48 protein-coding genes (2 of these 48 running past the window's edge) are annotated in these 57671 nt (G+C 66.7%); 17 read left to right on the forward strand and 31 right to left on the reverse strand.

Annotation, left to right across the window (positions count from 1 at the left end; genetic code table 11):
* Positions 1-365, reverse strand: partial view of a sensor histidine kinase gene (locus HBF26_RS12530; protein WP_167126874.1) — the start only. 751 nt of this gene lie to the left of the window's left edge; 365 of the gene's 1116 nt are visible here — the first part of the coding sequence; it begins with the start codon at positions 363-365; the stop codon falls past the left edge of the window.
* 174 nt (positions 366-539) lie between these two features.
* Here HBF26_RS12530 and HBF26_RS12535 point away from each other — a divergent pair, with 174 nt between their 5' ends.
* Positions 540-869, forward strand: a complete 330-nt coding sequence (locus tag HBF26_RS12535; protein ID WP_167126877.1) for a hypothetical protein — start codon at positions 540-542, stop codon at positions 867-869.
* A gap of 22 nt (positions 870-891) precedes the next feature.
* Here HBF26_RS12535 and HBF26_RS12540 read toward each other — a convergent pair whose 3' ends face one another.
* The 3 genes from HBF26_RS12540 to HBF26_RS12550 form a co-directional block, all read right to left on the reverse strand.
* Positions 892-1986 (reverse strand): ATP-grasp domain-containing protein, encoded by a 1095-nt coding sequence (locus HBF26_RS12540; RefSeq protein ID WP_167126880.1) that lies wholly within the window; start codon positions 1984-1986, stop codon positions 892-894.
* 58 nt (positions 1987-2044) lie between these two features.
* Positions 2045-2182, reverse strand: a complete 138-nt coding sequence (locus HBF26_RS12545; protein WP_167126883.1) for a hypothetical protein — start codon at positions 2180-2182, stop codon at positions 2045-2047.
* 189 nt (positions 2183-2371) lie between these two features.
* The gene (locus HBF26_RS12550) at positions 2372-3883 is read right to left on the reverse strand and encodes an MDR family MFS transporter (RefSeq protein ID WP_205287634.1); all 1512 of its coding nucleotides are present in this window, start codon (positions 3881-3883) and stop codon (positions 2372-2374) included.
* A gap of 149 nt (positions 3884-4032) precedes the next feature.
* Here HBF26_RS12550 and HBF26_RS12555 point away from each other — a divergent pair, with 149 nt between their 5' ends.
* A complete protein-coding gene (locus HBF26_RS12555) occupies positions 4033-4719 on the forward strand; it encodes an HAD-IA family hydrolase (RefSeq protein ID WP_167126885.1) in 687 nt (228 codons plus the stop codon).
* Here HBF26_RS12555 and HBF26_RS12560 read toward each other — a convergent pair.
* The 6 genes from HBF26_RS12560 to zwf all read right to left on the reverse strand — a co-directional run bounded on the left by HBF26_RS12560 (position 4703) and on the right by zwf (position 10680).
* Positions 4703-6082, reverse strand: coding sequence for a serine hydrolase domain-containing protein (locus HBF26_RS12560; protein ID WP_167126887.1), 1380 nt, complete (start codon positions 6080-6082; stop codon positions 4703-4705). The two genes, HBF26_RS12555 and HBF26_RS12560, sit on opposite strands and share 17 nt — an antisense overlap.
* A gap of 123 nt (positions 6083-6205) precedes the next feature.
* Positions 6206-6961, reverse strand: a complete 756-nt coding sequence (locus tag HBF26_RS12565) for a LytR/AlgR family response regulator transcription factor (protein WP_167126890.1) — start codon at positions 6959-6961, stop codon at positions 6206-6208.
* On the reverse strand, positions 6958-8034 hold the full coding sequence (locus HBF26_RS12570; RefSeq protein WP_167126893.1) for a sensor histidine kinase: 1077 nt from the start codon (positions 8032-8034) through the stop codon (positions 6958-6960). The genes HBF26_RS12565 and HBF26_RS12570 overlap by 4 nt, the downstream gene beginning before the upstream one ends.
* Before the next feature lie 63 nt (positions 8035-8097).
* Positions 8098-8601 carry a peptide-methionine (S)-S-oxide reductase MsrA gene (msrA, locus tag HBF26_RS12575; RefSeq protein ID WP_167126896.1) on the reverse strand — a complete coding sequence of 168 codons (504 nt, stop codon included), beginning with the start codon at positions 8599-8601 and terminating at the stop codon, positions 8098-8100.
* The gene (gene msrB / locus HBF26_RS12580; protein ID WP_167024603.1) at positions 8598-9059 is read right to left on the reverse strand and encodes a peptide-methionine (R)-S-oxide reductase MsrB; all 462 of its coding nucleotides are present in this window, start codon (positions 9057-9059) and stop codon (positions 8598-8600) included. The genes msrA and msrB overlap by 4 nt, the downstream gene beginning before the upstream one ends.
* 130 nt (positions 9060-9189) lie before the next feature.
* Complete coding sequence (gene zwf, locus HBF26_RS12585) at positions 9190-10680, reverse strand: glucose-6-phosphate dehydrogenase (protein WP_167126899.1); 1491 nt, start codon at positions 10678-10680, stop codon at positions 9190-9192.
* 170 nt (positions 10681-10850) lie between these two features.
* Here zwf and HBF26_RS12590 point away from each other — a divergent pair, with 170 nt between their 5' ends.
* The gene (locus HBF26_RS12590) at positions 10851-11597 is read left to right on the forward strand and encodes a glucose 1-dehydrogenase (protein WP_167126902.1); all 747 of its coding nucleotides are present in this window, start codon (positions 10851-10853) and stop codon (positions 11595-11597) included.
* Here HBF26_RS12590 and yjjX read toward each other — a convergent pair.
* From yjjX to HBF26_RS12605, 3 genes are all read right to left on the reverse strand, one after another.
* A complete protein-coding gene (yjjX, locus tag HBF26_RS12595) occupies positions 11594-12145 on the reverse strand; it encodes an inosine/xanthosine triphosphatase (RefSeq protein WP_167126905.1) in 552 nt (183 codons plus the stop codon). The two genes, HBF26_RS12590 and yjjX, sit on opposite strands and share 4 nt — an antisense overlap.
* Before the next feature lie 4 nt (positions 12146-12149).
* Positions 12150-13793 carry a phosphoglucomutase (alpha-D-glucose-1,6-bisphosphate-dependent) gene (gene pgm / locus HBF26_RS12600; protein WP_167126908.1) on the reverse strand — a complete coding sequence of 548 codons (1644 nt, stop codon included), beginning with the start codon at positions 13791-13793 and terminating at the stop codon, positions 12150-12152.
* A 120-nt stretch (positions 13794-13913) separates the two neighbouring features.
* Complete coding sequence (locus HBF26_RS12605) at positions 13914-14552, reverse strand: response regulator (protein ID WP_167024589.1); 639 nt, start codon at positions 14550-14552, stop codon at positions 13914-13916.
* 186 nt (positions 14553-14738) lie between these two features.
* On the opposite strand from HBF26_RS12605, the gene HBF26_RS12610 reads away from it, so the two are divergent.
* The gene (locus HBF26_RS12610; RefSeq protein WP_167126910.1) at positions 14739-15470 is read left to right on the forward strand and encodes an Hpt domain-containing protein; all 732 of its coding nucleotides are present in this window, start codon (positions 14739-14741) and stop codon (positions 15468-15470) included.
* 18 nt (positions 15471-15488) lie between these two features.
* Positions 15489-16316: an NAD-dependent protein deacetylase gene (locus tag HBF26_RS12615; protein ID WP_193569899.1), complete on the forward strand. Its 828-nt coding sequence runs from the start codon at positions 15489-15491 to the stop codon at positions 16314-16316.
* Here HBF26_RS12615 and tadA read toward each other — a convergent pair.
* Positions 16313-16792, reverse strand: coding sequence for a tRNA adenosine(34) deaminase TadA (tadA, locus tag HBF26_RS12620; protein ID WP_240151332.1), 480 nt, complete (start codon positions 16790-16792; stop codon positions 16313-16315). The genes HBF26_RS12615 and tadA overlap by 4 nt on opposite strands.
* Before the next feature lie 138 nt (positions 16793-16930).
* Between tadA and HBF26_RS12625 the strand changes: the two genes are divergently transcribed.
* On the forward strand, positions 16931-17866 hold the full coding sequence (locus tag HBF26_RS12625; protein WP_167126913.1) for a class I SAM-dependent methyltransferase: 936 nt from the start codon (positions 16931-16933) through the stop codon (positions 17864-17866).
* Here HBF26_RS12625 and HBF26_RS12630 read toward each other — a convergent pair.
* Both HBF26_RS12630 and HBF26_RS12635 read right to left on the reverse strand, forming a co-directional pair.
* Complete coding sequence (locus tag HBF26_RS12630; RefSeq protein WP_167126916.1) at positions 17799-18350, reverse strand: DNA-3-methyladenine glycosylase I; 552 nt, start codon at positions 18348-18350, stop codon at positions 17799-17801. The genes HBF26_RS12625 and HBF26_RS12630 overlap by 68 nt on opposite strands.
* Before the next feature lie 49 nt (positions 18351-18399).
* Positions 18400-19560: an NADH:flavin oxidoreductase/NADH oxidase gene (locus HBF26_RS12635; protein WP_167126919.1), complete on the reverse strand. Its 1161-nt coding sequence runs from the start codon at positions 19558-19560 to the stop codon at positions 18400-18402.
* A 155-nt stretch (positions 19561-19715) separates the two neighbouring features.
* On the opposite strand from HBF26_RS12635, the gene HBF26_RS12640 reads away from it, so the two are divergent.
* Positions 19716-20231, forward strand: a complete 516-nt coding sequence (locus HBF26_RS12640) for an isoprenylcysteine carboxylmethyltransferase family protein (RefSeq protein ID WP_205287635.1) — start codon at positions 19716-19718, stop codon at positions 20229-20231.
* Positions 20232-20245: 14 nt separating this feature from the next.
* Here HBF26_RS12640 and HBF26_RS12645 read toward each other — a convergent pair whose 3' ends face one another.
* From HBF26_RS12645 to HBF26_RS12680, 8 genes are all read right to left on the reverse strand, one after another.
* Positions 20246-20890 (reverse strand): dihydrofolate reductase family protein, encoded by a 645-nt coding sequence (locus HBF26_RS12645; RefSeq protein ID WP_167126925.1) that lies wholly within the window; start codon positions 20888-20890, stop codon positions 20246-20248.
* Between the two features lie 117 nt (positions 20891-21007).
* Positions 21008-23131, reverse strand: a complete 2124-nt coding sequence (locus tag HBF26_RS12650; protein WP_167126928.1) for a site-2 protease family protein — start codon at positions 23129-23131, stop codon at positions 21008-21010.
* 2 nt (positions 23132-23133) lie between these two features.
* Positions 23134-24513: an efflux RND transporter periplasmic adaptor subunit gene (locus HBF26_RS12655; RefSeq protein WP_167126931.1), complete on the reverse strand. Its 1380-nt coding sequence runs from the start codon at positions 24511-24513 to the stop codon at positions 23134-23136.
* Between the two features lie 4 nt (positions 24514-24517).
* Positions 24518-25264, reverse strand: a complete 747-nt coding sequence (locus HBF26_RS12660; RefSeq protein ID WP_240151333.1) for an efflux RND transporter periplasmic adaptor subunit — start codon at positions 25262-25264, stop codon at positions 24518-24520.
* 38 nt (positions 25265-25302) lie between these two features.
* Positions 25303-27222: a TolC family protein gene (locus tag HBF26_RS12665; protein WP_205287637.1), complete on the reverse strand. Its 1920-nt coding sequence runs from the start codon at positions 27220-27222 to the stop codon at positions 25303-25305.
* A 57-nt stretch (positions 27223-27279) separates the two neighbouring features.
* Positions 27280-38586, reverse strand: coding sequence for a VCBS domain-containing protein (locus HBF26_RS12670; RefSeq protein WP_167126934.1), 11307 nt, complete (start codon positions 38584-38586; stop codon positions 27280-27282).
* A 332-nt stretch (positions 38587-38918) separates the two neighbouring features.
* Complete coding sequence (locus HBF26_RS19880) at positions 38919-42428, reverse strand: two-component regulator propeller domain-containing protein (RefSeq protein WP_167126937.1); 3510 nt, start codon at positions 42426-42428, stop codon at positions 38919-38921.
* Positions 42418-43200 (reverse strand): response regulator transcription factor, encoded by a 783-nt coding sequence (locus tag HBF26_RS12680; protein ID WP_167126940.1) that lies wholly within the window; start codon positions 43198-43200, stop codon positions 42418-42420. Before HBF26_RS12680 ends, HBF26_RS19880 begins: the two co-directional genes overlap by 11 nt.
* A gap of 216 nt (positions 43201-43416) precedes the next feature.
* Here HBF26_RS12680 and HBF26_RS12685 point away from each other — a divergent pair, with 216 nt between their 5' ends.
* Positions 43417-44340 carry a LysR substrate-binding domain-containing protein gene (locus HBF26_RS12685; protein WP_167126943.1) on the forward strand — a complete coding sequence of 308 codons (924 nt, stop codon included), beginning with the start codon at positions 43417-43419 and terminating at the stop codon, positions 44338-44340.
* A gap of 33 nt (positions 44341-44373) precedes the next feature.
* Here the strand turns inward: HBF26_RS12685 and HBF26_RS12690 are convergent, their stop codons facing one another.
* The gene (locus HBF26_RS12690; protein ID WP_167126946.1) at positions 44374-45012 is read right to left on the reverse strand and encodes a glutathione S-transferase family protein; all 639 of its coding nucleotides are present in this window, start codon (positions 45010-45012) and stop codon (positions 44374-44376) included.
* A gap of 218 nt (positions 45013-45230) precedes the next feature.
* Here HBF26_RS12690 and HBF26_RS12695 point away from each other — a divergent pair, with 218 nt between their 5' ends.
* The 3 genes from HBF26_RS12695 to HBF26_RS12705 are packed head-to-tail and all read left to right on the forward strand — an operon-like array spanning position 45231 to position 46614.
* Positions 45231-45545, forward strand: coding sequence for an ArsR/SmtB family transcription factor (locus HBF26_RS12695; RefSeq protein WP_205287639.1), 315 nt, complete (start codon positions 45231-45233; stop codon positions 45543-45545).
* The gene (locus tag HBF26_RS12700) at positions 45542-45982 is read left to right on the forward strand and encodes an SRPBCC family protein (protein ID WP_167126951.1); all 441 of its coding nucleotides are present in this window, start codon (positions 45542-45544) and stop codon (positions 45980-45982) included. Before HBF26_RS12695 ends, HBF26_RS12700 begins: the two co-directional genes overlap by 4 nt.
* On the forward strand, positions 45979-46614 hold the full coding sequence (locus HBF26_RS12705) for a glutathione S-transferase family protein (protein ID WP_167126954.1): 636 nt from the start codon (positions 45979-45981) through the stop codon (positions 46612-46614). The genes HBF26_RS12700 and HBF26_RS12705 overlap by 4 nt, the downstream gene beginning before the upstream one ends.
* 36 nt (positions 46615-46650) lie before the next feature.
* On the opposite strand, the gene HBF26_RS12710 is transcribed toward HBF26_RS12705, so the two are convergent.
* A complete protein-coding gene (locus HBF26_RS12710) occupies positions 46651-47550 on the reverse strand; it encodes an SDR family oxidoreductase (protein ID WP_167126957.1) in 900 nt (299 codons plus the stop codon).
* A gap of 99 nt (positions 47551-47649) precedes the next feature.
* On the opposite strand from HBF26_RS12710, the gene HBF26_RS12715 reads away from it, so the two are divergent.
* Positions 47650-48471 (forward strand): helix-turn-helix transcriptional regulator, encoded by an 822-nt coding sequence (locus tag HBF26_RS12715; RefSeq protein WP_167126960.1) that lies wholly within the window; start codon positions 47650-47652, stop codon positions 48469-48471.
* A 26-nt stretch (positions 48472-48497) separates the two neighbouring features.
* Entirely contained in the window at positions 48498-49394 is an 897-nt protein-coding gene (locus HBF26_RS12720) for an NAD(P)-dependent oxidoreductase (protein WP_167126963.1), read from the forward strand.
* Positions 49395-49435: 41 nt separating this feature from the next.
* Here the strand turns inward: HBF26_RS12720 and HBF26_RS12725 are convergent, their stop codons facing one another.
* On the reverse strand, positions 49436-50338 hold the full coding sequence (locus HBF26_RS12725) for an AraC family transcriptional regulator (protein ID WP_167126965.1): 903 nt from the start codon (positions 50336-50338) through the stop codon (positions 49436-49438).
* Between the two features lie 103 nt (positions 50339-50441).
* On the opposite strand from HBF26_RS12725, the gene HBF26_RS12730 reads away from it, so the two are divergent.
* On the forward strand, positions 50442-51185 hold the full coding sequence (locus tag HBF26_RS12730) for an SDR family oxidoreductase (protein ID WP_167126968.1): 744 nt from the start codon (positions 50442-50444) through the stop codon (positions 51183-51185).
* A 51-nt stretch (positions 51186-51236) separates the two neighbouring features.
* On the opposite strand, the gene HBF26_RS12735 is transcribed toward HBF26_RS12730, so the two are convergent.
* Both HBF26_RS12735 and HBF26_RS12740 read right to left on the reverse strand, forming a co-directional pair.
* Positions 51237-52277, reverse strand: a complete 1041-nt coding sequence (locus tag HBF26_RS12735; protein WP_167126971.1) for a zinc-dependent alcohol dehydrogenase family protein — start codon at positions 52275-52277, stop codon at positions 51237-51239.
* Between the two features lie 37 nt (positions 52278-52314).
* Positions 52315-53553 carry an MFS transporter gene (locus tag HBF26_RS12740; RefSeq protein WP_167126974.1) on the reverse strand — a complete coding sequence of 413 codons (1239 nt, stop codon included), beginning with the start codon at positions 53551-53553 and terminating at the stop codon, positions 52315-52317.
* 139 nt (positions 53554-53692) lie between these two features.
* Between HBF26_RS12740 and HBF26_RS12745 the strand changes: the two genes are divergently transcribed.
* The 3 genes from HBF26_RS12745 to HBF26_RS12755 are packed head-to-tail and all read left to right on the forward strand — an operon-like array spanning position 53693 to position 55096.
* On the forward strand, positions 53693-53905 hold the full coding sequence (locus HBF26_RS12745; RefSeq protein WP_167127336.1) for a ParD-like family protein: 213 nt from the start codon (positions 53693-53695) through the stop codon (positions 53903-53905).
* Positions 53902-54678, forward strand: coding sequence for a type I methionyl aminopeptidase (map, locus tag HBF26_RS12750; RefSeq protein WP_167126977.1), 777 nt, complete (start codon positions 53902-53904; stop codon positions 54676-54678). Before HBF26_RS12745 ends, map begins: the two co-directional genes overlap by 4 nt.
* A 13-nt stretch (positions 54679-54691) precedes the next feature.
* Positions 54692-55096: an ester cyclase gene (locus HBF26_RS12755; protein WP_167126980.1), complete on the forward strand. Its 405-nt coding sequence runs from the start codon at positions 54692-54694 to the stop codon at positions 55094-55096.
* Between the two features lie 21 nt (positions 55097-55117).
* On the opposite strand, the gene HBF26_RS12760 is transcribed toward HBF26_RS12755, so the two are convergent.
* Together HBF26_RS12760 and HBF26_RS12765 are read right to left on the reverse strand one after the other, a co-directional pair.
* Positions 55118-55852, reverse strand: a complete 735-nt coding sequence (locus tag HBF26_RS12760) for a DUF72 domain-containing protein (RefSeq protein ID WP_167126983.1) — start codon at positions 55850-55852, stop codon at positions 55118-55120.
* Positions 55853-55890: 38 nt separating this feature from the next.
* Positions 55891-57671: the 3' portion of a M61 family metallopeptidase gene (locus HBF26_RS12765; protein WP_275690590.1), read on the reverse strand. It continues 112 nt past the right edge of the window; only the last 1781 of its 1893 coding nucleotides appear in the window; the start codon falls outside the window, past its right edge; it ends in the stop codon at positions 55891-55893.

The following is a 57671-nucleotide window of genomic DNA, read 5'->3' on the forward strand; positions in this document are numbered from 1 at the left end:
TGGCCAACGAATTGTCTGATCTGCTCCAGCAGCGAACTGGGTTCGAACACCGTGGACACCGCGGCGCCCACCATCAAGGCGAGCATGGTGACGGCCACGCTCGCCAGCAGTTGCACCCCCAACCCACGGATGCGGAACTCGCCCTGGCGCGGATACAGCGCCGCCAGCCGGAACACCAACGGAGCCAGGGCGGCCCACGTGTACCACTGGATCATCGACCAGCGCAGATAGTCCCACGCATCCCACTCCTGGCCGGTGAGTTGCGCGTTGAGGTGGCGCTGGACGGCGAACACCACGGCGATGCCCGTCCACAGCGCGAGATAGCGCCTGAAACCGATCTCCGTCGTACCCAGACGAACCTTCATGACGTGTGTCCCATTGACCCTTGCGGGCATGGTAGGCGTACGCGCGGCGAGCGCAAAGCGAATCGTCGCCGCGCTACGAACCGTCCCGCCGAATCGACGATTCGTCCCGAGACGCTTCCCCGCGACACGTCCGTCCCGTTCCCATGGCGACGCCAACGCCACGGAGCACCCGCCATGTACGCAGCACGCATCGCCTTCCTCGCCCTGTCCGCCGTCGCCTCCCTGTCGCTCGCCCGGGCAGCCGAAGCCAACCGGGAGCCCACGAGAATGTTCACCCTGCTCAACACCTCCGACCACAGCGTGACCGCCGTCGCCGTGGGGAACACCGACGTCGCTCTTGGCGAGCCGTTGCAGGGCGGCACAGCCGCGGCCACCGTGCGTCTGCCGGAGGGCGGGTGCGTGCGCGATTTCCGGGTGACCTTCGCCGACGGCACCTCGCGCACCTATGCGGGCATCGACGTCTGTCGTTTCCACCGCCTGCGCCTGGGATCGTGGCCCCGATAAGTCGAGCTATCGTTGAAACGCCTTATTCCAACGTGTACAGGGGACGGTCGGGCGGCTTGTGTGCCACGCTCTCCCGCAGCGCCGCATAGGCCTCGGACGCCCAGAAGTCCTTCATGGAAGCGGGCCTGAGGTTTTCGACAGGCGCATTGACGCGGCCGGTGATCAGCATCGCCGTCATCGTTTGCAGTATCCGCATCTCCGGCAGCATGTCTTCCACGAAGAGGAACTGACCGGCCTGGTTCACTTCGAGGAAATGGAATTCCCCCTGTGCGTCGACCACCAGGTCGATGCAGCCGAATACGAGGCCCAGCGCGCCCATCAGGTCGCGGAGCTTCGTTTCCACAGCGGGCGGGAGCGCCAGGCGCTCGGCTCGGAACGAGGGGTCTCTACTGTGCCCACGCCAGTCCACGAACGCGCCATCGGCGCCCTTGCCGAGCCGCATCGCGAACAGGCGATCGCCGATCATCGTGACCCGGACGTCGTATCGTTTCTCGATGTAGCGCTGGTAGATGCCAGGGCACACGGCCATGGCCTCGGCGGGCAACTCGCTATCGGCATTCAGCAGCACCACGCCCACGGCGTGCATCCGGCCACTGTCCCGCTCTTCCCACTGGTGCACCAGGAAGCTCTTGAAGACCACCTGCCCCCAGCGCCGTATGAGTGCCGCGACGTCCGCCGCGTCGGTCGTCACGACCGTGTCGGGGAACGAAATACCCAGCCTGCGGCACGTGGCCAGTTGCACGAGCTTGTGTTCGGCGCGCTGCGCGGCCGCGAATGGATTGACCCAAAGTGCATCGCCATAGGCGCCCTGCACACCGAACAGGTTGCGTTGAAAGAGTTTCCATTCCCACGTCGCGAAGGCCCGGTCTTCCTCGGCGCAGTCGGGCACCGGGTCGTGCACGCGACGGTTCCAGACGGCGCTGACGCGAGCGCCGGACAGCAGCGAATCGTTGAATGTCTCGTGATCCTGCCCGATATGGAAACTGTAGTGCACGCCGCGCCCGGCGTGCAGCGATGGTATCCAGACGGGCTCGATACCTTGTTGCCGAATGGCCCAGGCGAGCGCGCAGGCGTGAGGGTCGTCCGGCGGCGCGAGGATCAGTGGTCGGCTCGGCATGTCGCTATCCCTTGACGAAGTGCGCCCCGCGATGCGGGGCGCGTCCTCCATCGACGTGTCAGCCGCCGATGATGCCCACTTCCGGCTCCGGCCTGTCCGGATCGGTGTAGATGGTCAGGAACAGTCCACCGCGATCGTCTTCGGCGACGGGCGTGACCTCGAAGGCACTGAGCCGCGCGAAAGCGCGAACTTTCATGGAAGCATCATGGGACTGTGAAGCGCTGTTCTTCATCGAAAGAACTCCTTGGTTGATCGCACGGAACGGATCGAAAGGAAAACGCCTTGCCCACGACGCCTGAGCGAAGGGGCTGTCCGATACTACGTGCCTGCGAGTCCATCCGGCCGATTTCCGCAGCCCTCCTGCCGGAAACGCGTACGATCCACCTCAGCGATGCGTCGTGCGCAGGGGTATGTCGCGCAGGCGCAGCGCCATCAGGAAGGCCACGACCACCAGCGCGGACGCCACGAAGTACACGGTGTGCATCGATGCGGCAAACGCGTGCACGTAACGCTGGTGAAGTGCGGCAGGCAGCGCCCTGACCGCGGCGGGACCGAACGAATGCGCCGTTTGCGCGCCTCCCGGCAGCACGTCGTGCAGGCGCGCCTGCAGGCTGATACTGAAGATGGCCCCGAACAGCGAGACACCGATGGAGCCGCCGATCGAGCGGAACAGGGTGACCCCCGATGTGGCAACGCCGAGGTGCTTCATCTCCACGCTGTTCTGCGTCGCCAGTACGAGCACCTGCATCACCATGCCGAGGCCGGCACCGAGCACGCCGGTATAGATGTAGAGAAGAAACACGGGATCGCCCTCGCCCACCGTCCCCAGCAGAACGAGCGCCGTGGCAGAAAGCGCGGTGCCCAGGATGGGAAAGACGCGATAGCGCCCCAACCGGCTGATCAGTCGTCCTACCACCACGGAGCTGACGATCACGCCGCCCATGAGCGGCAGCAACTGCATGCCTGCTTCTGTCGGCGATGCATTCTTCACCACCTGCATGTACAGCGGGATGAACGTGGTCGAGCCGAACAGCGCGGCACCGACGAAGAAGCCGATGAGGCTGCTCAGGAGGAAGATCCGATGCCGGAACAGGTGCAGCGGCATGATCGGTTCCGCGGCGACACGTTCGGCGCGCACGAAAGCAAGGATGGCCGCCACGGCTAGCGCAAGGATGAGCCAGAGTTTCGCGGAGTTCCAGGGCAGCTCCGTGCCGCCCTCCGTGGTGAAGACGATCAGGCCGCTGAGCGCCACGGTGAGCGAAGCCGCGCCCTTGTAGTCGATGGCGTGGCGCACAGGGCGCGCGTGCGGGCGGAACACCATCGCAATGATGGCGACGCAAAGCAGGCCGAGGGGCAGGTTCACGTAGAAGATCCAGCGCCACGAGAGGTGATCCACCATGAATCCGCCGAGCAGCGGACCGAGCACCGTGGCCAGCCCGTACACGCCGCCGAACAGACCCTGGTACCTGCCGCGTTCCGCGGGCGGAATCACGTCGCCGATGGATGCGATGGTAATCACCACGAGCCCGCCGCCACCCAGCCCCTGCAACGCCCGGGTGAGGATCAGTTGCACCATGTTCTGCGCCATGCCGCACAGCACGGACCCGACGAGGAAGATGGCAATGGCCACCTGCATCATCCGCTTGCGGCCGTAGAGATCTCCGAACTTGCCGTACAACGGGACCACCACGGTGGAACTCAGCAGGTACGCCGTGACCACCCAGGACAACTGGTTCAGGCCGCCGAGCTCGCCGACGATGGTCGGCAAGGCCGTGGAGACGATGGTGCCGTCCAGCGCAGCCAGGAGCATCACCAGCATCAGCGCGGTGAACAGCAGGCGCAGCGACTGTTTTGGCGGAGCCGCGGTCGCAGGTTCTTGCGTCGTTTCGGTCGTCAAGGCGGAACTCCCGGGCGATGGGAGCGGCGACTATACCCACGCCGGCGCCCGTTTCCTGCCCTGCCTTTTGCCATTGGAGAACCGCGGACCCCTTACGGTATAGTATCCACAACGGCGTAGAATTCCCTTTTTTCCCCGGAACGAGCGCCTTGGCCTTCCCCTATTCCCTCGTCATTTTCGATCTCGACGGCACCCTCGTCGATAGCGCCGCGGCCATCGCCGATGCGGTCAATCGCACCTTGCGCGACTGGAAGCTGCCGACGTACGACACGGCGGAAATCACCGGATGGATCGGCGAAGGGTCGCGCAAGCTCATCACGTCCGCCTTCCAGCACGCCGACAGCGACGCGAACATCGACGACGTGATGCCGGGCTTCCTCGAACACTATGCCGAGACCGCGCTCGACGGCCCCGCGTATGACGGCGTCGTCGAGACATTAGCCAGCCTCCACGGCCAAGGCGTGAAGCTTGCCGTCTGCACGAACAAGAACGAAGAGTTCGTACGCCCGCTGCTCGAGGTGCGCGGCATGCTCCGCTACTTCGACGGTATCGTCGGTGCGAACACCTTGCCGGAACGCAAGCCCAGCGGCGTTCCGCTGCGCTACCTGTCCACCCAGGCCAGGGTCGATATCGGACAGACCCTGGTGGTAGGCGATTCGGAAAGCGACGTGCTCGCCGCACGCGATGCCGGCATGGATTTCGTGCTGGTCAGCTATGGCTATCGCAAATCGCTGGACCTGCGCACCGCCGGCGCCATCGCGGTGATCGACCGCATGCCCGACCTCCTGCTGCTGGCGCAACGGGATCGGGCGAGGGGCGTCAGTTCGTCTTCGTAGCGGCGATGGATGCCTTGATGAGTGCCAGATCGTCCTCGATGCCGTAATCCGGCGGCGCGGAGTAGCCGAAGCGCACGATCACCAGATTCTGCGACGGCACGATGTAGATGCGTTGTCCCAGCGTGCCGCTCGCGTAGAAGCCGTCCTTGGGAAATCCGACCTTCACGCGCCACTTCGCTGGCCGACTGGGGCCGTCGTTGGTCCAGAAACCCGCACCGTAAGGCGCACCGAGCGTCGATGCGCGCGACCACGCCACCCAGCCTTCGGGGAGTAGCCGCGTCCCGTCGGGTGCGAGGCCGTCGCGAAGGTACAGCAGGCCGAAGCGGGCGAAGTCGCGGGCCGTGGTGTACACGTACGTGGAGCCGACGAACGTGCCGCGACCGTCGAACTCCATGGTGACGTCGCCCATCCCGAGCCGGTCGAAGAGTTCGCGGCGCGCGAATGCGCGCATGCCTGCCGCGCCCCCGCCCACCTCTTCTCCTACCCGCCGGGAGAGCAGCACGGTGTCCGCCGACGTGTACTCGAAAGTGCGGTTCGGCGCCTCCTTCGCGGGTTGTGCCGCCGCATAGGCGGCCATGTCGCCATGCAGGAATTCCATGCGCGCCACGGGGCTATACGCCGATTCGGCTTCTTCCGCCGCCAGGCCGCTGTGCATGCGCAGGAGATCCTCGATGGTGATTTTGCGCCTCGAGTCGCCGGGTGCCTGCCACTCCGGCGCCCCCAGCGGCTGGTCCGGGCGAATCTTTCCCTGCTTCGCCAGGATGCCGAGGAAGGCGTTGGTGAACGACTTGGCCACCGAGAAGCTGAGCAGAGGTGTGTGCAGGTCGAAACCGGCTGCATACTGCTCGGCGATCACGTGGCCATCCTTCACGATGACCACCGCCTTCACATGCTTCACGGGCTGCGCGGGCGACTCGGTGAACACGCGATCCAGGGCGGCCGCGATCGACGGCTCAGACGCAGCCACGGGACCGGCGGGAGCGAAACCATCCTCCGCCGCGGCATGCTTCGTCGTGTCCGCCGCTACCGGGACATTGCCCGGCAAGGCAAGCCTGCACCCGTAGCCTGGCGTGAAGTCCGCCCGGGCAAGCGTGCTTCCCAACGGACCGGACACCTCCACGCTCCGCGTGTCGCGCAACACGTGCGGGCTGAGCAGCCTGCCGACGGTTTCACCCAGCACCGGCACGACGAGCTGGTCGTACGTTTCCTTCGGGTCCTGCCCGCTGATGTAGGTCATGGAGCAGACGTGGTGCGCCGCGACGCCGGCGGCGACGCGGATCGCCTGATCCGGTCGCCACACCAGCCAGGCCGCGACGCTCAGCGCAACCGCCGTGCCCGCGACGATATAGGTTTTCTTTGCCATGGGTTTCCTCCGTTGGTGGGAGGAGTCTGCGCGGCGGGCAGCGCCGGCAGTGGCACGCCAGGGACGAATCCCCCTGCGGCGGGGACGAGTTCCATGCCGCAAGGGAGGTCATGCCCCCTCGCCTCAGAGCGAAAGGCCCGGCGGCAGATTTTCCAGGTAGCGCCGCGTCCAGGTGACCCGTCCGCCATCGGCCAGGAGCAGGCGTTGCTCGCCGTCGGGCCAGGGCTGCACCTGGCGGATCGCATCCAGGCGCACGATAGTGGAACGGTTCACCCGGACGAAGGCGGACGGATTCAGGCGGCCCTGCATGCTGTCCAGCGTGCCGCGCAGCCGGTGCGCCGTGCCGTCGACGAACACGTCGAGATAGTTGCGGCTGGCGACGACGCGATCGATCCGTTCGACGCGGACCAGTTCGGCGGCATCGCCGCTCGGAAGCAGCAGGCGATCCAGGTAGCGCACGGGCACGGGCGCGCCATCGAGAAGTCCTTCCACGCGGCCCGAGATGTCGATCGAGGGTTTCACGTTACCCAGCAACCGGGCAGCCGCCCTGGCGAAGCGCTCGGGCCCCACCGGCTTCAGCAGGTAGTCGAAGGCATGGACTTCGAAGGCGCGCACGGCGTGCTCGTCGTGGGCCGTGACGAAGACGATCTCCGCGGGCAAGGGATCGCCCAGCGCCTGCAGGACGGCGAAACCGTCCATGCCGGGCATGGTGATGTCGAGGAACATCACGTCGGGACGCTCGCGGCGAACGAGCTCGACGGCGGACGGGCCGTCGGCCGCTTCACCGACCCACAACAGCCCTTCGCTGGCCGCCAGGTAACGGCGCAGCTTGGCCCGCGCCGGTGCCTCGTCGTCGATGACCACCGCACGCAAGGTCATGCGGCCCACCGCCGTGCGGGCAGCCACACGGTGACGACACTGCCGCCTTCGGCGACCGGGTCGAGCCTCACCCCGGCCTCGTCCCCGTACAGGTGGCGAAGCCGCGCATGCACGTTCCCCAGGCCGATGCCGTGTCCGCCATGGGTGGACGGGCCACCGCCATAGTCACGGATGCGGACCATGAGCTGTCCGGCCTGCCGCGATGCGTCGATGAGGACACGGCGTTCGACACCCGCGCCCCCGTGTTCGATGGCGTTCTCCACGAGCGGCTGGAGGAGCAGAAAGGGAATGCGCAACTCGTCCAGCGCGGGGTCGTTTTCCACCCGGGCATCCAGACCCTCGCCGAAACGCACGCGTTGTATGTCCATGTACAGCGCCACCAATCGCCACTCGTCGGCCAGACGGTGCTCCTGCGCCGTGGCGGACAGCGTGGCGCGCAGCAGCTCGCCGATGCGCGACAGCATCTCGTCAGCCACCCGGGGCCGCTCGTACATCAGTTCGGAGACCGCATTCAGCGTGTTGAACAGGAAGTGCGGATTCAGTTGCAGGCGCAGTGCTTCCAGCCTGGCTTCGGACAGCGCCGACTCCAGCTGGGCCGCGCGCAACTCGCGCGCCTGGCCCTCGCGATAACGGTCGAACAGCCAGAGGCCCGTCACGATCACGGCATAGAAGAAAAGCTGGGTCGGCACCTCCATCAGGTACCGCCACACCGCGACGCCATAGGCGAAGCCCGGCATGCCCATGGCGCCGAACAGGAGCCGGCGCAACCCGATCATCAGCGTGGTCTGCACCACCGAGAGGATGGAGAACAACAAGGCGTGGGTGTACCAGGTCCAGCGAACCCGGCGCAGCACGAGAAAGAGGAGTGGAAGCAAGGCACCGAAACTCACGGCGCCGGTCAGTTCCTCCACGAGCTTCGGAAGGAACACCGTGGGCTCGCGATTGGCCACGTCGACGAGGTAGCGGTTGGCGGCCCGGAGCAGGCCGATCGCCAGGATGAGAAGCACCCCATACCCATAGGCACGCCGGCGCCAGCCGCGCCCCCTCAGGCCGTCCTCGTTCGCACTGTCCATGTCGTCCCCCCGGACGATGCTGTCCCCGCCGGCTCTTATACCAGAGCCGGCGGGGACATCGGATCACGCGGTGCGGCGCGGCAGTACCCAGTCGGGCCGAATGAAATGGCAGGTGTAGCCGTTCGGGTACTTCTCCAGGTAGTCCTGGTGCTCCGGCTCCGCCTCCCAGAACGGGCCCGCCGGCGCGATCTCCGTCACCACCTTCCCGGGCCACAGACCCGACGCGTTCACATCGGCCACCGTGTCCTCGGCCACGGCCTTCTGCTCGTCGTCGAGGTAGAAGATGGCCGACCGGTAGCTCGTGCCCAGGTCGTTGCCTTGCCGGTTCAGCGTGGTCGGGTCGTGGATCTGGAAGAAGAACTCCAGCACCTTGCGGTAGCTGAGCTTCGCCGGATCGAACTCGATCTCGATGGCCTCGGCATGGGTGCCGTGGTTGCGATAGGTGGCGTTGGGCACATCGCCGCCCGTGTAGCCCACCCGCGTGGCGACCACGCCGGGCTGCTTGCGGATCAGGTCCTGCATGCCCCAGAAACAGCCGCCGGCAAGGATGGCGCGCGAGGTCGTCATGCCGCACCTCCCTGCCCGTTGGCGAACAGGCTGGCGTACTGGCCGTAGCCTTCCTTCTCGAGGTCAGCCACGGGAATGAAGCGCAGCGACGCCGAGTTGATGCAGTAGCGCAGGCCGCCGCGATCGCGCGGGCCGTCCGGGAAGACGTGGCCCAGGTGGCTGTCGGCATGCCTGGACCGCACCTCGGTGCGGATCATGCCGTGGCTCTTGTCCACGTTTTCCTCGACGTGCTCCTTCTCCAGCGGCTGCGTGAAGCTCGGCCAGCCGCAACCGCTGTCGAACTTGTCCAGCGACGAGAACAGCGGCTCGCCGGACACGATATCGACATAGATGCCGGGCTCGTGGCTGTCGTGGAACGCGTTATGGAAGGGACGCTCGGTGGCGCTCTCCTGCGTGACCCGGTACTGCTCCGGGGTGAGCCTGGCGAGGGCTTCGGGCGTCTTGCGGTAGTCGGACATGGAGGGCTCCTGGTAGGGGGAATCGCCGGCGTCGGGCCCCTGCCCCTTGGCCGCCGGCGCTCCTCCCATAATGCGGGCGAAGCGCCCGCTTGCAACGGGTGGCCTCACCGTACCGACCCGGCCAATGCCCTCAGGCGGCGGCGTCTTCCACCCAGTGGTGCCCGGAACGGCGCAGGAGTTCACGGGCCGAGTCCGGGCCCCAGGTGCCGGCTTCGTACGCGTCCGGCGCCTCGTGGCTTTCGCGCCAGTTTTCCAGGATGGGCGTGACCCACTGCCATGCGGCCTCCGTCTCGTCCTTGCGCACGAACAAGGCCGGGCTGCCCTTTACCGCGTCCAGCAGCAGCCCTTCGTACGAATCGCGATAGCGCGCCCGCTCGGGCCCTGCCGGGCGCGAGAGCGCGTCCACCTCTTCCAGGCCGAAGCCATGACCGGGGTGCTTCACGAACAGGGGCAGCGTCACGCTTTCGTCCGGCTGCACCCGGATTACCAGGCGGCTGCCGGGCCGTGCTTCACCGAACAGGCCCGGTTCGCCCGCGCGGAACTGCACGACCACTTCGGTGACCTTCTCCGGCATGCGCTTGCCGGACCGTAGATAGAACGGCACACCGCGCCAACGCGGATTGTCGATTTCCGCCTTCAGCGCCACGAACGTTTCGGTCCGGCTCGGCGCTTCGCCGGGGAGCTCCTCGCGATAGGCGGGAACGGGCTTGCCTCCGGCCCTGCCTTGCACGTATTGCCCGCGCGCGACGTTGGCCCGAAGGTTCCGGGGATCCAACGGTTTCAATGCCTTCAGCACACGCACCTTTTCGTCGCGAAGCGCATCCGCGTCGAGGGACGAAGGCCGTTCCATCGCGACCACCGTCAGCACTTGCAACAAGTGGTTCTGAATCATGTCGCGCAGCGCGCCCGATCCGTCGTAATAACCGCCCCGGCCTTCGAGGCCGACGGTCTCGGCGGCGGTGATCTGCACGTACTCGATCGACTCGCTGTCCCACATGCGTTCGAGCATCGGATTGGCGAAGCGCAACGCGATGATGTTCTGCACCGCTTCCTTCCCGAGGTAATGGTCGATGCGGTAGATGCTGCCCTCGGGGAAGTACCGTCCCACGCCATCGTTGACCTTGCGCGCGGTTTCCAGGTCCGTGCCGATCGGTTTTTCCAGCACGATGCGCGACGTTTCGCTGCGGAGGCCTTTCTCCGCCACGTTGCGTGCGATGTCGCCGTAGAGGTCCGGGGCCGTGGCCAGGTAGAACACGCGAACCTTCGTCCGGCCCGCGCCGGAGTCCAGCAACGAAGCCAGTGCCGGCCAGTTTCCGGAAGCATCGGCACCGTTCAGGCTCACATAGTGAACCATGCCAAGGAACCGGTTCAGTGTCGTGTCGGCGATCTCGTCGGCGCCGATGTATTCGCGCAGGGCGGCGCGCACGCGCTCGCGATAGCTCTCGTCGTCCAGCGGCGACCGCGCCGTGCCGACGATGCGCGAATCGCCGGGCACCTGTCCTTCCGCGAAGCGGCGGTACAGCGCGGGCAGAAGCTTGCGCATGGTGAGGTCGCCGGTGGCGCCGAAGATCACGTAGTCGAACGATTCGACCGGTTCGAGGGGGAGTGTGGGCTTGTTCATGGGAAGCATGGATGAGGTGCCCGCGGAGCGTTTCAAGGGTGGAGACCCGCTTTCACCATTGACCGCCAGGCATAGCTCTTGTGCGTCGGAAGGTATGACACCTGTCCTTTGTTCGTCCCCATGCTTTCCGGCGACAGGCCCAAGCGGGGCCGATAACGAAGGACACACCCATGAGCAAACTGAAAGACAAGGTCGCCGTCGTCACCGGCGCTTCCAAGGGCATCGGCGCCGGTATCGCGAAGGCACTCGCTGCCGAGGGCGCCGCCGTGATCGTCAACTACGCCTCCAGCAAGGCCGGCGCGGACAAGGTCGTGGCCGATATCGAGGCCGCGGGTGGCAAGGCCGTGGCCGTCGGCGGCGACGTGTCGAAGCAGGCGGACGCCGAGAACCTCATCGCGAAGGCCATCGAACACTTCGGCCGCCTGGACGTGGTGGTGAACAACTCCGGCGTCTATGAGTTCTCGTCGATCGAGACGATCACGGAAGCGCATTACCGCCGCATCTTCGACATCAACGTGCTCGGCACGATCCTTGTGACCCAGGCCGCCGTGAAGCACCTCGGCAAGGGCGGCAGCATCATCAACATCGGTTCCGCCGTGACGCGCCTCACGCCGGCGGAAAGCGCGGTCTATTCGGGCACCAAGGGTGCGGTGGACGCGATCACCGGCGTGCTGGCCCGCGAACTGGGTCCGCGCGGCATCCGTGTCAACGCGGTGAATCCCGGCATGGTGATTACCGAAGGCGTGCAATCGGCCGGCATCGCCGATTCGGACTTCGAGGAATGGGCCAGGAGCCAGACCCCGCTCGGCAGGGTCGGCCAAGTGGACGACATCGCCCCGATCGTCACCTTCCTGGCAACGGACGACGCACGCTGGGTCACCGGTGAGCTCGTGCTCGCCTCGGGCGGCATGCGTTAAGCGAGACCGTAGAGCTCCGGATGGAGGAAGGGCGCCATCGCCAGCACCATGGCCTGCGTGTACGCGCTTTCGCGCGTGGCGTGGCCGTTGGTGACAAGGCCGATGGCGCCCCCTTGCTGCTTGATGTTCACAGTGCCGAACAGGCGATCCATGACATCGCCCAGTTCCTCCCCTTCGAGCAAGGCTTCGTAGACCGCCGGCGGTAACGGCAGCCACGCGCTGCAACCCACCGACACGTCGTCGCCGCTGGCAATGGCCACATAGCCGAAGGTGCCGGGACCGTCCTCGGTCACATCCACTCCGCCTTCCAGCGCGACGTAGAAATCCGCGTCGCCGTGCTGGCGGCAGAAGTTCATGCGGTTGAGCGCACCCTCGCGCGTTTCGGCCGCGGTCATGGGCTGGTCGGGCACCCCGGATGGCGCGTGCATGCCCTCGCACTCCACCAGGCGCCCCGGGAACAGCGGCGCGAGTGCGTTGCGCACCGCGCCGATCTTTACCGGATTGCGCGACCCTACAAGGACGCGAACGGGCGACGTATCGTGGTTCATCGCGTCAATCCGCCAGTGCGCGATCGACCATCGCCTGGGCTTCCGCGAGGATCGCCTGGAGATGTTCCTCGCCCCGGAAGCTCTCGCCGTACACCTTGTAGATATCTTCCGTGCCCGAGGGCCGCGCGGCAAACCAGCCATTGGCCGAGATCACCTTGATGCCGCCGATGGACTGGCCGCCGGCCTTGTTGGTGACCTCGACGACGGCATCGCCGGCGAGCGTGGTCGAGGTGACCTGCTCCGGCGCGAGCCGGGAGAGCTTCGCCTTCTGCGCATGGTTCGCCGGGGCGTCGATACGCGCATTGGCCGGATTGCCGAGCAACGCGGTGACGTCGGCGTAGATCCGGCCCGGGTCCTTGCCCATGCGTGCCGTCATTTCGCCCGCCAGCAGCGCGGCCACGATACCGTCCTTGTCGGTGGACCAGGCGCTGCCGTCCTCGGAGAGGAACGAGGCACCCGCGCTCTCCTCGCATCCGAAGCCCAGGCTGCCGTCGTAGAGCCCCGACACGAAATACTTGAAGCCCACCGGCACCTCGCGCAACGGGCGGCCGAGGTGTGCGGCCACGCGGTCGAGCAATGCCGTGCTGACGGCGGTCTTGCCGACGGCGGCGTCGGCGCGCCAGCCCGGACGGTTCTGGAAGAGATACCAGGCGGCCGTCGCCAGATAATGGTTCGCCTGCATGAGCCCGCTGCTGGGCGCCACCACGCCGTGGCGATCGTGGTCGGTATCGCATGCGAACGCCACGTCGAAACGGTCCTTCAGGCCGATGAGCCGCTGCATGGCGTACGACGACGAGGGATCCATGCGCACGCGGCCGTCCCAGTCCAGCGACATGAAGGAGAACGTCGGGTCGACCGTCTCGCTCACCACGGTCAGGTCGATCCCATAACGCTCGCCGATGGCACGCCAGTAGTGCACGCCGGCGCCGCCCAGCGGGTCGACGCCCATGCGAACGCCGCTGGCGCGGACGATCTCCAGGTCCAGCACGTTGCCGAGGTCGCCTACATAGCGCTGGAGGAAGTCGTATTCGTGGGTGGTTGCCGCCTTGCGTGCCTGGGCGAACGGCATGCGCTTCACCTCGCGCAGGCCGCCTTCGATCAGCGCGTTCGCCCGCGCCGCGATCCAGCCGGTGGCGTCGGTGTCCGCCGGGCCGCCGTGCGGCGGGTTGTACTTGATGCCGCCGCTCTCGGGCGGATTGTGTGAAGGCGTGATGACGATGCCGTCGGCAAGCCCGTTCTCGCGCCCGCGGTTGTAAACCAGAATGGCGTGCGAAACGGCGGGCGTGGGCGTGAACTCGCCCCCGGCCGACACCTGCGTCGTTACCCCGTTCGCCGCCAGCACCTCGAGCGTGCTCTCGAACGCCGGGGCGGACAGCGCATGGGTGTCGATGCCGACGAACACGGGACCGCCCACCCCCACCTGCGCGCGGTAGTCGCAAATGGCCTGCACCACCGCGAGGACATGCCACTCGTTGAACGACCGGTCGAACGACGACCCGCGGTGGCCGGACGTACCGAATGCCACCTTCTGCTCCGGTATCGACGGGTCGGGCTTCAGGTCGTGGTAGGCGGCCAGCAGGGCCGCCACGTCGACGGGCTGGGTTTCCGTGGCGGGTTTGCCCGCGAGCGGGCTGATCTTGGCACTCACCGATGGCTCTCCTCGGACTGCGATGTCCGCAAGCATACGATGTGTTTTGAGATTTCTTCCATGTCCGCGGAAGCGCGGCATGGTTATCGTGACTGCGTCACGCCCGCATCACGCGGCGTTTCACAATTGCAGTCGCTCGATGTACTCGAAGATCTCGGCATCCGTCTCCAGCCGAAGCTTCCGCATGGCGTTCGACTTCTGCTGGCTGATGGTGGAGAGCCCACGACCAGTGGCCCGGGCAATATCGGTGACGCTGTTGCCCGCGGCGAACAGGCGCAGGATCTTCAGCTCCCTCGGAGACAGGTCGGCCAGCGTCCCGGATTTCCCCAGCGGTTCGCCGGGCGGCGCACCGATCAATTCGCGTACCGAGGCCCCCAGGTAAACATGGTTCGACAGGATTTCCACCAAGGCCTCGGGAATCTCTCGGGTGTCTGCCGACTTTCCGATCAGGCCGAGTACACCGGTACCTATGATTTCACGATAGAGCGCGGGATTGGCGAGCGTCGTTATCACCATCACGGGCAATGCCGGATACGCACGGCGCACCTCGCGCAACAGCGCCAGTCCGTCGCGACCGGGCGCAGGCATGCTGAAGTCGGTAATCAATGCATCGCACGGCGTGGTGGCCAGCAACTCGAGCAGTTCGTCGGGCGACTGCGCTTCCGCCACCACGGTGGCGAGTCCGTCTTTGGCCAGGGCCAGGCTGAGGCCCTTCAGCACCACGGGGTGATCGTCCGCCAGAATGACGCGGTAGACCATGAGTGATCCATCCTTTCTTGCTTGTCCAGTCGCCGGCGAGCTGGTCTCGGATATCGCCGGTGGAGCGCAGAGTTGAGCATATCGCGCTTTCTGATGCCACTACGCCGACGTCTTGCCGCGTGGTGCTCCGCTTGCGGTTGCCATGGACTTCGCGCTCATTCGCAACCCGAACGGGCACTTCCCCACGTGCTCGCGCAACTCGGCGCGCATTACGGAGCGATCGCGCATGCGCACGGTGCGCTGTTCGATATGGAAGTGGATCCCGCGCTCGTGCCGGAACTCGTCGGACCTGCGGACGCTCTGGCGAACGCGCTCTCGCTGCTGCTCGACCGCGCATTCGGGGCCGACGCCTGCCGCGTCGCCTTGCATGTGGACGTGGTGAGCGACGACATCGCGGGGCAAGTCGTTCATTTCACCGTGGCGGAGAAACGTGCAACCTGCGACCTCGACGATGCGAACCTGCGCGAAGCCGCGGCGATCGTCGCCGCTGCCGGCGGCATGGTGCACACCGAACGATCTTCCGACGCCGGCGACCGTGTGATCGTGGAACTCGCCTTCGATCTTCCTCACACGCCGCCCTGCGTCGACGTCGAGGCCCTGCGCAGCGCGCTCGGTGGCGAAGCGGCCCTGCGTGAAGTGGTGGTCGCGCTGGACCAGGCGCTTTCCAGCGACATCGCGGATCTCGAACTCCTGCTGGAGCGCGAAGGCATCGCGCAGCTGCAGGCCTGGTTGCACCGCGTATCGGGCGCCCTCGGCATGGCGGAGGCCAGCGAGCTTTCGCGCATCGGCCTCGCGCTGGAACGCGAGCTGGAAAACGGACGCCGGCCACGCCTCGACCGCGCGATTCGCCGCTTCGCGGAAGATGCCGCCGGGGTGTTCCGCATGCTTCGCGAACAGGTGCCCGCCGATCGGCTATAGTCCCGCACCGTGACCACCCTGCCCGACATCGACGCCCGCTCCGCCGATCGATTGCACGACTTCGTCGATGCGCATCCGCGCCTGTTTATCGTTACCGGTGCCGGGATCAGCACCGACTCCGGTATTCCCGACTACCGCGACGGACAGGGCGAGTGGAAGCGCAGTCCACCCATGACCCTGCAGATGTTCATGAGCGGTCCGCCGGCTCGCGCCAGATATTGGGCGCGCGGCATGATCGGCTGGCGGCACTTTGCATCCGTGCAGCCGAACGTCGCGCACCGGGCCCTTGCTGCCCTCGAGCACGATGGCCGCATTGAGTTATTGCTCACCCAGAACGTGGACGGGCTTCACGAAGCCGCCGGCAGTCACAATGTGGTTGACCTGCACGGCCGCCTCGACCGCGTGCGCTGCATGCAGTGCGGCGACATCTCCACCCGCGACGCCATGCAACGCCGCCTGCAGGAAGCGAACCCCACCTGGATGGCCTTGCAGGCCACGATCGCACCCGATGGCGACGCCGACCTCGACGGTGTGGACTTCTCGTCGTTCGAGATTCCGACGTGCACCGTCTGCGGCGGCATCCTGAAGCCCGACGTGGTCTTCTTCGGGGAAAACGTGCCGCGTGCCCGCGTGGACACGGCCTGGGCACACCTCGCTCGCGCCGACGCGATGCTTGTGGTGGGCTCGTCGCTGATGGTCTATTCCGGCTACCGTTTCGTTCTGGAGGCCTCACGCCGCGGCCTTCCCATCGCCTCGGTGAATTTGGGCGTCACGCGCGCCGACGCCTTGCTCACCCTCAAGGTGGACCTCCCCTGTGGCGAGGCCCTGGCCCGCTACGCGCGCTAGCGTCTCGCGCGAAAGAACCGGCGCAGCAGATCGCCGGATGCCTCGGCTTCGAGTCCGCCCACGACCTCCACGCGATGGTTGTGGCGTGGCGACACCAGGGTGTCGAAGACGCTACCGGCCGCGCCGGTTTTCGGGTCCGTGGCGCCGAACACCACCCGGCCCACGCGGGCGTGAACCATGGCCATGGCGCACATGGCACAGGGTTCCAGGGTGACGTAGAGGGTGGCGCCGGGAAAGCGGTAGTTCGACAGAGTCTGTCCGGCCGCGCGCAGGGCCTGAATCTCGGCGTGAGCCGTCGGATCGCTCAGCGTGATGTTGCGGTTCCAGCCTTCGCCCACCACAACGCCGTCGAGCACAAGCACGGCCCCCACCGGCACCTCTCCCTCCGCATCGCGCGCATGCACGGCCAGTTCGAGCGCACGGGCCATCCAGGCGCGATCGGCGTCGGTGAACGACGCTTCGTCGGGGGGAGACATGGATTCGGAAGGTAACGGGCCGGTCATGACGCGAATGGTACATCCAAGCGGCCGGGCTCTCCCCGGCGGAACGACTGCACGCCTCGAAACAGGGCGGGATGTCGCAACTTTCGCCCGCCCTTTCGGTACACACAGCGCATGAACCAGCCACCCACGCCGCGCGGATTGCTCGGGGACACCGCCGCGCGCGACTACTCGCGAAAGTTGCGCCTTTTCAACGCTTTCGCGGCACCCGAAATCAGGCAGGCCATCGCACAACTGGGGCTCCGTCCGGGCGCCCGCGTGCTCGATGCCGGATGCGGCACCGGCGAGGCATTGCGCTGGCTTTCCGACCAGGTGGGAACGCAGGGCCGTGTCGTCGGCGTCGATCTTGCCGCGGCGCACGTCGCTGCGGCACGCGCCACGGCACCCGGCACCACGGTCGTCATGCAGGCCGACCTCGCCGCGCCGCCGATCGCCGCCGCCTCTCTCGACCTCGTGTGGTCGGTGAATACGTTCAACCACCTGCGCGACCCCGTGGCGGGCTTGCGGCTGGCCTCTGCCCTGCTCCGTCCCGGCGGGCGTATCGCCCTTGGTCAGAGTTCGTTGCTGCCCGACATGTACTTCGCCTGGGATTCGCGACTGGAACGGCTGGCAAACGAGGCCGTGCGGCAGTATTACCGCGACCGCTATGCACTGGACGAGCGCGAGCTGGCCTCGGTTCGCGCACTCGTGGGCATGATGCGCGCCGCCGGCCTTCGTGACGTCGCCGTACGAACCATCCCGATCGAACGCATCGCACCCGTGACGCGGGAAGACGAGGATTACCTCGTCGAAGCCATCTTCCGGAACTCGTGGGGCGAGAGGCTGCGGCCGTACCTGTCGCGCGGGGACTACGAAGAACTCGAGCGGCTGTGCGATCCGGCACATGCGGACTTCGCGCTTCGCCGCCCGGACTTCCATTTCCTCCAGACCTTCACCCTGGTGACCGGCACCGCGCCCTGGGACGGCACTTTCCCCACCGCGATCAGCGCCGGAAGCAACCCGCCACGTGATCGTCGACGATGCCCACCGCCTGCATCCAGGCATAGGTGATGGTCGGCCCCACGAACTTGAAGCCGCGCTTTTTCAGATCCTTGGATACGGTGACCGACAACGGCGTCTGCGCATGCACGGTGCGACCATCGCCGCGGATCACCTTGCCGTCGGTGAACGACCAGCAATAGGTGTCGAAGTCCTCGCCGCGCTCGCGCATGTCTTCGTAGATACGGGCACCCTCGATCGTGGCCTCGATCTTCGCGCGGGAGCGAACGATGCCGGGGTCTTCGAGCAGGCGTGCGATGTCCTTTTCCGTGAAGCGCGCGACCTTTGCGGGGTCGAACGCCCGGAACGCCTTGCGAAAGCCCTCGCGCTTGCGAAGGATGGTGATCCATGACAACCCCGCCTGGAAGCCCTCCAGCATCAGCTGCTCCCAGAGCATGCGGGAGTCGTGCAGCGGTACGCCCCATTCGGCGTCGTGGTATTCCAGATAGAGCGGGTCCGTGCCCGCCCAGGGGCAGCGTTTCGGTGCTTTCGTCATGGAGCCGAGGGCCGAGAGTGGATGGTCCCGGATGATAAGCCGGATGGCGTCACCGGTACTTGCCGTCCTCGCCACGCGACCAGTGCGGCGAGGGATCGGCGGGGCCGTCCGTGGCGAACAGATGACGCAGCCGCGCCGGTTGCGAACGCAGGTACTGCTTGGGTGCGCGCACCGTCGCGCCGAGTTCCGCCGCGGCGTGCCACGGCCACCGCGGGTCGTAGAGGATCGTGCGTGCCAGCGCCACCATATCGGCGTCGCCGGTGGCCACGATCGCCTCCGCATGTTCCGGGCTCGTGATGAGTCCCACCGCGATCACCGGCATCGACACCGCCTGTTTCACCCCACGGGCGAAAGGCACCTGGTAACCCGGACCCACGGCGATGTGCTGCGCGTGATGGAGCCCGCCGGTTGACACATGGATCGCATCGCAGCCGCGGGCCTCCAGGGCCTTGGCGAAAGCGATCGTCTGCTCGAGGTCCCAGCCACCCTCCACCCAGTCGGTGGCCGAAACGCGCATGCTCACCGGCCGGTCGGCCGGGAACGCCGCGCGCACCGCGTCGAACACTTCCAGCGGGAAGCGCATGCGGTTCTCGAGGGAGCCGCCGTACTCGTCGGTGCGCTGGTTCGACAGCGGCGACAGGAACTGATGCAGCAGATAGCCATGCGCGCCATGCAACTGGATGAAATCGAGGCCCAGCCGCGCGGCACGCCGCGCCGCGGCGGCAAACGCGTCGCGGATACGGTCAAGGCCCTCCCGGTCCAGGGCCGTCGGTGGCCGATTGTCGGGATGGAACGGGATGGCGGAGGGCGCGACGGTTTGCCAGCCATGCGCATGGTCCGGCGCCAGTTGTGCGCCGCCGGCCCAAGGTACCTCCGTGGACGCCTTGCGGCCCGCATGGCCAAGCTGCACGCCGAGAGCGATGTCCGACCAACGCCGCACGGCGTCTACCGTGGTTCGCATGGCGGCTTCCGTGGCGTCGTCGTACAGACCCACGTCCGCCCAGGTGATGCGGCCTTCGGGCAGCACTGCCGTGGCCTCGATGGTCAGCAGCGCCGCGCCCGACAAGGCGAGCTGGCCCAGGTGGATCGTGTGCCAGTCGTTCATCCGGCCGTCTTCGGCGGAGTACTGGCACATGGGAGCGATGACGACCCGGTTCGGAAGTTCGCGGTTGCGGATAGCGATAGGTTGAAAGAGCGCTGGGTGCGCCATGGGGTGTTCCACCGTGGTGAGATATGCCTGAGTGTCACATGGAGACCGAAAAGGATTTGGCAACCCCAGCGCGAGGGATGACCGGGGGTTCTCTATCCGGAATGATCGGCGGCTATCCTCCGCCCGCTCCGCACTGCCAAAGGATGCCGCAAGAAATGACGTCGTTCTTCCTCGCCTTCACCGTCTTCGCCGTTGCCAGCCGCATCGCCAGCCTTGTCGTCTCCCTGCGCCACGAGGCCGCGCTCAAGCGCGCCGGCGCCGTCGAGTACGGTGCGCTCAACAGCAACCTGCTCGCCCTTTGCCATGTCCTGTTCTATGCGGCCGCCATCTGGGAGGGCTGGGCCCGTGGTCCGGAGTTGGACGCGGTGGCCACGACCGGTATCGTGCTCTACCTCGTCGCGCTGCTATTCCTTTGCTACGTGGTGCACCTGCTGGGGCGCCTGTGGACGGTGAAGCTGATCATCGCTACCGACCACACACTGGTTACGCACCCGCTGTTCCGGACAATCCGGCACCCGAACTACTTCCTCAACATCGTCCCCGAACTGGTGGGCCTCTGCCTGGCCCTGCACAGCTTCAAGACCCTGGCCATCGGCCTGCCGATCTATCTGGTGCCCCTGACCGTGCGCATCGTGCAGGAGGAAAAGGCCATGCGGGCGCGCTTTGGTTGAAGAGCTCTACCCCACTATCCCCTGGCGAGCACGAGGTGCATCGCGTGCTCGCCCTGGGTGTGTTCCATGATTCTGTATCCCAGCGCGGGCAGGTCCAGGCCGGCGAACGGCGCTTCGCCCTGGCCGAGCAGCACAGGGGATATCGCGATGTGCAGGGCATCGATGGCGCCTGACTGGAGATATTGGCGAACGGTCGAGGCCCCGCCACCGATGCGTACGTCTCGCTCGCCGGCCGCGTCTTTCGCGCGCGCCAGGGCTTCGTCGATGCCGCCGGTCACGAAATGGAACACCGTGCCGCCGTCCATCGCGAGGGATTCCCGCGGATAACGAGTGAGAACGAACACCGGGCAGTGGTAGGGCGGCGTATCGCCCCACCACCCCTTCCACTCATCGTTGGGCCATTCGCCTCGGATCGGACCGAACATGTTGCGGCCCATGACCCACGCGCCGAGCCCTTCCATCGACTGCGCGGCGAAGCGTTCGTCCACCCCCGTGGAGCCACCCTCCTTGCCCATCATGGCGTGGAAGGTCCTCGTTTCCATCAGCCAGCGGTGCAAGCCTTCCGCGCCGACACCCATCGGCTGTGCGAGGCTCTGGTCGCGCCCGGCGGCGAGGCCGTCCACCGAGACGGTGAACGCATTCACACGAACTTTCGCCACGGCCACGCCCTCTCGTTCTTCGCAAGAGCGCACCGTTTCGCATATTCCTGCAAGTGGTGCAAGCGTGCCGGGTTTCGCGCACCGGCATCGCTCCCGGTCGCGACCATGCCGACCCGGTCAGCCTTCCTTGCCCAGGCCGGTCTGCTGAAGAAGGATCAGCAGCGCACTGTCGATCCAGCGGCGGCCGATGCTTTCGCGTCGGCCTTCCATGTGTGCGGTAGCCAGTTCTTCCGCGGGCAGCGGGGCTTCGAGACCGTCGCCTTCGACGCGGACGCGGTACCACACGGAGGCGGGCTTCAGATCCTTGACGGGAGCGGTGGGGTTCAGCGGGATCGGACCGCCGTGGTTCTTCGCCAGCATCAGGCTCGGCAGGTGCTCCATGGCACCGTTGTCCACCGCGATCACGCGACCATGCAGCGGATTCCAGCGACCGCGCGGATACACGGTCACCTCCGATCCGGCAACCAGACGCGCACGATCCGCTTCCGAGACCAGCACCTCCGCTCGCCAGCGCGTTCCGCCCACCACGGTGGCGATGCGCGAGCCTGGCGACACCCAGTTACCCGGCTGCAGCGTGGTATCGAGGTCGCGCACGATGCCGCCTTCGCTCGCCACGAGGCGGAGGCGATGGAGTTCGGCCGCGCTGGCCTGTCTTTGCACGTCGTATTGATCGGCCATGCGCTCGGCAACCACCTGCCTGGCGACACCGTCGCGGTCCAGTGCTACCGCGCCTCGGGCGGCCGATTCATAGGCCTCCCGCAACGCATCGGCCTTGGCGGTCTCGTCCCTCGGCGAAGGTGCCGAGAGTTCGAACAACACCTGGCCCGGCTTCACATGATCGCCCTCGCGAACGCTCACCTGCTCCAGACGCGCCGGGAACGGCGTGAACACCGGTTGTTCGATGCCCGCCTCCACCAGGGCATCCGCGGTGATGCCGGACGACCATGGCACGAGAAGAATGACGGCAAGGGCAGCGAGTACCGCGAGCCAGCGGCCGACCGTGGAACGCCGGATCTCCGCGCGGCGCGCCCACCATGTCCGGACTTCATAGAACATAGGCTTCACCACGAAGGTCACGATTTCCACCAGGAAGAGAATGAGGCCAAGCGCCTTGAAGAAGGCGTGGTAGACGACCACGGCGATACCGACGAACAGAGTGAGCCGGTACAGCCACGTAAGGAACGCGAAGCCGGTGAGGAACGCCGCGAAGCGCGGCGATACCGCGTCGGGGCGCGGGTCTTCGATGCCGAGGAACGTGCGCCGTACCCAGCGCTTGGCCCAGCGCCCTGCCCGCTCGTGCAAGCCCGGGTAGTCGAGCGCATCGGCCAGGATGAAGTAGCCATCGAAGCGCATGAACGGGCTGGCGTTCACGGCCACGGTCAACACCCATGCCGTGGTGCCGAGGAAGAACAAGGCGTTCTTGAAATTGCCTTCGGGCGCGAACGACCATAGCAGCGTGCACCATGCGGCGAGCACCCCTTCCGCCATGACGCCGGCCGAGGCGATCGCCAGACGGCGCCGGGAACCTTCGAGTTTCCAACTCTCGCCGGTGTCCGTGTACGCCATGGGCCACATCACCAGCAGCGCCACGCCCATGTGGCCCACGCGCACGCCGAAGCGCGTCGCCATGAACGCATGGCCGAACTCGTGCCAGCACTTCGAGAACACGAGCGCGCCTGCAAAAGCCACCACGCCGTCCCAGCTCATCGCGCCGCGCAGATTGGCCTGCACGGTGTCCCACTGACGGGCCGCCAGCAGAAGGCCCAGCACCGCGGCGACCAGGGTCGCGACGAGGAAGCGCGTGCCGAACATCCAGCTCACATAGGGCAACGCCTTGCGCAGGAAGCGCTCCGGCCGGATGAGCGGGATGCGGATGAAGAGGTAGTTCTGCAACAGCCAGTGCATGGCCGAGGCCTGGTGCTTGGGCATCGCGGCACGAAGGAGCTGCTGCTGTTGCAGGAAGCGGACGAAATCCACCACGTCGTCGGGTTCGGGCGCGAGCGTGGTGTCGGCGGCCACGGCTTCCGCGATGCGCACCGGATCGCAAAGCGACCAGTGCCGCAGGATCTCGAACTCCAGCCAACCGATGCGAAAGAACTGGTTGCGCACCGGATCGGACAGGTGCCAGGCCGGCGATCCGTCGCGATTGCGGCCGGCCGGATGGATGGCAAGCTCGTCGCGCAGCGCCGGCCACGGCGGCGGTGCCGCCGGCATCGCCCCCATCATGGACGCGGCAGCCATGTTCAGAGCCCGCTCCAGGCCCGCACGGTCGCCAGCGGCCGGCGCAACATGAGGTAGCCCAGAACGCTCCAGCGGCCGGACACACGAGCCGTGCCCTGCAAGCCGATGCGGGCGCCGGGCGGCGTGCCGTCGATCGTCCCGCGCAGCATGTAGCTGGCCACACCGTTGGGCGCTTCCACCGGCTGGTACCCGGCGTAATCCAGGCGCGCGTCGAGCGGCGACAGCGGGGCGACTTTCAGGAACACCGTCATCGGTGCCTGGGGAGCCAGGTTGGTCGCCTCACCCACCGGTGCCCATGCGCGCACGCCCAGTGCATGCGGATCGGCCAGCAGGCCGATGCGTTCGCCGGTCTGAACGGGCCGGCCGGCCCAGTCGTCGGGATCGGAATAGACGAACACACCGTCGGCCGGCGCACGGATCGCGAGCTTGTCCACTTCGCGCTGGAGCGAGTCAACGTCCACCTGACGCTCGCGCCATTTGCCTTCGGCCATGCCGAGGTCGGCCTTCGCGTTCTGGCTCTCGATCGCCTGCTGTGCGGCCTGGTGCATTTCCACACTGGCCGTGGCGAGTTCCGCCCGGGCCACGGCGAGCTTGTTGCGCAACGTGGTGTCGTCGAGTTCGGCCAATATCTGCCCGGCCTTCACCGGCGTGTTCGGCAGCACCTTCATGCGATGGATCACGCCCTCGCGCGGCGAGGCGATCACCTGGCTGCGCGTGGAAATGATCTCGGCGGGCACGAGGGTGTATTCGCGCATGGGAATAAGGAGCACGAGCAGCAATGCCGCCAGCGCGTACCGCAGGCGACGGCCGCTGCTCGCCTTGCGCCACCAGCGCTGCCAGCGCGTCGGCCGTGCCACGAGCGACCACCAGGCATAACCGTAAAGGTTCGCCAGCTGCAGCAGCGCGAACTCCGCCCCGTCGGATACGAGCGTCGTCGGCCACGCCTCGTCGCGGGCGAGAAAAAGCAGCGCGCCCACATTCTTGTCGGGCCCCACGAGCGGCAGAACCCACACGTGGGCGGGAAGCCATTCGCTCCACTCCCCGGCGAGTTCCTTCCCGAGCATCTCCGGCGAGAGGGGCAGCACGCGGGCCGTGGCAGGCAGTTCGGCGCAGCGCGCGGCGATCTTTCGCGTCACCGCGACCAGCCACAGGGCGTAGGGCGTATTGGGATCCGGATCGGCGAGACCCGAATGCGACACCAACCGCGGCCCCCGTGCCGCGGAAAGGGATACGAGCGCCGCCTGCCGGTATTCCACCAGCAGGCGCGTCTCGTTGCACGCCACGAACCCGAGTTCCGCAGCGTTGGTGGCGGCTTCCGCGCGGGTAGCGAGCGCGTAGAAGCGCGACGGCGCGGTCGCGCCGCGGGTGTCCGGTGCGTTCATCGGTTCAGCCCTTGCCCCCGTCCTTCGCCGGCGTGGCGCGGCCGCTCATCCCGGGTAGAACGCGGCTGGTGTCGCCGAGGAAGTCGGCCTCGATCTCGATCGTCTGGCTGACCGCGTCCACACGGCCGCTGAGCCGGGTGACATTGAGGACATAGCGCTCGCCGGTCTCGTCCACGCTCGCATCGAGGTGCGCGCCCGGACGCAGCCACGCGATCCAGTTCGACGGCACATTCAGGCGCGCCTTCGGCGTGCCGGTGCCGACGAGGTCGATGATCGGCGCACCCGGCGCGACGCCCTGCCCTTCCTTCACGTGCACGCGCGCCACCCGTCCGTCGAACGGGGCGACAAAGCGGCACTGCGCAAGCTCGGCCGAGAAGATGCGCATCTGGCTACGCGTCCGATTCACGTCGGCGGCGGTCAGCTCCACCTCCAGCGCCGCCGCGGACTGCAGGCCCTGGAGCTTCGCTTTCGCTTCGTAACGAAGCTGCGCCGCGTTGAACTCGGCCTCAGCCGCCGCACGCTTGGCTTCGACATCGCTGCAATCGAGCGACACGAGCACCTTGCCCTTCGCCACCGTGTCGCCGAGCTGGGCGTAGACCCTAGCGACTCGACCGCCGGCCACCGCGGACAGCGGGGCCTCGCGATCGGCGACCACGAGGAAGCGCACCGGCGCCTGCGCCCCGGCGGCGGAAGACGACTGTCCCTGCACGGGCCCCGCCAGTCCCATGGCAAGCAGACCGGCAACGCCCATCGCTTTCCTGACTACCTTCTCTATCGAAAACATACGGCTCACGGCTGCCTGATGGCCGCGGTTTCAGGCGCTGCGACGAGCTGGTGCACCTCGCCCAGAACGGACAGCGTGGCGGCTTCGGCCAGGGCCGCGACGGCGCGCGTGCTCACTTCGTCCGGCAGGAAGCTGCGATAGCTCTGGGTCATCAGGCGTTTGCCCGACTTGTCCTGCACGATCACGTCCCATTGCGCACGGGTGGCGTTCTTGCCGGGCGTGCTGCTGAAGTGAAGCTCCATCGCCAGCGCATCGTCGCCACTGCCGAGCGAAATGCGGTTGCCCGTCATCACGTTGCCCACGGCCGCGCGCACTGCACCGCCGTCCACACGCGCCGGCAGGCCGGTCACGGAGAGTTCCACCGGACGGTCCACTTCCACGGCGTCCGCTGCCTGTGTGAACACCTGCTGCTCGCCACCGGCGAGGCTGGTCTGGATGGCCTTCGAGAGCGTCGGCAGATCGGTGCCCACCACCTGCTCGGGCATCAGGTCGATACCCACCGAATTCAACACGCGGCCGTAAGCGGACTGCGCCGCCGCATAGGACGAGGCTTCCTGGAAGCGCGAGACCATCGAGCGGGCCTGCGTGCGCAGGGTTTCGAGATCGCTGGTGAGCTGGTTGCTGGAACCGGCCCGCGCCACGCTGGCGAGGCGCTGATCCACCCGTGCCGATTCTTCCGCCAACTGGTGGTCGTACACGGCGAGCTTGTAACGCTCAACCGACACGCGCACCTGGGTCAGCACCGCCATGCTCAGCGCCATGCGCCGCGCATCGTCCACCTTCATCCGCGCCTCGTTCGTGCGCTTGATGGCGGGGATGCCGGCGAGGCGGAACAGGTTCATCGACATGCTGACGCCGCCCTGGGCCCAGCTCTCGTTGTACAGGTACTTGTTGGAATCGTAGCCACCGCCAGCGAACAGGTTGAGATTCGGAAACAGCGAGGCGATCTGCTTCTTGGTCTCGATGGCGTCGATGCGTGTCTTGTAGTCTTCCTCGCGCAGTTCCGGCCTCTGCTCGAGTGCCATCTGTTCCAGCTGGTCGAGGTTGGACGGCACCTGCGACAGGGTCGTTTCCTTCGCGTCGGCGAGGGTGAAGTCCGTGCCGGGCTGAAGGTTCATGAGCGCGGCGAGCTCGCGCTTGGCGAACTCCATTTCCTGGCGCTTCTCGGTCACCAGCGTCATCGCGTCGAGCAGCGCGCGCTGATATTCCAGGCCTTCCACCGGCGGCAGCACGCCGGCACGCTCGGCCTGGCGGGTCTTTTCCAGCGCGGCCTGGATGTTGTCGGCCAGGGTCTGCGTTTCGCCCAGCAGGCGCTGGGCGCCCAGTGCGCGCCAGTACGCGTCGCGCACGTCCTGCACGATGTTCTGCAGCACCTTGCGGCGACGCTCGTCGGTCACGTTCACGTCGTCGGCCTGCTGCTTCGCACGGTAGTAGCTCAGGCCGAAGTCCAGCACGTCCCACGACAGCGTGGCGTCCGCGAGGAAGTGCACGCGCTCTTCCGAGGTGGAGGGGCGAAGGCTGACGATGCGGTCCTGGATGCCGATGCTGGTGCCGCCCGAATCGTTGCTGCGCCAGCGGTAGCCGGCGTCGGTCATCAGCTTGGGCAGCATGTCGAGTTCGGACACGTCGAGCAGGCCGCGCGACAGCGCGGTTTCCATGAGCTTCAGGCGATAGTCGAGGTTGTACTTGAGCGACCGCGCCATGACGTCGGAAAGCGTCAGTGCGCCGGTGATCGGCTCCTGGCCCTTGTACATGGCCTGCTGATCGTTGCGGACACGCGCGGCGACCTCGTCGTGCGTAAGCGGTTTGGGCTTCACCGCGCCGCAGCCGGTCAGGAAGACCGCCAGGGCGATGGTGGCGGAAAGGGTTACGGGACGCAGCGCGGACTTCGGCATGGCGGTCTTCATGGCTGTGGAATGGAGCATGGAAGTTCGTTTCCTCGAGTACGTGTCCGGCGACCGCTCGCGGTCGCCGGCTCGCGATTAATGACGTGACGGAATGACGGCGGGCACCACGGCGACAGGCACGGCCGCGGCCTTGGCCATGGCCGCGATCTGCGTCGTGAGCGACGGCGCGCCGCCCGGGGCGGACGTCGACGACGGAACCAGGATCACCGAGACCGGCTCGCGCACGACCGGCACCTCGCGGTGCTCGTGCTGCACGTGCTCGCCTCGATGGGACGCGTGGGCCCGCTCGTGCCGTTCGCCGCCCCGCTCATGCCCCGCCTGCTCGCGATCTGCGACGTGCTTCAACGCGAAGGGCGAGAAGTCGTCCCAGAGCGGGCTGGAGGCCAGGCCGAAGTCGTTGAGCGCGACGCGCGACCGCGCGTGCGTCTCGGCGACGATCTTGTGCGAGAAGCCGACGCCGTCGTTCAGCACGAACTGGCTGTTCTCCGGCCCCTGCGGCAGCTCGCCGATGCCGGTCGGATCCAGGCGCCCGGTCACCCACTGGTTCTGCCAGCGCAGCGTGTCGTCCTGCGACCGGTTCACCTCCGGCAGCACGAACAGTCCCGGCACATAGTCCTGGCGAATGTCGCGTACCGTCCAGTCGTGGGCCAACGGGAAGATCTGGTCGCCGGCACGAGCCTGCATGGGCGGCGTGATCCCGTGGATGGTGATGGTCAGCCGCGCCTCGCTGGTGTCGCCGTCCGCGTCGGTGATGGTGTAGACGAACACCTCCGTCAACGTGCGGCTCGCGTCGAGTGCGCTCACCTTCGCGTTACCCGTGTCCAGCTTGTAGCTGTAGGTACCGTCGGCATTGAGGATGAGCGTGCCGAACTCGCCCTTGCTGGCGCCACCGATCGCTCCGGCGGTCCCGGTATTCGCGGATCCGACGGAAGTCACCGGGCCACCGGTCGCGGCGCCATCGGCGCCGATGCGGTCCGAACCGTCATGCGATCCGTCCTTGCCGGTGAACACGTTGCCGGCCGCGCCAGTCTGGCCGCCGTCCTGCACGATGGTGGCGCTGTCGTCGCGGGCGGTCGGAGCGTCGTTGGCGATGTGGATCGTCAAGGTTCCGCTGGAGGTATCGCCGCCGGCATCGAGGACGGTGAGGCCAATGTTGTCGAGCGTGTCCTTGCCGGCCGGCTGTGAGACGGCGTGATCGAGCGTGTACGTGTAGCTGAGCGTTCCCGCGGTCGGCACCCCGCCGACGGTCGAGGTCGGCTTGAAGCCCGTCAGCACCAGCGTGCCGTCCGGCGTGCGGACGGTCACCGGCGAACCGTTCGAGAGGGCGGCCAGGTCTGTGGTGGTAAGTGTCTTGCCACCCATGGTGATGCTGGTCAGCCCGTCGTCGGCGACCACGCCGATGCTGCCGCTCACGATGTGCGAGCCGTCGTGGTCGACGAGGCCAGCTTCATGCACCGTGGCATGGCCGTCCGCACCGCCATTGCCGTCGACCGGCACGACCGTGGGACCATCGTCGGTATGGCCATGGATCGTGATGGTCAGCGTCGCGGTGCTGGTGTCGCCGTCAGCGTCGGTGATGGTGTACGTATACACATCGGTGAGCGTCTCGCCATCCTTCAGTGCGTTCACCCTCGGGTTGTCATTGTCCACCGCGTAGCTGTAGCTGCCGTCGGCGTTGAGCGTGAGCGAGCCGTAGTGACCGGCCACACCCGAACCCACTTGGCCGTTCACCGGACCGGTGGCGCTGCCGGCAACGACACCGGACACCGGCATCGTCGTGGCATCCGCACCGACGCGGTCGGGAACGTCGCCCGCGCCTCCGGCGCCGATGACATTGCCCGTCACCGCGGAGCCGTCTTCATTCGCGTCCGCATGGTCGGCGTGTGCGGTGGGCACGTCGTCGACGATGTCGACCTGGAGCGTGCCGGCTACCGTACCGCCGCCGGCATCCGTGACGGTCAGCGCGATGTTGTCGATGCTGTCGCCGGCGCCCGGCTGTCCGACCGGACGGTCGAGCGTATAGGTGTAGCTGAGCGCGCCGGCAGTGGGCACGCCACCCACCGAGGCCGTCGGCTGGAAGCCGGTGAGGACCAACGTGCCGTCGGGTGTATGGATGGTGACCGGCGAGCCATTGGACAGCGCCGTGAGGTCGGCAAGGCCGATGGTCGTGCCACCCACGGTGACGCTGGAAAGACCATCGTCCGCCGTGAGATCGATCGTGCCGCTCGTGACGTGCGACCCGTCATGGTCGACCAGGCCGGCTTCGTCCACCGTCGCGTGGCCCGCGATGCCGCCGTTGCCGTCGACCGGCGTGACCGTCGGCGCACCGTCCGTGTGGCCGTGGATGGTGATCGTCAGTGTAGTGGTGCTCGTGTCGCCGTCCGCGTCCGTGATGGTGTACGTATAGACGTCCGTCACCGTCTGGCCGTCGCGCAGTGCATTGATCGCGGGGTTGGTGTCGTCGACGGTGTAGCTGTACGTGCCGTCGTCGTTCAGCGTGAGCGAGCCGTACTGGCCTGCGACGCCCGTGCCGAGGTTGCCTGTCACCGTGCCGCCGACGTTTCCGGCGGCTACGCCGGTCACCGTCGTGGCGGCGTCCGCGCCGAGACGATCGGCCACATCCTTCGCGCCACCGCCGATCAGCACGTTGCCATCCACCGGCGCGCCGTCTTCAGTCGCATCGGCCTCGTCGGCATGCGCGGTCGGCGCATCGTTCATGATGGTGACGGTCAGCGTGCCGGTTGCCGTGGTGCCGCCGGCGTCCTTCACGGCCAAGGCAATGGCGTCGACGCTATGGCTGCGATCGGGGCCGGTCTGGAGCAAGGAAGCATCCAGGCTGTACGTGTACGACAGCGTGCCGCCGGTCGGCACGCCGCCGACGAAACCGCTCGGGGTGAAGCCGGTGAGGACGAGCGTGCCGTCGGCCGTGTCAATCGTGATCGGCGACCCCGCGAGCGCGGCGAGCTGCGCCGCGCTGACCGTGGTGCCACCGACCTGGATCTCCACCAGTCCATCCGGGGCCGAGATCGCCACCGTGTCGGAGGCGACGCTGTCATGGCCCAGCGGACCGTCCGGCGTGAGGCCGGATTCCCACACCGTGGCCTCTCCGTCGCTCTCGACACCGTTGCCCGTGCCGTTGCCGTCGTGTGGCGCGATGGTGGGACCGCCATCGGTATGGCCGTGGATGGTGATCGTGAGCGTCGTGGTGCTCGTGTCCCCATCCGCGTCGGTGATGGTGTAGGTGTAGGTGTCCTGGATCGTCTCGCCGTCTTTCAGCCTGTTGACCAGGGGATCGTCGTTATCGACGTCGTAGCTGTAGCTGCCGTCGGCGTTGAGCGTGAGCGTGCCGTGCTGCCCGGTCACCGCCGTCCCGACCAGACCGTTCACCGCGCCGCCCGCCGTGCCCGCGGCGACGCCGGAGACCACCGTCGGAGCGTCGGCGCCGGTGCGGTCGGCGACGTCGCCGGTGCCGCCCCCCGTGATGACGTTGCCGCCCACGGACGAGCCGTCCTCGTCGGCATCGGCGTTGTCCGCATGGGCAACCGGTGCGTCGTTCACGATCTCGACCACCAGGCTGCCCACGTTGCTCCCGCCACCGGCATCGTTGATCAGGAGGCCGATCGTGTCGGTGCTGTGATCCTGCCCAGCCTGCTGCGTGAGCGCTGCGTCCAGCGTGTAGGTATAGGTCAGCGTGCCGGCCGTCGGAACGCCGCCCACCGTCGCGGTGGGAACGAAGCCGGTAAGCACCAGCGTGCCGTCGGGCGTCTGGATCGTCTTCGGCGAGGTGCCGAGGTTCTGCAGGTCGGCAAGCGAAACGTCCACGCCGCCCACGTTGATGCTGTCGAGACCGTCGCCCGCCACGATGGCGATGGAGCCGCCCGTCGTCTGCGTTCCGTCGTGATCCACGAGCCCGGACTCGTGCACCGTTGCATGGCCCGCGGCAGCGCCGTTGCCGTCCACGGGTGCGATCGAAGGCACGCTGTCGGTCTTGCCATGGATGGTGACCGTGAGCGTCGTGGTGCTCGTGTCGCCGTCCGCGTCGGTGATGGTGTAGGTGAAGGTGTCCTGGATCGTCTCGCCATCCTTCAACCTGTTGACGGCGGGGTCGTTGTCATTGACGACGTAGCTGTAGCTGCCGTCGGCATTGAGCGTGAGCGTGCCGTACTGGCCGGCGACGCCCGTGCCCGTACCGCCGGCAACGTCGCTACCGGTAGTGCCGGCAGCCACGCCGGTGACGGTCGTCGGCGTGTCGGCACCGGTACGATCGGCCGCGTCGTTCGCGCCGCCGCCGGTGATCACGTTGCCCGTGGCGGCCGCGCCGTTTTCGTTCACATCGGCCGCGTCCGCATGCGCGGTCGGGGCGTCGTCGACGATGTCGACGACGAGCGTGCCTCCCTGCGTGTCGCCGCCGGCATCGGTAATGGTCAGCGTGACGTTCTGCTGGCTCTCCGACGCGCCGGGCTGCGACTGGGCCTCGTTCAACGTGTAGGTGTAGCTCAGCGAACCCGCCGTGGGCACGCCACCGACCGAGGTGCCGGCCGTGAAACCGGTGAGCACCAGGGTGCCCACGCCCGTGTCGATGGTCTTCGGCGCGCCACCCAAGGCCTGAAGTTCGGCGAGAGAGATGCTCACGCCGTGCACGGTGATGCTCTGGATGCCGTCGGCCGCCGTGAGATCGATGCTGCCGGACGTCGCCTGCGAGCCGTCCCCGTCCACGAGTCCCGACTCGTGCACGGTCGCATGCCCCGCGGCGGCGCCGTTTCCGTCCACCGGCACCACGGCCGGCGTACCGTCCGTGTGGCCGTGGATGGTGATGGTCAGCGTGGCGGTGCTGGTATCGCCGTCGGCGTCCGTGACGGTGTACGTGTAGACATCGGTGATGGAATCACCGGTCTTCAACGCGTTCACGGCCGGATCTTCGTTGTTCACCACATAGCTGTAGCTGCCGTCGGCGTTGAGCGTCAGCGTGCCGTGCTGACCCGTGACCCCCGTACCCACCTGCCCGCTTGCCGCGCCGCCCGTCGCGCCGGCCTTCACGCCGGTGACCGGCGTGGCGGTGGCATCCGCACCCACATGGTCGTTGCCCAGCACGCTGCCGGTGGCGGCGGCACCGTCTTCGTTCACGTCGCCCGTATCCGCCGAAGCGGTGGGCACGTCGTCCACGATGGTGACGGCGATGCTGCCGTTGTCGGTGAAACCGGCGCTGTCCCGCGTGGAGATGGCGATGGCCTCGCTGCTCGCGGCGGCCCCCGGCTGGTTCACCGGGCCGGTGAGTTCGTAGTGATAGACGAGCGTGCCGTGCGCATCGTCCGCGCCCGCCACGTAGCCGGTGACGACGAGCGTACCGTGCGCGGTCTGGATGGTACGGTCCGCCAGATCGACGTTGGCGATGTCCTTCAGCTGCGCGAGCGTCAGCGTAGTGAAATGCCCGGCGCCGTCTGCCGGATTGCCGATGGTGATGCTGTCCAGGTTGTTGAAGAGGTCGATGCTCTCCGTACCGTTCACGCCCTGGCTGCCGCTGCCGTTGGCCAGCCCCGCTTCGTTCACCGACGTGCCGCTGTTGATGGTCACGTCGAACACGCGGGTGGTCACGAGCGCACTGGACGAGCCGTCGGCATAACCGTATTGGTCGCCGATGGTGGTCGGGTCGGTGCCTTCGTTTGCCGCCTGGTCGCCGTCGAGCGTGCCCTGGTCCGGACGGCTGCCGTGGTTGCCGTTGTCGTTGACCGTCACCCGCACCTGGAACGTGCCGTTCCAGAACGCATTGTTGTCGCCGGCAGCCGACGGCGGCAGCTTCACGCCCACGGCGTTGATCGCCGCTTCCACCTGGCTGATCGAACCGGTGATCGTGATCGAGCGATGATCGCCGGCGATGGTGTACGAGGCGCCTCCGAAGGTGCCCGACATGGTGGTGACGCCGTTCACGTCGTTCACCTGGAAACCATTCGGAAGGGCTACCGTCGCCGTCACGCTATCGGTGCCCGCGTCGGGATCGGCAAGCGTGATATGGCTCAGGGTGTAGTGCCCGGCGGCACCTTCCGTTGCCGTGTTCGGCGCGGTGACGCCGATGGCCGTGGGGTTGTTCACCGACGAAGGGAACACCACGCGATACGCCGACGACACGTTCTTGCCCAGGCCACCGGGAACCGCCGCATACGGGTCCACGACGGTGGTCGGGATGTTTTCCACGCCGCCACTGGCGTTCGGATTCTGGCCGCCGTTGGCCGCCGTGCCCGAAAGCGCGCCCGTCGTCACGTCACGCAGGCGGTCGTCGGCGATCACCTCCACCCGGTACGACTTGTCGGCGTTGGCCAGCGAGCCGCCGATCGAGACCTGCAGGCCCGCGAGGTACTGGTTGATCTGATCGCGCGTGCCGCGGATGACCAGCGCGTCGCCGGTACCGTCGTAGGTGCCGTCGATCGTCACGCCCGACCCCGCATTGCTCGACCCGAGGACGATGTCGGCGTATGCGGAGTGAGCCAGTGCCACGCCGTTGGCATCCGTGACGCGCACCGTCACCTGCATGAAGTCGCTTTCGCCGGTGGTGATGCTGCCGCCATCGGTGTAGTCGACGTCGTCGACCGAGAACCCGTCCACGGCCGTGCTGCCGTTGAGGTACACGGTTCCGGTGCCCTTCGTGACGGTCGGTGCATCGTTCACGGCGATGACGTCGATGCCGATCTCCACCGGCGCCGGATTGTTGGCGACACTGCCGTTGCCGGTATCGTCGCCGATGCGGGAACCCGCGTCGTCGAAGCTCATGGTGAGCGTCACGTCGCCGGGCTGGCCGCCGTTGAGGTCGTGGTTGACGTTCGCCGCGCTCTGATAAGTGAGGCCGTTCGTGGCATCGTTCAGCAGGGCCTGGATGTCGCTGGCCCGGCCGGTAAGCACCAGGGTGGACGTGTTGTCCCCCGAGATGGTCACGCCGCCGAAACTGGTCTGGTTGCCGCTGCCGCCGATGCCGAGGGAGCCGCTGGGCACGGTCAGGGTGACCGTCACCGGTGTGTCGAAGGCCGCCGATTCCGCGTCGCTGACGACGAAACCGCCGCCGATATGGGTGGGCTGGTCTTCGTACGTGGCCGGAATGGTACCCGGACCGCTGATGACGCCGGGGTCGTTGACGCTGGACGCGCGCACCACGACCGAGGCCGCGGCGAGGTTGCCGCTGTCGGTCGGCGCGGCGTCGCTGTACCAGTCGTATTCGTTGGTTTCGACGGGGCTCGTGACCGAGCCGCCGCCTGTACCCGCGTCGGGCGACTGGTTCACGGCACCGCCGTTGGCACCGCCGACGAGGTTGCCGCTGGCGTCGCGCAGACGGTCGTCCGCGATCACCTGCACCTGGTATTTCGCATCCTGGTCACCGGCGAAGGTGACGGTCAGTCCGGCCAGCGCCGCGTTGATCTGCGCACGCGTGCCGGTCAGCACGAGATAGTCGCCGGAGCCGTCCTTGTCGGCATCCACCGTTACACCGCTGCCGGTGGCGAACCCTATGGAGACGCCGTCCGCGGTGTAGTCGCCCGCCTTGAACGCGGTGCCGTCGGCGTTGAGCAACCGCACGGTGACCTGCATGTAGTCGGTTTCACCGGCGCCGACCGTCGTCAGGTCCGGGTCGCTCACGGAGAAGCCCGGCACTTCGTTGTGCTGCGGGTTCGTGCTGTCGAGGTCGATGGGGCCGGTAGGCGCCGTGACCTTGGGCGCGTCGTTCGTGGGATCGGTGTAGATCCAGAACTCGTTGCCGGCCTGCTCCTTGTCGCCGTCGGAGATGGTGAAGCCGAACTTGTCGTCGGGCGCGGCGGGGTAGCCGGCGCTGGTCGACTCGGTGCCGTCGTTGAGGTAGTAGATATGGCCGGCGGCCACGTCGGCCTGCGTGAACGACGAGCCCTTGCCGAGCACATGGAAATTCACGCCGTCGGTAGAGAACGCAATGCTGCCGTGCGCGGGCGCGGTCGTGATCACATACTGCACCTGCACGTTGCTGCTGTCCGGGTCGTAGGCCTGGAGCATCGCCGCGGTGATCTGCGCATAGCCGCCTTCCGGCAGCGTGAGCGGCTCGTTGACCGGCGCGCCCCCGATCTGGTTCGGCGAGTCCGACGGCACCGCGGGATCGGCCTGGGTGGGATCCTTCGCGATCTGCGGCGCGTCGTTGACGTTGGTGATCTGGATGGTGACGTCGGCGTCCGTGGCCGACGTGGCGCCCCAACGGTCTTGCGCCTCCACCGTGAAGGTGGCGCTGCGCACTTCGGAGCCGTTGCTCACGAAGCGGAGGCCCGTGGTACCCGCGCTTCCCGTGATGATGGCGGCGTCGAGTGTCATGCCCGCCGTCACGTCGAGCCAGTGAGCACCGCCGTCCACCGAGTACTGCAGCTTGCCGCCCTGCGGCAGACTGGTAATGGTGAACTTCAGCGCGCCGGTGCCGGTGGCGTCGTTGTTGTAGGCGTAGTTGTCGCCGCCGCCGGGGAGCGTGGGCGAGCCTTCGAGGTAACCCTGGCTGGTCGCATCGTCCGGATCGTGCAGGCCGAGCTGGCCCGTGGTGATGTAGGCGATCTCGCCCTCGTTGATCACCGTGCTGGAGGAACCCGTGACCGTCGGCAGGTCGTTGGTCGGGTTCACGTAGATGTCGAAGGTCGGCGTCCAGCTGTCCACCACGGCCTGGCCGTTCACCACGGTGATGAGGCCCGCAGACACCGAGAAGTTGGCCTTCACGTGGAAGTCTTCGCTGTCGCCGTCGTGCTGGAAGCGCACGCGGCCGGCATCGAGGTCGGCCTGCGTGAAGGTGCCGAACGCGGAGACGTTCACCCAGTTGCCGCCCACCTGCTTCTGCAAGGTGCCGGCGCTGGCGGTGATGCCGGCGTCGTTCGTGAAGCCCAGGAACGTGTACACCACCTGTGAGGGGTCGACGCCCTGCGCGGTGTAGCTGAGGCCCGGCATGGTGGCGAAGTCGGTCGGCTGGCCGTTCGTGGTTGTGCCATGCAGGACGATGCTGCCGCCTTCCTGCACCGTGCCGATGGCATCGCCGCTCGGGTCCACGCCGGCGTGCGTGGACCCCTGGTCGGCGGTGACCGGGTCGTGGATGGGGAAGCCGCCATCGTTGCCGGCTGGCGTCGGCGCAAGATTGATCGTGAAGGTGTAGTCGCGCAGCGTATCGGTAGCAGCTGCGCCGTTGTAGTCGCCGCCGATGCGGGTGAACGTGGTGCCGTCCGCGTTCCAGCGCAGCGCCATCGTGTTGTCCACCACCTGGAAGTGGAACGTGTCCTGCTGGCCCGCCGTGGCACCGGACGTCTGCACGTACTGCACTCGGCCGGCGCGCACGTCGTCCATCGTGAAGGTGGCGCCGTCTTTCAGCTGCTCGCCGTTGAGCAGGAGGTAGCCGTGCGTGAGTCCGGTCTGGCTGGTGACGAAGCTGATGTTCCGGTCGGGCGAATCGACGTCGGTCGCTCCGATCATGCCCGGCGTGAGGACCACGGAATACCCGCCCGCACTGCCGTTGCCGGCGGCCGGCACCGTGGCGGTGAGCGTGCTGTCCGTGTCCAGCGCCGGATCGTCGTCCACCGCATGCACGTCGAGGGTGATCGTGCCGTCGGTGCTGGCGTTCGTACCCGTGCCGCCACCTTCGTCGGTCACGCGCACGCCGAAGCTGTCCTGGGTGACACCGTCCACGCCGTCGTTGCTGTACGTGAGCAGGTTGCGGTTCGCGTAATCGAACGTGAGCCCGGCCGTGACCGCCACGCCGTTGTAATAGAGCGTGCCGTGGGTCGGTAGCGAGGTGATGGTGATCTGCAGGTGCGTGTCCTGCGGATCGCCGCCGGTGCCGGCCACGATGTACTGACCGACGTTACCAGTGTCCACCGCGTTCGCCGGCTGGCCTTCGTACACCGTACCGGCGCCGCCGATGGTGGGCGCCTGGTTCACAGGATTGATGTTCAGGATGACGTGCACGCTGCCGGAGCGATCGAGTGGCGTCGCGCCGTCGTTGACGCGCGCGTCGAATGCGTCCGCGGTGTCCTGGTCGGCCCCCGCGGCCGTGTGCACATAGGCCAGGCGCCCGTCGATCACGTCCTGCTGGGTGAAGACCGAGCCCGCGCCGAGGCGCTGGCCGTTGAGAGTGAGGTAGCCGTATTGCGGCAGGCCGGTAAGGCTGTAGACGATCTGCGTGGGCGTCTGCGTGCCGAGCGTTACCTCGGCGTCCACCGCGGCAAGGGTGTCGGTGCCGATGACGGTGACGCTCCGGTTGCCGGAAGCATCCACTTCCTGCACGGTCTTCGTTGCGTTAGGTACCGATACCGGATCGTTGGACGGCGTGATGTTGACGTCCAGCGAATGGGAGGCCGTCAGCGACTGGGCATCGCGCACGGTCACGTCGATGGTCGTGTGTGCCGCCGTGTTGCCGAGTTCCACATCCGCGGCGACGAAGGTGAGCTGGTTGAGCCAGGCCTGGGCTGCGGCAGCCGTACCCGTGAAGGTGAAGCCGCCAGCCACCGCCGTGCCGCCGGCCGCCGAAACCAGCGTGCCCTTGCTGGTATCGGCCACCTTCGCCGTGACGGTGACGCTGTCGCCGCCCACGCCGTCGTCCACGATGGACCAGCCGCCGAGCGTGGCGCGATCGGCACCCGCGGCGTTGAGCGAACTGGGCTCGGCCACGGTGATGCTCTTGGCCGAGGTGGTCACCGTCGGTGCAACCAGGAGGCCGTCATAGTCCAGCGACAGGGAGCGGGCTTCGATGTGGCCGATGGTGCTTTCGAGCGCCCAGTTGCCGCCGAGCGCGGCCGAGCCCGTGGCGTCGGTGGAAGACGCGATGTCCGCTTGCGTCAGCCGGCCGAGCTGGGTGACCAGCGCGGTGTCGTGCTGTGACACGTCGCAGCCGTAGAGAAGGATGTCGCCATCGGAGGACAGCGATGCACCGATCTCGCCTAGCTGGGTCTTGAACGCGGCGACGTTCGCCGCCGTGACCGTATCGGTACCGAGCGAAATGGAATCGCTGGCGCCGTGGCTGATGATGTGGATGGCGCCGATATCGTGCTCGCCGCGCAACGCGTTGGCGATCTGTGAGAGGCCCGACGACTTGTCGTCCAGCACCACCACCTGACTGCCCTTGGGAAGCTGCGACACCAGCGACTGCCAGTTGGCCACGCTCTGGTCCACGACGTATACCTGCGCGGGTGCCGCCTCGCTGTGTGCCGGCGGCGGCGCGGGGGCCGGGGCGACCGCGTGGCCGGGCTGTTCGGCTGCCGGGCTCTGGAATTTGCCCGCGTCATGCGCCGCTTGCGCGGGATCGACGTGGTGCGCCGCCTCCACGAGTGCGGCGCCGTCGTACATCTGGCGCGGCTCCAGCGCATAGCGGTGGGCACGGGGGCGGAACGGATTCGATGACTTGTTCCCTGACATGGGTCGCCTTGCAGTTTTGACGGGCATGACTCGGGCCGACAGCCGTCGTCCCGAACGCCGCAAGGCTTCGGGAGGAGGATGTCGACGTGAGGCTGTGACCTCGATCACAGTGGCTGCGGCGATCCTATGTTCCATAGATGAAACGGGAAAGCCGTTCCGGTGGGAATTTGCGTCATGCACGGCGTGACGAAGTTCCGCTCGGGCAAAGGCCGCGGGATGCGCCGAAGTAATCGATTACTCGAAAGACCGCGTCATTGCTGGACTGGCGAGGTCACGAACTCGCCGCGACCTTTGCCGCAACGGATGCACGGCGCATCACGACAAATGTGAAATCAGCCTGCGGTGCCGGTTTCGTTATCGGTGACGGGTTCGACGAGACGCATCACGCACGCCATGAACTCCGCCGCCGTCGCCGGTTTGAGCAGCACGTCGTCGAATTCGAGCGAACCGCCGGGCGGAAGGCGTGGCGAGAGTGCCGCGTAGAGAAGTACCGGCACGGAGGGGTCGATCTGGCGTATCGCATGCAGCAAACGCCATCCGTCGCTTCCGGGCAACCTTTGCTCGGTGACAACAAGGGAAAGCGACTCGATGCGGACGGCTTCCAATGCGGCAGAGGCATCCGCCACCGGAATGCTTTCGAAGCCGTAGCCGTCCAGCAGATCGCAAAGCACGGCGCGGCGTATGGGGTGCGGCTCCACCACGAGGATCGCCCTTCCCTCGCCGTCCACCTCGCCAATGTCGCCGCCGGCTTCGAACTCGGCCTCGAGTTCGTCTTCGTCCGCCAGGTCGAAGTCGGCAGCGAAACTGAAACGGCTGCCGCTGCCGGGCACCGACTCGGCGTCGAGCTTCGTGCCCATGTGCTGCAGGAGTTGCACGACGATGGCGAGCCCAAGCCCGCTGCCTTCGTGCTGCATGGCATTGCCGCCCCGGGTGAACGGCTGCTGCAGCGATTCGAGCGCTCCCGCGTCCATGCCGATGCCCGTGTCTTCCACCGTGAAGACGAGCCGCACGCGTCCCGCACGTTCCGGCACGGCATCCACGCGGAAGACGACCGTGCCGTCGTGGGTGAACTTCGCCGCGTTGCCCAGCAGGTTCAGCAGCACCTGGCGCAGGCGCCGGAAGTCGGCCGCCACCACCGCGGGCATGCGCTCGTCGAAGCGGCACTCGAAACGATTGCCGTGGCGCTCGACGAGCAGCGACGCCTGTTCGGCCACGTCGTGGATGAACCCGTGCAGATAACCGGCTTGCGGTTCGAGCTGGAGGCCGGTCAGTTCGCCGCGCGAGAATTCCAGCAGGTCGTCGATCAACTCCATCTGCTGGCGAACGTGGCGCTCGATGATCCTGGGGTAGTCGCGCCCGGCGTCGCCGACGCGCCAGCGTCTGACCGCGTTCATGATCGCGCCCAGCGGCGCGCGGAGGTCGTGCCCCACGTGCGCGAGCAGCATGCGGCGGGCCTGGAGCGACTGCCGCAGCTCCGCCGTGCGCTTCTGCACGATGCCTTCAAGGCGCTGCGCGTGGGCGATGAGCAAGCGGGTGCGCCAGCGCCACGCCAGCACGATGAGCATCAGCACCGCGACGGCTTCGCCGGCGTAAGCCCAGGGCGTGAGCCACCACGGCGGCGATACGGTCAGCGTGAAGGCGACAGGCTCCGACTTGCTGCGCCGGTTCACGTCCACTGCCGCCAGTTCGAAGCGGTAGTCGCCCGGCGGCAACGAGGCATAGCGAACCTCGCGCTGTGCCGTGTCCACCCAGTCCTCGTCCACACCCGAGAGGCGATAGCGGAAGCGCACCGGATGGCCGGCGCTGTTGCCCGCCGCGCCAAAGCGCAGCACGAGCGCCGCCGCGTTGCGGAAGGCCACCGTGGCGGCCGGTGCGACGTCATGGCCGCCGTAAGTCGAGGCGAGCAGCAGCGGACGAATCTGCCGGGGTGCGAGCAACTGCTCCGGGTCCAGCACATGGGTCAGGCCGATGGGGGCACCGATCCACACGGTGCCGTCGTCATCGGCGAAGAACGCGCCGTGGTTGGTTTCGTCCCACAGAAGGCCATCGCGCATGGACAAGCGCACCCACGCGCCCTGATCGAGCACGTCCACGCCATTCCCACCGCCTGCCCAGAGACGGCCGCGGCGATCGGGCCGCAGGAAATAGAAGCGCGTATCGGCCAGCAGCGGATCGTCGACCGGGGCGACGGTCACGTCGCCGCCGTCGCCCACGCGGCCCACCAGCAAGCCGGGTTGCAGCGAACTCAGCCACAGCCTGCCGTCCGGCGTGACCGCCACGTTCTCGTAACCGCCCGGCAATTCGTCCGGCAGCACGCGCACGCGGGCCCATCCCTGTGCGTTGCGGCGGTAGAGACCGGAGCTGCATGCGGCCCACAGGCGGCCGTCCGCATCCTCGGCCATGTCGGAGCACATGGTGGAAGGGATGAGCGACGGGGCCGCGGGTTTCACCTCGCGCGCCGCGGCGTCCACTTCATAAAGTCCTCCGAGCGTGTACGCCCAGAAGCGGCCGGCGCGATCCAGGAGCGCCCCGCGAACGAGGTACGGCAGGACGCCCACTTCGGTCGTTCGTTTCGTCGCGAGTTCGTATCGCAGCACGCGTCCGTCAAAGAGGAAATACCAGATCGCGCCCTCGCGGTCGGCGATCACGGCGTGCGCCTGGGTGGGCGGCGGTACCGCGAGCGGCCAGCGGTGTGCGCGCCCTTCGTCCGGCACGATCACTTCGCCGCCCGCCTCACCGGCAAGCCAGACCGAACGGGCGTCGCCGCGTGCGATCGACCAGACGAGACTCCCGCTCAGGCCTTGCGCCGCGGTCCAGTTCTCCACGGCGTCCGCGCTGCTCCAGTAATAGACGCCGCGACCGTACGTACCCATCCAGATCATGCCGTCCTGGTCGGCCACCATCGACGAGACACCGACATCCGGCAGGCCGTTGCCCGGGTCGTAGAGCTCCCATCTGGCGCCATCCCAGCGTGCCATGCCGACGTCGATTCGCGTGACGATGCGCCCCGCCCTGTCCTCGACGATATCGATGCTGGACGCCGCCACTTCGGTATGGCCGCCCGGCATGTCGTGGACCGTGAACTCCGACGCGCCCGGAGCCAGACGAATCACATGCCGGATGCCCCGAGCCCAAAGGCTGCCGTCGCGGGAATCAAGGAGCCCAAGCCACTTGTCGGCCGGCACGCCCTGGTCGGTGCCGTAGCGCGTGAACACGCCATTGCGCAGCCTGCACAGGGTGCTGCCGCAACCGAACCAGGTGGTGCCGTTGCGATGGAGCAGGGCCGTGGTGTCGCCCGCGCCCGTCTCCGCGACGGGTTCCAGGGGACCTGCCGTCCAGCGGCCCGCGGCATCCTGTGTCAGCTGCAGCAGGCGATGCCCACTGACCACCAGCATGCCGCCGCGACCGTCGGCGGCCAGCGTCTGCCCGCGATCGGCGAACAGCGGCTTGCCGTCGGGTCTGACCCAATCAAATTTCCCGTTGCGACCACGCCGCTGCAGGCCCGCACGTGAAGCGACCCAGAGATGGCCGTCGGAATCTTCGTCGAGGCCGATCACCTCCGAGGTCTGGAACCCCTGCGCCTGGCCGAGCGCGTTGAAACCGAGGCCGTCGAAACGGTACAGGCCCTTTTCCGTGCCTACCCACAGGAACCCGTCGCGGTCTTCGTACATGCGCACCACGGACAGGCTGGTGAGACCGCTGTCCTGCGCGTACACCGTCAGGGGCAACTGCACGGCGGAGGCGAACGCTTCGCCCCACCCGCACGAACACACGGCAACGAGTGCCGCGAACAGCCAGCGCCATGCCACGGCCCGGCGTCGCGGATCTTGCTCAGCCGCCACGGTGAGCCAATTCAGAAACTGGTTCCTGCCGCGCCGAACGCCGGTACTGGCTGGGCGTCACGCCCAGGCGCTCGCGAAAGGCGGTGGTGAAATTGCACGCGCTGCGGAACCCGATGTTCTCGGCGATCTCCTGCATGCCCAGTGTCGTGCCAACGAGCAGTTCGCGGCTCTTGCGCAGGCGCTCCTCGCGGATCCACGCGAAGACGGTCATGCCCAGCTGCTGGCGAAAAATCGCGGACAACCGCTTGTCATACGTGCCGACCGCCGATGCGATCTCCTCCAGCGTGAAGGGAGACGAGAGGCGCTTGCTTATCAGGCGCATGGCGGCGCGCAGGACCACCTCGTCGCGTGACGGCGCGCCTTCGGGCACATCGGCGGAGGCCTCCGTCCGGCGGGCGAGGCGGAGATGGATCCGCACCCGGGCCAGCAACTCGGCAGGCTCGCAGGTCTTGAGGATGTAGTCGACGGCGCCGTGGTTGAGGCCTTCCAACCGCTCCTCCGGGCTGGCGGCGGAGGTCAGGAAGAGGATCGGCGTCTCCCTCGCCCTCGGCAGTTCCTGCAGAAGCCGGCACAGGGCGAAGCCGTCCATACCCGGCATGCGCACGTCGAGGAGGATCAGGTCCGGAAGCAGGGACTGAGCGCGCTGGTAACCCTGCTGGGCGGTAGTGGCGAGGGTGACCCGCCAGGACTGGCCCCGCAGGGCCTGCAACAGCTCGCGGATGTTCTCTGGCGCGTCGTCGATCACCAGGATGTGGCAGTCCTGACCGGACATGAATCCCCCTTCGGAATGCGTAGTTGGATCGTGAAGACTGCGCATTTTCGGAGGGAGTATAGGCCTTTCGGACGACTTTTTTCCGCTCCAGCAAAGAAAAGTGCCGCCCGCGCAAATGTGACGCACGTCACACTTCGCTAGTATCGCCGGCGGCACGCAGGGGTGCCGTTACGGTGGGAGTGCGGACGTCCGGCCAGCCGCCGGGGAACGCGGGAAATGGAACGAATCAACAATCTCAGTGACCTGTTCCTGCTGGTGCAGGTGATCGAGGCCGGCGGGTTCTCCCCCGCGGCCGCCCGACTTGGCACGACGCGGTCATTGCTCAGCCGCCGCATCATTGCCCTCGAAGAGCGCCTCGGGGCACGGCTGCTCCATCGCAATGCGAGGCAGTTCGCGGTCACAGCGACCGGCGAGCGGGTGTACCGCCACGCAGTGGCCATGTGCGAGGCAGCCAGTGCCGCGGAACAGGCCGCCACCCTGCCCGGCGCGCCGAACAGTCTGGTGCGCATCGAGGCCCAGGGACTCCTCTCGCCACTCGTGGCCGAACTCGTGCCCGGCTTCGCCGCCATCCATCCCAAGATCCGCCTGTCGGTGAGCACCGGCGGCAGCGACTTCGAGGCCCTGCTGCTCCAACAGGCCGACGTGATCTTCAGCCTGCGGGAAACCCTGCCCGACAGCGGCGACATCGTGGCGCGATCGCTCGGTGACGTGCGCGTCGTCACTGTGGGCAGCCCGGACCTGGTCCGCCGCCTCGGTACGCCGGAGCATCCGTCGCAGCTGGATGAAGCGCACTGTCTCAGCTACGCCAGCGAAACATCGGGGTACTGGATGTTCCGCGGCCTGACGCCTCGCCGGCGCAACGGCCGCATGGCCTCCGCCGACCTCGGCGCCCTGCTCAGCGCGGCACGTGCCGGCGTGGGCTTCGCGCAGTTTCCGCTCTACATGGTGGCGGACGACCTGGGCAACGGACGTCTTCGCACGATTCTGGAATCCTTCGAACCGTCGCCCCTGCCGCTGCACGCCCTCACCATGTCGGGCCGCGTCGTGAGCGATGTGACGCTCAACTTCGTGCGCTTCGTGCAGAAAAGCGTGACGGCCATGAGCGAACGCTGGGAACACCTGGTGCCGTTGACTGTTTGAGCGAGCGCCCGGCACGCTCCGTGATGTGGCGGCCTAGGGTGCATTGATCGCCCGTTGCGCGGCGAACGCGCGCTGGTACGCCGGCCGCGCTTCGCCCCGGGCGACGTACGCCGCGAGGTTCGGAAACCCGTCGAGAATTCCCGACGGCCGTGCGCGGAGCAGCACCGATACCATCATCAGGTCGCCGGCACTGAATGCGCCGTCCAGCCATTCGGCATCGCCCAGGTGCCGGGAAAGCATGTCCAGCCGCTGCCGGATACGGCCCGCGACCAGCGGCATCCGCTCGGCGGCCCAAGGTTTGTCGCCTTCCTGGAACCGGGCGATCGACAGATCGAGGATCGGTGGTTCCACCGTGCTCAGCGCGGCGAACATCCAGGTGACGGCGCGCGCCCGGGCATGTGAATCGCCGGGAAGCAGGCCGCCGTGGCGCTGCGCGATATGGAAAACGATGGCGCCGCTTTCGAACAGGCAAAGCCCGTCCTCCTCATAGGTGGGAATCTGCCCGAACGGATGCGCCGCCAGGTGCGCCGGCTCTTTCATCGCCTGAAACGAAACGAGGCGAACGTCATACGGCCGACCGGCCTCTTCCAGCGCCCAGCGGACACGCGTATCGCGCGCCAGGCCCATGCCACCGTCCGGAGATTTCTCGAAAGCGGTAATCACGATGCTCATTGCGGCTCTCCCTTCATGGACGCCTCGACCGTTATCGCATGCATGTTCGTTCTCCCTCGTTCGCCCGCCTTGATCGGCTCGATACGCATACGACGAACGAGCAAGAGGGAAATCGACATCCGTCCGGCAACTCGCAGGATCGACACAGGCGGCGAGCTTGACAGCCGGATCGCGTAGCGCAAATACTTCGCCACATGGTGAAGTATCAATCCTCGGCCATGGATCGAACGTTCGCGGCCCTCGCCGACCCGACCCGCCGGGCCATCCTCCTGCGGCTCGAGCAGGAGCCCGGGCTGTCGGTGAGCGAACTGGCCCGCCCCTTGGCACAGAAGCTGCCGGGGATGATGAAACACCTGGACGTCCTGGCCGACGCGGGCCTCATCACCCGCACCAAGGCCGGCCGCACCGTGTCGGTCCACCTCGCCGTCGAACCGATGCGCGAAGCCATGGAATGGCTGAAACGGTACGAGCGTTTCTGGAACGCGAGCCTCGATCGACTCGTCGCATTCGTGGAAAAGGAAGACGAACCATGAGCAGCAACCTGCCCAGTGTGACCATCGTTCGCCGGATCAAGGCGCCGCCTTCGAAGGTGTATGCCGCGCTGACGAAACCGGAACAGATGATCCAATGGTGGGGGCCCGACGCGGGCCCGACATTACGTGCCGAAGCGGACGTCAGGCCCGGTGGCCGTTTCGACATCGTGTTCCGCCTTCTGGACGGCAGCGAGCACAACCCCACGGGCGTCTATTGTGAAGTCGTGCCAAACACGAAGCTGGTCTTCACCTGGGAGTGGGCAGGTTCGACGGCCGGCGAATCGCTGGTGACCTTCCTGCTCAAACCCGTCGACGGCGGTACGGAACTGACCCTGATTCACGAACGCCTTCCCGACGAAGACGCCCGCAAGGGCCACGAAGTCGGTTGGCTGGGCTTCGTCGACAAGCTTTCCCATTTTCTTGGAGGTGCAGCATGAGCCCGATCGTCGTCTGGACTTACGACTGGGTGCCCGAAGCCCCGCGCGGATTCGTGCGCGACCTGCGACTTCGCTGGGCCTGCGAGGAAGCCGGCTTCGACTATACGGTGCGGACGGTTCCGCTGAATCCGAAAAGCGCCGACCATCTCGCGCGCCAACCGTTCGGGCAGGTGCCCTTCCTCACGGATGGCGAACTCCAGGTTTTCGAGAGCGGCGCGTGCCTGCTGCATCTCGCCCGGAAGAGCGAGGCACTGATGCCACGCGATGCCGCCGGCGAGGCCGAAACGCTGCAATGGACGATCGCTGCGCTCAACTCCATCGAAATGGTGGCCGTGCCCTGGTGGTTCCTCGACATGACCGGTACGGAGAACAGCCAGGTGACGGGGTGGCTGCAAAGCCGGCTCGATCACATCGAGCGCGTGCTGGGGGAGCGGAAGTGGCTCGTTGCGGACCGCTTCACCGTAGCGGATCTGCTCATGGCCGACGTGCTCCGTGTGCCTAAGGTTCGTGCCTTCGGCGACCGCCCCGCCACCGAATCCTACGTCGCACGCATCACGGAGCGCGCCGCGTTCAAGAAGGCGCATGCGGATCAGATGGCGCACTTCGCAGCGGCAGACGCCGCACGCGCGTGAGCGCGCGGCAGGAAGCCTCTCGGCGTGCCGGCCAGCTCAGGCCGGCACCTCCAGATAACGCGCCTGGTCCAGATCGGAAATGAGCGTCGGTCCTTCCGGCCGCCAGCCAAGCCGCGCCTGCGTCAGCGCGCTGGATGCCGGCATGTCGATCGTCACGAACATCGCCATCCACCCGAAGTGCCCCTGCGCCTCTTCGCGCGGAATCGACACCACCGGCAGGTTGAGACCACGCGCCACCGAGGTGACGATGTCGCGCGCGCTGACGCCCTCCTCGCCCACCGCGTGATACCTCGCACCGGCCTCCCCTTTCTCTATTGCCAACCGGTAGAGACGCACCACATCCGACAGGTGGCCCGCGGCCCAGCGGTTCTGTCCATCGCCCACGTAAGCGCACACGCCCTTCTCGCGCGACACCTGGATCAGCGGCGAAATAAGCCCCTGCCTGTACGGGTTATGCACCTGCGGCAGCCGCATCACCGACACGTTCACCCCTTCGTCCAGCAACGCGTTGCCGGCAAGCTCGGAGGCGATGCGGGGGTTTGGATGCGCGAGGTTGAAGACATCCTCGCTGGCGGGCTTGCCGTCGTCGCGGCTACCCATGCCCGTGCCCGACGTAATGAGCAGCGGCCTGTCGGAGCCCTTCAGCACCGAGCCCAGCGCGGCGATGGCGCGCTTGTCCTTCTCGCAGTTTTCCGCAAAGCGCGAGAAGTCATGATCGAAGGCGACATGGATCACGGCGTCCGCGTTGGCCGCACCGCGGCGCAGGCTTTCAGTGTCCTCCAGCGTGCCCCTGTGCACCTCGGCACCGGCGGCAACGAGGGCCTTGGCGCCGTCGTCGGAACGGGTCATCCCGATCACCTCGTGACCGGCCTGCAAGAGTTCGGGCACCAGCGCGGAACCGATAAAGCCGGTGGCACCTGTCAAAAAGATTCGCATCGGTAGGACTCCTCATGTCGTGACCGGAGTACGATGCGGCCTTTCATTATCCTGTTGAAGTAGTGACCTTATCCTATTAAACGGATTAACAGGCTTCCTATGTCATCCCAAGCCATCCAGACACTCGGGGACTTCCTGCGCAGCCGGAGGACGCGACTCGATCCGGCCAGCTTCGGATTCACCGGCCGCAGGCGCACGCCCGGGCTGCGCCGGGAAGAAGTGGCGCAACGCGCCAGCATCAGCGCCACCTGGTACACGTGGCTGGAACAGGGCCGCGGCGGCGCACCCTCGCCGGAAGTGCTGGAACGCCTGTCGTCGGCGCTCATGCTGACCGACACCGAACGGGAACACCTCTTCATCCTCGGCCTCGGGCGTCCGCCCGAAGTGCGCTACCGCGCCGTCGAAGGAGTGAGCCCGAGGTTGCAGCGGGTGCTCGACGGATTCGGGACCAGTCCCGCGATCGTGAAGACGGCCACATGGAACGTCGTGGCATGGAATCGCGCAGCCGCTGTCGTGCTCACCGATTACGGCACGCTCCCACCGGGCGAGCGCAACGTCCTCCGCTTCCTGTTCGGCAACCCCGAAGTGCGCGCGAAGCAGCACAACTGGGAAGGCGTGGCGCGATTCGTGGTGGGAACGTTTCGCGCCGACGTGGCGCGCACAGGCATCGCCTCCGAAGTGAGCGGCCTCGTCGACGAACTGTGTCGCAACAGCCCGGACTTTGCACGGATGTGGCACGAGAACCACGTGCTCGGCCACAGCGACGGCGAGAATGTGAAACGCCTGCTGCACCCCGTCTTTGGCCCCATCGACATGGAATACTCGCTGTTCGGCGTGGACGGCCGGCCGGATCTCGGGATGATCGTCTATACGCCGCTGGATACAGACCTCATCAGGCGCATTCGCGAGGCAACGGGCTAGCTCGCGGCACGACACGGGAGACGTGAATGACCACGGCCACATCGATCGGTTTCATCGGCCTCGGCACGATGGGTTTACCTATGGCGCTGAATCTTGCGCGTACCGGCGCATCGCTCGTCGTGTGGAACCGTTCGCCCGCACGCTGCGAGCCGCTGGCCGCGGCAGGCGCAACCGTCGCCGACGCGGCTGCCGAGGTGCTCGACGCATGTGAAACCACATTTCTCATGCTTGCCGACGAGGCAGCGACCGACGACGTACTTGGCCGCGGAACGCCGGACTTCGCCTCTCGCGTGAGCGGGCGACGCATCGTGGCGATGAGCACGGTCGCCCCGACCTATTCGAAGCACCTGACGGACGACATCGTGGCCGCCGGTGGACGATACGTGGAGGCCCCGGTGTCGGGCTCGCGCAAGCCTGCGGAAGCCGGCGAACTCGTCGGCATGCTGGCCGGGGAACCGGACGACCTCGCGGCCGTGCGACGGGTACTTGCGCCCGTGTGCAAGCAATTGTTCGATTGCGGTCACGCGCCCGGCGCCTTGCGCATGAAGCTGGCGGTGAATACCTTCCTGATCACCATGGTGACGGGGCTTGCCGAAGCGGCTCATTTCGCGGAGCGCCTGGGCCTCGACATCGAACGCCTCGCCGCCATCCTCGATGCCGGTCCGATGGCCAGCAGCGTTTCGCGAATAAAGGCGGCGAAGCTCGCCCATCGCGACTTCACCCGGCAAGCCGGCATCTCCGACGTTCTGAAGAACAGCCGCCTGATCGTGGAAGCCGCAAGGGAGGCCGGCGTCGCGTCGCCGCAGATGGATGCCTGTTTTGCTCTCTTCAGCGAAACGGAGGCGCTGGGACTGGGCAATGACGACATGGTGGCCGTGATCCGGGCGATCGAGGCGCGGACGGCCGCGACATCTCTCGACTGACGCAGGCGAGAGCGAGCACCAGCGTCACATGCGGCCGACGATCACGCCGAAGGTTCCCGTGCATAACGCGCCGGCGGCAAGCCGACATGCCGAGCGAAGGCGACACTGAAGGCGCTTGCGGAACCATAGCCGACGCGCTCCGCGATCTCGGCAATACCCACACCGCCCTTGCGCAGCATGTTCTTGGCCAGGGCCATGCGCCAACGGGTCAGGTATTCCATCGGGGCTAGGCCGATCGCGCGGCTGAAGCGCTCGAAGAAGGCGGAGCGTGACAGCGCGGCCTCCTTCGCGAGCTGTGCGACGGTCCAGGCCCGCGTCGGACTTTCGTGCATCAGGCGAATGGTCGCGGCAAGACGCTCGTCGGCCAGCCCGCGCACGAGGCCCGGCGCGTCGGGGAGCGCAGCCGTGGAACGCAGCGCTTCGATCAGCAGCACTTCGAGCAGGTGCGCGAGGATGACCTCGCGGCCTGGGCGCTGGTTCTGGAATTCGTCCCTCACGAGCTGAACCAGGATGGCGAAACGCGGTTCGCCACGGACATGCACCAGCTGGGGAAGCAGCGACACCAGCAGGGCCGCGTCCGGAGAGCCGAAACTGCAGTGGCCGGCAAGCATCCGCAGATCCACCGGGCCGTCGAGGTTCCCGATGCGGAATTCGCCCGGCGCCAGCGCCACGGGCAGGCTTTCCGGCGCGTCGGGTGCCACGGGCACCACACTGGACATGGCGACGCCGTACGCATCGGGAACCAGCACAAAGTCGCCCGCACGCAACTCGATGGTTTCACGTCCGTCCATCTGGAGCAGGCTGGCTCCCTCCAGGACGACGCAGTAGAACGGATGTCCCGCCTCCGAGCGGCTGACGCGCCAGGGCCCTGCCCCGGCGACGAGCTTCGAATAGCCCGCGCTCGGCTGCAGCAACGTGACGACCTCCGCCAAGGGATCGATCATCTCAGGACTCTCGCGAACGATTGGTGGACGGTTAATTATAGATGGTCCGGTCTTGGCGATCTATCGTGTGCTCCATCCCCCAGCACGCTCAAACGAGAGGCCCATGCAAACCATTCTGATCACCGGCTGCTCTTCCGGCTTCGGCCTTGAAACCGCCAAATATTTCCTGGAGCGCGAGTGGAACGTCGTCGCCGCCATGCGCACGCCGCAGGACGATGTACTCCCCCGCTCCGACCGGCTTCGCATCGTTCCGCTCGACGTGACCGATCCGGAAAGCGTCCGTCGTGCCGTCGAGGCGGCGGGGCCGCTCGATGCCGTGGTCAATAACGCGGGCATCGGCGCCGCGGCACCTTTCGAGGTCACGCCCATGGAGACCATACGCCAGGTGTTCGAGACCAATACCTTCGGCACGATGGCCGTGACGCACGCCGTGTTGCCGCAATTCCGCGAGCGGAAGGCCGGTGTCGTGGTGAATGTCACATCGAGCGTGACGCTGAAGAGCCTTCCCCTGGTTTCGGCCTATACCGCGAGCAAGGCGGCGGTGAACGCGTTCACCGCTTCCATGGCTCTCGAACTGGCGCAGTTCGGCGTGCGCGCGCATCTCGTGCTGCCGGGGCGCTCACCGGAAACGCCGTTCGCGCAAAACGGACGCACACGCATGCAGGGCCTCGACAACGAAGCCTACGCCGAACTGGTGCAAGGCTTCATGGGAAGCCTGACCGCCCCGGGCCCCGTCACCTATTCGAAGGACGTCGCCGAAGCGGTCTGGCGCGCGGTGACCGATCCGGCGAGCCCGCTGAAGATTCCCGCAGGCGCGGATGCCATCGACTGGGCTCGCGCGGCCTGACAACCGGGACATGTGGGCAGCGCGCACGCGCGCTACCCACATCCCGCCGGATCATTGCGCTTCGATGATGACCTTCAGCGCCCGTGTACTGGCCGCCCGCGAAAAGGCGTCATAGGCATCGAGAATCCCGTCGAGCTTGAAATGATGGGTGATCAGCTTCTTCGGATCGAGTTTGCCCGACTGCACCGTCTTCAGCAGCATCGACGTCGAAACCGTGTCGACCAGCCGGGTGGTGATGGAGATGTTCTGCGACCACAGCGTTTCGAGATGCAAGTCGGCCTTGACGCCATGCACGCCGACATTGGCGATGACGCCGCCGGGCGCAATGATCGCCTCGCAGAACTCGAAGGTTGCAGGAACACCGACGGCCTCGATCGCCGTGTCGACACCTTTGCCGTCGGTCAGGTTGAGGATACGTTGCTTCGCCTCGTCACCGTTGACCTTGAGCGTATGCGTCGCACCGAGGCGTTTCGCCACCTCCAGGCGGTTATCGTCGAGATCGACCATGATGATCTGCGCGGGCGAATAGAACTGTGCGGTCAGCAGCGCGGCCAGCCCGATGGGCCCGGAGCCGACGATGGCGACGGTGCTGCCAGGCTGAACCTTACCGTTCAACACGCCGCATTCGAAGCCCGTCGGCAGGATGTCGCTCAGCATGACAAGCGCTTCTTCATCCGCCCCGGCAGGGATGGGATAGAGGCTGGTATCGGCATGGGGAATGCGTACGTATTCCGCCTGCGTACCGTCGATCGTATTGCCGAGGATCCATCCACCCGTGGTGCAGTGCGAATACATGCCACGCCGGCAATATTCGCATTTGCCGCAGGACGAAATGCAGGAGATCAATACATGATCGCCTTTCTTGAACTGCGTGACACCGGCGCCGGCCTCCTCCACGATTCCCACACCCTCGTGCCCGAGAATGCGACCGGGCGTGCAGGTCGGCACATCGCCCTTCAGAATATGAAGATCGGTCCCGCAAATGGTCGTTCGGGTCACCCTGACAATCGCATCGGTCGATGCCGCGATTTTGGGAACAGGCCTGTCCTGCAGGCTTTTCTTCCCTGGTCCTTCATAGACAAGAGCTTTCATGACGTTTCTCCTGGTCAATGCGAGATGTCGACTCCGGTCACCGTAGCCCCCCGCGGGACAATCCATCTTGATCCTCATCAATGATCCGGGTCACGAGCAGCAACCCGATCAGCGCCAGGAGCGAGAAGCCGGCGCCTGCGACGAAGGTCATCGCCGGTCCGACCGCTGTCCAAAGCGTTCCCGCAAGCACGCTGGCGGTCAGCAGTGCCAGACCCGTGAGCAGGTTGAACAGTCCGAAAGCGGTACCGCGCAGATCGGCGGGCGCAGCGTCGGCCACCAGCGTGGTCAGCAATCCCTGCGTCGCGCCCATGTGAAGGCCCCAGAACACGGTTCCCGCCAATACCCACCCCGTGGATGAAGCCACAGCCAGCAGCACATCGGCGACGATCAGGAAGGCGATGCCCAGTGCCAGCAGGCGCCTTCGATCGGCCCGATCAGACCAGTGTCCAAATGGCCACGCACTGGCGGCGTAGACCACGTTCATCACGATCATCACCACGGGCACATACGTCGCTGACAAGCCCACCGAACTGGCGCGCAGCAGCAGGAAGGCCTCACTGAAACGCGCGAGGGTCAACACCGTGGCGAAGGCGACGACTTGCCAGTACGCCGCAGGCAGCCGACGCAACTCATCCCGATGGATGGGCGAACGGCGGCGCGGTTGCGCATTCGCGTGCACCTCCGGTTCCCGCACGCCGAACACGATCAGCAGCACGGCAACGATGGCAGGCAGGACGGCGGCCCAGAACACCAGGCGGAAGTTGTCGTGTGTAACAGCCATCAGGAGCAAGGCGATCGCCGGTCCGGCGACCGCGCCAACGGTGTCCATCGACTGGCGCAGGCCATAGGCGGCACCGCGAGACTCGACCGGGGTGATGTCGGCCACCAGGGCGTCTCGCGGCGCGCCACGTATTCCCTTGCCGATACGGTCGACGAAGCGGGCCGTCAACACCAGCCCCAGCCCCTGCGCCAACGGAAACAGCGGCTTGGTGAGCGCGGCCAGACCGTAGCCCAGCAACACCAGCGGTTTGCGCTTGCCGATCCAATCGCTGAGGGTGCCCGAGAATACCTTCACGATCGCGGCGGTGGCCTCGGCGATGCCCTCGATGATGCCCAGGGACATGGCGCTCACCCCGAGTACGCCCACCAGGAACACCGGCAGCAGGCTGTGCACCAGTTCCGAGGATGTGTCCATGCACAGGCTGACAAGCCCAAGTGCGATGACACCTCGCGGCAAATGAACGCGGCGTGGCCGCGATCCGGCATCAGGTGTCATGGCATCCCGCTCGCTCAAGTGGTTCCGCCCTGGTAATCGTCGATTCGGCGGCTCAGGCCGTCAACGACAACGTAAATCTTGCAGGAGGTTGTTCGCGTATATATGATTCGTATATGGAATATACATGCAGGGGCGGACCATGGGCATCGTGAATATTGACGACAACCTGCACGACCAAGTGCGCAAGGCAAGCACCGTGTCGTGCAGGTCCATCAATGCCCAGGCGGCGTTCTGGATCAGGATCGGCATGCTTTGCGAAATGAATCCCACGCAAAGCTACAGCGAAATCCTTGCCCGTGAGCTGCGCGCCGCCGGCATCGTCGCCCAACCGGTGAAGGTCGCCGCGGCATGACCAAGCGGCCGGACGAAATCGCCCTTCTCGCGGAATCGGGCCGGCTGCTGGCTGAGGTGTTCGGTCACCTCGACCGGTTGGATCTGCTTGGCATGTCCACCATGGAGGTCAACGACCTGGTCGACGACTTGATCGCTCACGAGTTCGACGCACGCCCGGCGAGCAAGGGCCAATACGGCTATGCCTACGCAATCAACGCGTCCCCGAACCATGTGGTCTGTCACGGCGTCCCATCCCCCTCGGACATCCTGCGAGACGGAGACATCGTCAACTTCGATATCACGCTCGAGAAGAACGGCTACATCGCCGATTCCAGCAAAACGTACCTCGTGGGACAGGTTGCGCCGCCTGCGCGGCGGCTTGTGCAAACCACCTATGAGGCCATGTGGAAAGGCATCCAGGCCGTTCGCCCCGGCGCGACCCTCGGCGACGTGGGCCATGCCATCGAAAGCCACGCACGACAGCACGGCTATTCGGTGGTCAGGGAGTATTGCGGTCACGGCATCGGGCGGGAAATGCACGAAGAACCCCAGGTACTTCACTGGGGAAGGCCGCGTACCGGTCTGATATTGCGCGAAGGCATGGTTTTCACCATCGAGCCCATGTTGAACCTGGGCCGGCGAGCCGTGCGCACCGAAGGCGACGGCTGGACGGTCGTGACACGCGATGGCCAGCTATCCGCCCAGTTCGAGCACACCGTGGCCGTGGCCCCGGACGGCGTGCGGGTGCTGACCTTGCGTGCGGACGAGAAGCGATCACGCGGCTCTTCATGACAGGCGGTGCACCATGACACAGGACGACCTTGCCACTGCCTACCGCGACTACATCGCGTGCCTCAACGTCAGGGATTGGGACAGCCTGGGACGCTTTGTTCATCGCGATGTTCATCACAACGGGGTTTTGCTCGGCCTGAGTGGGTATCGGCACATGCTCGAAAGCGACGTCGAGCAGATACCTGACCTCGTGTTCGACATCCGCATCCTGATCGCGACACCTCCCCGACTCGCAGCCAGGCTATGGTTCGATGTCGCGCCCAAAGCGGACTTCCTCGGCCTTCCCGTGAACGGCCGGAGGGTCGGCTTTGCGGAGAACGTCTTCTACGAGTTCCGCGAAGGGCTCATTCGAGAGGTATGGTCGGTGGTCGACAAGGCGGCCATCGAGGCGCAGCTGAAAGCCGACGAGCAGCGATAGCGGAACGCGCCGGCCGAGGGCTCAGGAGAGCCGCTCCATCAACGCCAGGGCATTCGGTATGGCCTCGCCCCGCGCCGTGTTGTCGAAGATGCACCAGACGTCCTGCTTGTTCGCCTGCGCATCGCGTATGCGCAAGGCAATGCGCTCCAGGAATGCGTCGTCGTAGGCCGAGTAATACACGTCGGGGCTGCCGTGCAGGCGGAGGTAGAGCAGCCCCGGATCGCCTTCGCAAATCGCGTCGGCGACGGGCGATGGATCGGCCTGTACGCAGGCGATGCCCGCATCCTTCAGAACGGCATCCCCCAAGGGAGTGAACCAGGTCGCGTGGCGTGGTTCGCACGCGACCGGTAAGGGCGTGCGCTTGCGCAGTAGCTCGAAGAATGCGGCGGCTTTGGTTGCATTGAGCGCAAGGCTCGGCGGCAATTGCACGAGGAGGCAGCCCAGCGTCGTCCCGAGAGACGCGATCTCCCCGAGGAACGTTTCCAGAAGAGCATCGCATTCGCGCAAGCGTCGCTCGTGGGTGATGGTGCGTGGCATTTTCACGCTGAAGCGAAAGGACGCGGGCACGCTCTGGGCCCAGCGAAGATAGGTTTTCGGCTGATGCGGGCGGTAGAACGACGTATTGATTTCAACGCACGGGAACACCCGCACGTAACGTTGCAGGTGGCTGCCTTCCGTGGCGAACAGGTCGGCTGCCCTGGAGGGGATCGACCAGCCGGCACAGCCGATGCGAACCGATGGTTTTGTACGTCTCACCGGGCTCTCTCACTCATGGCGGGCCTTCGATCTTGCGATCAACGTGGTGCGAGCAATGTCGAGAGCGTGTCCGGTCGCTCCATGATCCGTTCCAGCCGCGGGTAGCGGAGTGTGCCGGCGTAGCGGATGGGCACGGTCGATCGCTGCCCGTCCTGCTCGATGGTCAGGACGACGGGGTGGTTCACGGACTCGCGAACCGCCTTCAGGAGCGCGTCGCGTCCGTACGGCGCGGCATCGACGGCCATGATCCGAATGCCCGGCCGCAATCCGGCCTGAAAGGAAGGACCGCCCCATGCCACCGCTCGAATCGTGCCGTCGGCTCGGGCCGTCACTCCGATCGAATAGGTGAGATCGACCACGCCGGCTTCCTCCTCGCTCGCACGGAAGGCCGCCGTGGGCGCATCGGTGAAGACCAGACGCCACCCGTGCCGTGTCAGCCCGCTGCTGGTGTCGAGTTCCTCGTGCCCGTCGATCCAGGCACGCAGGAATCGATCCCAGTCGGAGGGCGCGACGTCGTTCAGCGCATGGCATAGGTCGGCGAAGGTATAGGTGCGGGTCGGCGCACCGGGAGTGGCCCCGGCGAAGAAGCCGTGTGCGAAATCGTCGATGCCGCGGCGGCCGTGGCTGCGCTCGCGCAGTTCGGCATCGACAGCCAGCCACAACATCACGCCTTCCGAATAGTAGTCCCGGCGTCGCTGCCAGTCCCGCCATGGCACTGCCTGGCGAAGCATGAAGGACGGATAGTTGACGTCGTCCGACAAGGGGCGCCACGCGCGGCCGGGGCGCGCCGCGACCTCCGCCGCCTCCAACGCCAGCCGGTCGCGCAATTCGGCCGGAGTGAACTGGCCAGCCCGTGTGGCCAGCACACGCCCCCAGAACTCGGTCTGTCCTTCGTACATCCACAACAGGCTGCCCGCGACGGGCACGTTCGGCGTCGGTGCCCAGAGATCGGCCGGTGTCCGATAGAAGCCGTTCCAGGCATGGACGATCTCGTGGGCGATCAGGTCGCGCGAGAGGATCTGGTTTCCCCAGTCCCGAAACAGGGACGAATCCAGTTCGTTTTCGCTGGACGCCCGATGTTCCGTACCGCCGGAAGAGGCATCGTCGCCCAGCCGCGCGAGAATATCGTAGCGAGCGAAGGGCGTGCTTCCGAAGACAGCCCGCATCTGCCCGATCAGGTTGCGCAATTCGGCAAGTCGCGCATCTGGCACAACCAGATCATCGGGTCGCTGTGTGACGAGATCGAGCGATACGGCCCCTGCTCCAGGCGCGGTAAGCGCTATCTGCTTCGCATAACGGCCGGCGAGCACCGGTGCGTCGAGGAGCGTTTCGAGCGTCGTCACGTGGAATCGCGTCGTTGCTCCCTCCTTGCCATCGACCTCAAGCGCGGTGAAGGGACGCAAGCCCTCCGGCAAGGTCACCGTCGCCGCCACGGGAATGTTCCGCGCATACCAGCCCGCGGGATAGAGAACGAGGCGCTGCCACGGCACCGACACGATGTCCGGCGTGAGTAGATCGCCGCCCACGACCATCTGGAAGCGCACGTCGATCGCCTTCGTGCCGGGCGCTACGTCCAGATGGAAAGCATGCGGCTCGTACGCATCGCGCCGCCACGGAATCCGACGTCCCCCAGCCTCGATCACGAGCCCCGCGAGATCGGTGACGGTGAGGCTTGGGCCGTGGCTGGCGGGTTCCCATCGGGGATAGAGAAGCGTGATGGCGCCTCCGTTCCCAACGGGAATCCGTTCATGCATCGAGAAAATGCGACGCCGGACATCCGCGGCGTCGACGTCGAGCTCGATCGTGCCTTCGAATGGCC

Origin of the sequence: Luteibacter jiangsuensis (assembly GCF_011742555.1) — a bacterium.
GTDB lineage: Bacteria > Pseudomonadota > Gammaproteobacteria > Xanthomonadales > Rhodanobacteraceae > Luteibacter > Luteibacter jiangsuensis.

What these genes read in the sequence shown, in the direction of transcription:
- HBF26_RS12640 (WP_205287635.1), top strand. Translation starts at nt 19,716, where the DNA reads ATGACGTCGTTCTTCCTCGCCTTCACCGTCTTCGCCGTTGCCAGCCGC.
- HBF26_RS12700 (WP_167126951.1), top strand. Translation starts at nt 45,542, where the DNA reads ATGAGCAGCAACCTGCCCAGTGTGACCATCGTTCGCCGGATCAAGGCG.
- HBF26_RS12540 (WP_167126880.1), bottom strand. Translation starts at nt 1,986, where the DNA reads ATGCCGAGCCGACCACTGATCCTCGCGCCGCCGGACGACCCTCACGCC.
- HBF26_RS12605 (WP_167024589.1), bottom strand. Translation starts at nt 14,552, where the DNA reads ATGGTCTACCGCGTCATTCTGGCGGACGATCACCCCGTGGTGCTGAAG.
- HBF26_RS12625 (WP_167126913.1), top strand. Translation starts at nt 16,931, where the DNA reads ATGAACCAGCCACCCACGCCGCGCGGATTGCTCGGGGACACCGCCGCG.
- HBF26_RS12635 (WP_167126919.1), bottom strand. Translation starts at nt 19,560, where the DNA reads ATGGCGCACCCAGCGCTCTTTCAACCTATCGCTATCCGCAACCGCGAA.
- HBF26_RS12685 (WP_167126943.1), top strand. Translation starts at nt 43,417, where the DNA reads ATGGAACGAATCAACAATCTCAGTGACCTGTTCCTGCTGGTGCAGGTG.
- HBF26_RS12745 (WP_167127336.1), top strand. Translation starts at nt 53,693, where the DNA reads ATGGGCATCGTGAATATTGACGACAACCTGCACGACCAAGTGCGCAAG.
- HBF26_RS12560 (WP_167126887.1), bottom strand. Translation starts at nt 6,082, where the DNA reads ATGGCAAAGAAAACCTATATCGTCGCGGGCACGGCGGTTGCGCTGAGC.
- HBF26_RS12735 (WP_167126971.1), bottom strand. Translation starts at nt 52,277, where the DNA reads ATGAAAGCTCTTGTCTATGAAGGACCAGGGAAGAAAAGCCTGCAGGAC.
- HBF26_RS12690 (WP_167126946.1), bottom strand. Translation starts at nt 45,012, where the DNA reads ATGAGCATCGTGATTACCGCTTTCGAGAAATCTCCGGACGGTGGCATG.
- HBF26_RS12590 (WP_167126902.1), top strand. Translation starts at nt 10,851, where the DNA reads ATGAGCAAACTGAAAGACAAGGTCGCCGTCGTCACCGGCGCTTCCAAG.
- HBF26_RS12730 (WP_167126968.1), top strand. Translation starts at nt 50,442, where the DNA reads ATGCAAACCATTCTGATCACCGGCTGCTCTTCCGGCTTCGGCCTTGAA.
- HBF26_RS12660 (WP_240151333.1), bottom strand. Translation starts at nt 25,264, where the DNA reads ATGGGCGTTGCCGGTCTGCTTGCCATGGGACTGGCGGGGCCCGTGCAG.
- tadA (WP_240151332.1), bottom strand. Translation starts at nt 16,792, where the DNA reads ATGTCTCCCCCCGACGAAGCGTCGTTCACCGACGCCGATCGCGCCTGG.
- HBF26_RS12755 (WP_167126980.1), top strand. Translation starts at nt 54,692, where the DNA reads ATGACACAGGACGACCTTGCCACTGCCTACCGCGACTACATCGCGTGC.
- HBF26_RS12630 (WP_167126916.1), bottom strand. Translation starts at nt 18,350, where the DNA reads ATGACGAAAGCACCGAAACGCTGCCCCTGGGCGGGCACGGACCCGCTC.
- HBF26_RS12725 (WP_167126965.1), bottom strand. Translation starts at nt 50,338, where the DNA reads ATGATCGATCCCTTGGCGGAGGTCGTCACGTTGCTGCAGCCGAGCGCG.
- HBF26_RS12715 (WP_167126960.1), top strand. Translation starts at nt 47,650, where the DNA reads ATGTCATCCCAAGCCATCCAGACACTCGGGGACTTCCTGCGCAGCCGG.
- HBF26_RS12695 (WP_205287639.1), top strand. Translation starts at nt 45,231, where the DNA reads ATGGATCGAACGTTCGCGGCCCTCGCCGACCCGACCCGCCGGGCCATC.
- HBF26_RS12655 (WP_167126931.1), bottom strand. Translation starts at nt 24,513, where the DNA reads ATGAACGCACCGGACACCCGCGGCGCGACCGCGCCGTCGCGCTTCTAC.
- map (WP_167126977.1), top strand. Translation starts at nt 53,902, where the DNA reads ATGACCAAGCGGCCGGACGAAATCGCCCTTCTCGCGGAATCGGGCCGG.
- HBF26_RS12665 (WP_205287637.1), bottom strand. Translation starts at nt 27,222, where the DNA reads ATGCTCCATTCCACAGCCATGAAGACCGCCATGCCGAAGTCCGCGCTG.
- zwf (WP_167126899.1), bottom strand. Translation starts at nt 10,680, where the DNA reads ATGAACAAGCCCACACTCCCCCTCGAACCGGTCGAATCGTTCGACTAC.
- HBF26_RS12680 (WP_167126940.1), bottom strand. Translation starts at nt 43,200, where the DNA reads ATGTCCGGTCAGGACTGCCACATCCTGGTGATCGACGACGCGCCAGAG.
- msrA (WP_167126896.1), bottom strand. Translation starts at nt 8,601, where the DNA reads ATGACGACCTCGCGCGCCATCCTTGCCGGCGGCTGTTTCTGGGGCATG.
- HBF26_RS12565 (WP_167126890.1), bottom strand. Translation starts at nt 6,961, where the DNA reads ATGACCTTGCGTGCGGTGGTCATCGACGACGAGGCACCGGCGCGGGCC.
- HBF26_RS12705 (WP_167126954.1), top strand. Translation starts at nt 45,979, where the DNA reads ATGAGCCCGATCGTCGTCTGGACTTACGACTGGGTGCCCGAAGCCCCG.
- HBF26_RS12740 (WP_167126974.1), bottom strand. Translation starts at nt 53,553, where the DNA reads ATGACACCTGATGCCGGATCGCGGCCACGCCGCGTTCATTTGCCGCGA.
- HBF26_RS12670 (WP_167126934.1), bottom strand. Translation starts at nt 38,586, where the DNA reads ATGTCAGGGAACAAGTCATCGAATCCGTTCCGCCCCCGTGCCCACCGC.
- msrB (WP_167024603.1), bottom strand. Translation starts at nt 9,059, where the DNA reads ATGTCCGACTACCGCAAGACGCCCGAAGCCCTCGCCAGGCTCACCCCG.
- HBF26_RS12545 (WP_167126883.1), bottom strand. Translation starts at nt 2,182, where the DNA reads ATGAAAGTTCGCGCTTTCGCGCGGCTCAGTGCCTTCGAGGTCACGCCC.
- HBF26_RS12570 (WP_167126893.1), bottom strand. Translation starts at nt 8,034, where the DNA reads ATGGACAGTGCGAACGAGGACGGCCTGAGGGGGCGCGGCTGGCGCCGG.
- yjjX (WP_167126905.1), bottom strand. Translation starts at nt 12,145, where the DNA reads ATGAACCACGATACGTCGCCCGTTCGCGTCCTTGTAGGGTCGCGCAAT.
- HBF26_RS12710 (WP_167126957.1), bottom strand. Translation starts at nt 47,550, where the DNA reads ATGCGAATCTTTTTGACAGGTGCCACCGGCTTTATCGGTTCCGCGCTG.
- HBF26_RS12720 (WP_167126963.1), top strand. Translation starts at nt 48,498, where the DNA reads ATGACCACGGCCACATCGATCGGTTTCATCGGCCTCGGCACGATGGGT.
- HBF26_RS12535 (WP_167126877.1), top strand. Translation starts at nt 540, where the DNA reads ATGTACGCAGCACGCATCGCCTTCCTCGCCCTGTCCGCCGTCGCCTCC.
- HBF26_RS12650 (WP_167126928.1), bottom strand. Translation starts at nt 23,131, where the DNA reads ATGGCTGCCGCGTCCATGATGGGGGCGATGCCGGCGGCACCGCCGCCG.